This is a genomic window from Methanolobus sp. WCC4 (genome assembly GCF_038022665.1).
Lineage (GTDB): Archaea > Halobacteriota > Methanosarcinia > Methanosarcinales > Methanosarcinaceae > Methanolobus.
Window position 1 is genome coordinate 2,594,099 of sequence record NZ_CP150629.1, and the last position, 57,671, is coordinate 2,651,769.

Here is a 57,671-nt window from a genome sequence, read left to right on the forward strand (position 1 = left end):
TGAAATTTATAGCGTTGTCGACCATCTATTGTGGAGGGAACTCTTACATCTAGAGCAATTCATGTATAAATACATTCATAGCATACAACTATCGATACTAATGCTTTATTTCCTTTTTATTCCCAAAGATGCCTGTTATTATCAATCAGAGTATTCTGTTCCTCTATCCTTGAACGCTGATAGATAAGGGCAGCCGGATGATATATCTTCAAAAGGGTGTATTTCCCATCAACAGGTCTTGGAACACCCCATTCCAGTTTCTCACCGTTGCAGAATGCTTTTTCTGCAGTGTTACCAAGAAGGATGACCACTTTAGGCTCAAGTAGCTCGATCTGCGCCTGAAGGAATGGTTTGCAGGCATTTATCTCACTTTTCAGAGGATTACGGTTCTTTGGTGGACGGCATTTTATGGTATTTATAACAGCGTAGTCATCTCCCGAGAGACCCATATATTCTATCATGCCGTCGAGGTTCTTTCCGGCTCTGCCACAGAATGGTATCCCGGTCTCGTCCTCGTTCTTGCCGGGTGCCTCGCCTACGAAAACCACATCCGGGTCTTTAGAACCTTTACCTATCACTCGGTTGATGACCGTTTCATGAAGCTGACAGTCAGTGCAAGCCCTGATCTCTTTCTCGATACCTTCGAATCCCTGTTCCACAAGTTCACTAACTGACCGGACTGTCATATTAACACCTTTCAAATAATCGTTTATTCGGTTCTATGATTCAGGATCGTTCCTGTTCCTCTGCCTTCAATGCTTCCATGAGGTGAATTTGCTCTGTAATGAAAGTATTATAAGGTGCTTCGATGCCAAATTTGCCTGCTCTTTCAACTATGGCGCCATTGATGAAATCTATCTCTGTCTTCCTGCTGGATGCGATGTCCTGGAACATCGATGAATGATGTTCTGCGGTATTGGGAAGCTGGAAGTCATGAAGGAAAGTGAGATATTCCCCTGCTGTTCTCCATGGGAGATTGACGCCTTCTGCTTCAGTGACCATGAAAGCCTCTTTAACTATGTTCTCGATGATATTCCATGCGTGCTCGTTTTCCAGTTTTCCATAGGGGACACCTATGACAGCACCAAGGGGATTGAGAGCTGAGTTGTAGAGGACCTTGGACCAGACAGAACTCATGATGTTCACCGTTCCTGTTGCCTGGATACCTGCACTTTTTATCAGGTCCACAAGTCTGAGCACGCTGTCATCAAGTCCTGAAGGGAACCTTCCGAGATCCATGGGACCGGTCTCCACCGAGACATGTATCTGGGCATCACCTGTCCACACGAATCCTGTGATGATAGTACCACCGATCACCTTATCGGTGTATTCGGCTATTATTTCCTCGTTGCCGATACCGTTCTGCATGCTGATGACCTCTCTGCCTTTGATGATGTCAGAGAACTGTTCACATATCTCCCTGGTTGCGGTGGATTTAGAGGTGATGAAAATATAATCGTAATCATCTTCCGGTGCATCTTCAGAGCAACTGAAAGTAAAGGTGTCATCTCCCCAGATACCTGTCATCTTAAAACCGGTATCCTTTATCCTGTCGGCATGTCTCTTTCGGCAGACCGCATGTACATTACAGACGGAAGATAGTTTTGCAGCCAGCGTCAGGCCAACCGCTCCTGCACCTAATATCAGGACCTTCATATAGCACCTCTATCGGCTTAGATGTCCTTTTTCATTAAAAGAATGACTATTGGGGAACATGCAATTAAGAGAAGCTCTTAATTAGCAAAAGATACATCATGCATACAAATAGCCATACATTGGTAAACAATTATCAGGTGAGATGTCGCAGGTGAGACATAGCAGCTAAGATATAGAGTGTAAGACATAGCTGCTTACCTATCACTTATCTATCACTATCATACAGAGGAATGGAGATCCATGGAAGCAAAGAAAAGAGATGAATGCTGTCCGGCAGACAAACCGGAAGGTGTCGGAAGTGTAATGAATTTCAAATTCAGGCTTGAATGTGCACTTAAGACAAGTGCCGATGCTACAGAGGCTGCGGATGTTGTAGGCGAATACATTCATGAGGCAAATCACAGTATCCTTACAAAAGGTGCACCGGAAGGGCAGGGTGCAAAGGTAACAGGATGGAAGGTCGAAGGTGACAGGATAAAGCTCATCATCGAATCCGGCAGGCATGTCCGTGTACACGATGCACTGCTCCGTATGAGAAAGCCACTTGCCGGTAAACTTGGAAAGGGTTTCAAGATCGGTATCCGTGGGATCGAAGTCGACTCATTCACAATAGAGGTGCCCTCTGAGAAGGAACTTCCTCAAATGAAGATACCATACGTGTCAGAGATGGCGTATGAAGACGGGATTCTCAAACTGACACTTGACGTTGATGAGTCTGCAATGTCTAACCGTGTCCCTGACAGGATACTTTCCCTGATGGAAGATAAACTGGAACAGGGTGAATACGGTGGCAAGACAGAACACTGGAACGTCCTCTGGCAGAGCGAGAAGAAGGAACACAAGTTCACAGAAGACCCTACCAAGGCTATGATGGAAGCCGGATGGCTCAAGAGAGGTGCCAGCAGGGGTCAGTGGATCCATGGTCCACAGTCCACAAAGATGTTCAGGACCTTTGAGAAGATAGTACTCGAGGAACTGCTTGGTCCTCTTGGATACAGGGAAATGATCTTCCCGAAGCTGGTGCCCTGGGAGGTCTGGCAGAAATCCGGACATGCAAAGGGTGTCTATCCTGAGATCTACTACGTCTGTCCTCCAAAGACAAGGGATCCTGAGTTCTGGGAAGAGGTCATCGACCACTATAAGGTAACACTCGAAGTACCAACCGAGATGATCAAGGATAAGATCGGTGAGCCTATCGGTGGAATGTGCTATGCACAGTGTCCTCCATTCTGGACATACCTTCAGGGAGAGACCATCCCTACCGATGAGTTCCCTATAAAGGTCTTCGACAGGTCAGGAACCTCACACAGGTATGAGAGTGGTGGTATCCACGGCATGGAACGTGTGGATGAGTTCCACAGGATAGAGATCCTCTGGGTAGGGAACAAGGAACAGGTCATCAAGACAGCCAATGAACTTCACGAAAAGTACATGCACATCTTCAACGAGATACTTGACCTCGAATGGAGAAAGGCATGGGTCACACCATGGTTCATGGCACAGGAAGGACTTACCGGAGTTTCCGAGCAGACCGAGGCCGGTACCACAGACTATGAAGCTGTCCTGCCTTACCGTGGCGAGGACGGTGAATGGCTCGAGTTCCAGAACGTAAGTGTGAACGGTAACAAGTATCCATCAGGATTCAATGTCAAATGCCAGTCCGGTGAGGAACTCTGGTCCGGATGTTCTGGTGTCGGACTTGAGAGATGGGCATCAGCTTTCTTTGCACAGAAGGGACTGGACCCTGAGAACTGGCCTGAGGAATTCAGGAAAAGGGCAGGAGAGATACCTGAGGGTATCAGGTTCCTCTGAACCTTACTTTATCATTTTGATCGGTCAAGGAATCCTGAAAAAAGGACTCCTTAATCTGGCTCTGTAGAAATCCTAATTATCAACGAGTTTTGAATCAAAACCGCAGATAAACACAGATTCACGCAGATGCTGATTACTTGTATCTGTGTTTATCTGCGTTCATCTGTGGTTCACGATAGTGTAGAGGATTTCTACAGAGCCCTTAATCTATTTTTATCACAACTTTTCCCTTAACACTGCCTTCACGTTGATATTTTAGAGCCTCTCCTGCCCTGTCAAGTGGGAATGTACGATCAATATTCACCGTGATAACTCCCAGGTCATAGAGTTCTGCAAGTTTTTTCAGGTCATCACTGTTGATCCTTGTGGACTGACCCACAGCATTTACCTGATATTTCCCCATGAGTTCAGTATCTGGTTGTTCAAGCATTGATACGATCATGCCACCTTTCTTAAGGACCTTGAATGACCGCTTATATGTATCACTACCCACAGTATCGAATACGGCGTCATAATCATGTAGCTTGTCTTCGAACTTCTCGTTTCTGTAATCTATGATCTCGTCGGCTCCCAGGGTCTTAAGATAATCAGTATTGTCTTTTCTGGCAGTCGTTGCTACATATGCACCAATATGCTTTGATATCTGGATCGCCATTGAGCCGATCCCACCCGAACCTCCATGAATGAGAATTTTTTGTCCTTTTTTAAGGTTGATTTTGCTGGTGATCACATCCAGCGCACTCACACCTGCAAGCGGCAAAGCGGCAGCTTCTATATTGTTTGCATTTTTTGGTTTATGGGATATAAGATCCTCTCTGGTGGTCAAATACTCTGCAAAAGCACCAGAGCCTCCGGATAGGACGATGGCACTGCCATAGACAACATCTCCTTTCTTATAGCAATCTACACCTTCACCCACATCAACGACAATACCGGTGAAATCACCACCAATGGTCATAGGAGCAGTGAGTGCCTTCCCTTTGCTCACATAGCCCTGAGCAATCTTCCAGTCAAAAGGATTGACACCTGCTGCATGTACTTTAACAATAACTTTCCCTTCTGATATATCCGGAACCCCGACATCTGTGTTTATCTCAACTACATCTTCCCCATATTCCCTGATCTGGGCTGCTTTCATATTATATCACTCCACTATTAAATAAAAGTCCAATTGTTACTGACACAGGAATTACCCATGTATGTTAAAAAAATTAAGTTACAAATGCATTAAAGGCTTTTGTACTAAAATTAATCAATGCAGAAGAGCTAAAAATAAATTTGCAGAAGTTGACACTTATCTGTATTGTTGCATCCTGATGATGAGACAGCATACTTCTGGCAGTATGACAAGCATGGAAGCAAACTGGTACAGATACGTTTCTACCCTATCTGAACCAATTTCCTTTTTCTCTTTTTTATCGAACTATATCAATATGCGCATACTAAGTACATGTCAGTGTACTATGCATCCGGTCAAATATCCATTTTTGACCTTCTGATCATATCAATGAACTCTTTCGTCTCCCTTACCACGTCATCGCTGCAAACCACAGCAGAGATGGCCACCAGACTGTCAGCGCCTCCAAGGATAACACTTTCACTGTTCTGTTTGTTGATGCCACCTATCGCAACAACAGGAATATCTATGGCATCCTTCACAGCCCTGATGCTCTGCGGACCGATTCCATCGCCGGCATCCTTCTTGGTGGAAGTATCGAATATGGGACCCAGTCCAACATAGTCAGCACCGCATCTTTGCGCTTCCAGCGCCTCTTCGACGTTGTGGACCGAGAGACCTAATATCATGTCAGGTCCCAGAAGTTCTCTTGCAGTGTCGATCGGCATATCATCCTGTCCGATATGAACACCATCGGCGCCTACTGCAAGGGCCACATCAATGCGGTCATTCACAAGGAATATAGCCTCGTTCCCACACAGTGTCTTTATCTGCGCAGCCTCAAGGATCATGTCCCTTGTGCTTCCTGCCTTTTCCCTGTACTGGACTATCCTGCATCCTGCAGCAACTGCGCTCTCCACATCAGAGAGAGTTCCCTTTCTGGACAGACCTGAATCTGTCACAAGGTAGAAATCAATGAGTTCAAGCAGTTTTCTTTTGTGTTCCATATGATCTCAGCATTCCTCTACGTTTATCATAGGCTGTGCCTTCTCATCTGTAAGGTTGAATACCTCATCGTAGAAATTCAATTTAAATGTTCCGGGACCATTGGAGTTCACAGATGCCAGCTCTCCGGCAATCCCGAAGTAGCACAGCGCATCCTTTGCAGCATCACAGTGGTCCTCATTGACCGCAGCGAAGGAACCGATAACCGATGCAGCCATGCATCCGGTACCAACGATAAGACCCATGGACTCATGTCCGTTCTTTACGACATAGGTCCTACTTCCGTCACTTACTATATCCTCAGCGCCGGTCATAACGACAACACATGACCTTGAAGCTGCGAATTCCTTTGCGACCTGCTTCGGGTCGGCATCTATGGATGTTGCTTCAACACCGTTGGTCTGCGCGTTCTCACCTGCAAGTTTAGCAATCTCAGAATAGTTACCTTTGATTATGTCCACACGGACAGAGGCCAGTATCTTTGCTGCCATCTCATCACGGAAAGGTGTGGCACCCACGCCTACGGCATCAAGTACAACAGGTATGTTCTTCTCGTTTGCGGCTTTTGCTGCGATGAGCATCGCATCGATCAGCTCTTCTGTAAGAGTGCCGATATTGAGTACGAGTGCGGATGCAATGCCTGTCATGTCGGCAGCTTCCTGAGGAGCATGGGCCATTACAGGCAGAGCACCGAATGCCCTTGTCATATTAGCACAGTCGTAGATCGTTACCCAGTTGGTTATGTGGTGTACAAGTGGTTTTGTCGCTCTGATATTTTCTAGTGGAAGGTCCATATCTGAATGCCCCCTTTATGCCATAATGGCGATTCATTTATAATGATTAACAATTGTGAATTTGTCATAAGAAGTAATTATTAATATACTTTGTGTCAATCATTGCTTTGTTCAAAATATAGGGTACTTTCGATTAAAAATTGTATTATCGGACAAGTCAAAAAATTCCAACACATGCTCCATGTTCTGGCTATATCTAGGAATAAAGTAAATGCAAAATAATTCAGATTCGGTAGACTCTATTCTCTGCAAAGAAATCTTCAATTGATACATTTAACTCATAGAGTTCATAGATGAACACTACAATATTGTGGAAATTAAACGAAAGTACAAAGTATATGCTGACAGCTGTTACATGAGTGAAAAAAATTACAACTCTTAATCCAAAAAAATCTTGATTCCTATATACCAAAAAGAACAGAAAAAAATATTATCAAAAATGTACTGAATCAAGCAAAATAAGTCAAATTTAAACTATTACCCAAGTTTGACAGTTTTCACTCTTTATTGAAGAGAATGTCTTCTCTTTTACCGAATTTTTTCGTTTTTTTGTCAGGAAAACCTATTTGACAGTTCGACCAATTTCCGCCAAATTACTACGATTTTGTCCATTTTTGCCTTAAAATCAGTGAATTTATGCAATCAAAGTTGACGTAAATGTACTTTTTTGACCTATTTCCCTTGAAATCCACAGTCACTGTCAAATTCAATAAGCTATTTTTAATGAATTTTGTTGACTTGTGCTTGAGTTCATTGAACTCATATCGCATCAGTGATATGAACAACTGCGCAATGAATCCAATGATCACAGCTCCATAAATGCTAGCATCCGTCCATAAGCGTAGTGGTTTTATCTCGATCTCATTCTTCAATGAATTGATGATATTTTCAATTGAATCCTTTTTCCGATAAGTTTGAAGAGCTTCTTTTAGTGTCAAATTCTCACTCGACCTTAAGCAGAAAAATCCTTCTCTGCCTGTGACGAGCTTTTCTTCCAGTAACTTGATAACATCCTGTTCAGCAAGTTCCATCAGTTTCATCTGCAGGGAATACGTCACATCAACAAGAATATTGTTGATCCTAAACCTTTTGGGCAACTTCTTGTTCCTGTCGATCGAGTCCTGTATGACCCTCGCTTCCTGTAATTGCCTCATGACCTTTCTTGCCTTTGAATCAAGCTTCTCTTTCTGTAGCTTCTTTGAAAAATACATGTAGTTGGTACTGTTTGGCTTAATGGTCTTCAGACCATATATCCCATCTTTCTAATCAACCGTCTCAATAGGCGAATCCCAGAATACTGCTATTTTCTTATCGTCACTTGTATTGAGCTTTCTTGCAGTCAGGTAGTGCATTCCATCTGCCCTTATCAGGCCAGTGTTCCCTATGCTATGTGCTCCTTTATCGAAAACAACAAGAAATTGTTGTTTCAATCTGCTGTTCACCTGCTGGTATGTTTCTCGGAAGTGTTTCTGACCATTCAGATTTCCCTGTCTCACTGTGATACCGATTGGTATATTGATCGGGTCAGCAAGCTCACTAATTCCCAGTGTTATCTGCTTCTTATCAGGTCTATGGTCACGACTGTAACCATATTTACCTAATGGCGATTTATCGCCATGCAACACGATACTGGTCCAGTCCATGTTTATGTTGGTATGCTCAAAATCATATTTGGCAAACAGTCTGTCCTGCATATCGGAAATAATCGTTTCACGATTATTTCCCAGGGTTTCAAGAACCCTGTATAGTGTCCTCTCACTGAATTCTGGAAGGTTGAAAATATCAAGCACTTCATCAAGATTTATCCAATCATGAGCCTTGTTTATGCTGAAATTATCTGTGAGCTTGTAGCAAGTGGTTGATGTCAATACCATGCTTTTTGTGTTTGCCGAAAACAGTGGAGAGATCAAGGATGTCGTAGAGTTGGTTTACAGTCAGAATGGTTCCGATAGGAAAACATATATTCTTGTTCGGGATAATGTCATATGTTCTTGGTTTTGTTTGCATTTTTGGTCGAATACAACATTACTGAGAATAATTTTATTATTTTTGACTGTCAAACTTGGGCTATTAGGACATAACCTTGACATACTTGTCAAGATAATGTTTATTGTTAAAATGAGGAATTCTACAGAGAGATTGTTTTATTTGATGTATTGTAGAGATATTAGCATTGCTTTCCAAAAAAAACCTAACCATAAACTTTCTTAAAAATTGATATTTTATTTATGAGAATAACTGTTAAAATTGAAATAATTAACATAATAGTGGCATACAAATAACCGTTATATATTATGTCAGGAAAACTAATAAATGATTCCATGAAAACTAAAAATGTTTTTGTTGCAAACAAATGGTACAACAAAATAATAATTGAATATTTCCCAAGGTAATTGAAAAAATTGGAAATTATGGTTTTGTTTTTATTAATCATCTTTGCTAATTCTACAGTTATATATGTACCCAGCAAACCACCCATGATAAAAAGAAAGAAGTTAGGATATTTTCTAAGATTCATATCAACACGTCCACTGCCAGATACTATAATAATAAAAAGTATACAAATAAAAGCAAAAATATAAGCATTGAAATTATCTTCTCTTATATCTATTATATTATTAGTTCTTACAAAATATCCTGAACAAACGAAAATCATAGAAACAAAGGCAATATCAATTCCCCATGGCAAAAAAATGTACTCACTAATTTTCCATCCAGTTAATATGAAAAATAAGATTAAAGAATAACTCAAAAAGGTACTTTTGTTTTCGTAAACAGTTAATATAAAATATAAAAGAATATTACTACAAAATAGACAAACTAAAAACCAAGATGGCACACAAATCCAATTTGTATAGGTAGTAGCTGGGAATAAAGGTGCTCCGTTTCCATATATTATGCCAATAAAATTTTCAATTGAAAAAAGTTCAAAATTAATAGAAGTTGTTCTGATGCAAGATATTAAAACTAAAGTGCTTAAAATGAACAGATTAGTAAAAAAGTAAGGAATTATAAGTCTTTTTGTTTTATTAAAGGTAAATTGCTTTATGTGTCCTTTATATTTTTGATAGTTAAAGAGATATCCACTTATAAAGAAAAAAAAAGGCATATGAAATGCAAAGATTATTCTCGTTATTTTTGTATTGATTGGAGCATGTCCAACTACGACTAATAAAATTCCAATTCCTTTTGCAGTGTCAATCCAGTCAACATGTTTCATAAAAAAAAAATAATCCCTATATACATAAATTTTTTGATTTGGAATTCTGTAGAAATCATCTAGATTTGGTTGATAATTCAAGCATACAATAGTTTTAAAAGTATTGCATGACGGCTCTGTAGAAATCCTTATTTTTAGAACAATTATAACCTTGACATACCTGTCAAGGTTATGTACTAATATCTTGAATTTTACTTCTTTTAATTGATTCCAATTCTTTTTTGCCTTTATTTCTTCACCATATTTTCTTTTCAGAACAGAGAACATTGTTTCAACCAAATTTCTGTTATGATACAATTCTTCATCAAATTCCTATTCCATTTTCCTGCGATAGAATCCTTTAATTCTTTTTCTCTTTCTTTCTCTCAAAGGAATCACTGCTATCGCTTCTAATTGTTCTCTTGTTAACGAATGAATATCTTCAGAATCATATCCTTTGTCCATTACATAGCAATTTGATTTACGAGTTCTATGGCATTGCTTTAGCAATGCCATTGCATGTTTTGCATCATGCACAGGCTTACCCGATATCTTGAAACCAGTTACAATGAACCTTGCAGTATCAACAGAAATGCTTGTTTTCAGGAACAATCTTCTTTTATTTCCTGTTCTCCAAGAATAGTAATAGCTACGATGACCACTAGTAAATCCATTTGAATCGACAGCATTAATCTCTATTTTTTCACCATGAGAGTAAAACAGTTTGAGTGTTTGCTTTAACAATCCACTGAAATATATCGAGCTCAATCTTTTAATGAATTTATGAAGTGTAGTAAAATGTGGAACTTGCTTAATTCCAATTTTTTCCTTCACTTCTCCCATCAATTCAACAATCTCTATGATATCCCGATAATCCTCATTAAGATATTCTTTCAATAAAAACAAGGTCAATAGCTGATGCTGAGTGTATTTCCTTTTAGAATATTTGCAACTATCAAATCTGAAGGTGTGAGTTTCCTGATACAGCTAGCGCTGTATCAACAAACTTTAAGTACTTAGTAGGCAAAACACAATCATACCCTTTGTGTTTTCGGTGGCAGATAATGCTAAGGGGATTAATCCTTTTTAAATTGTTATGTTAAAATAAAATCGGAAGTAGGTTTTCTACAGAGCCTACATGACATTAATGATAATTACTTATTTCAGGCTATTGATATTGGTTTTGACAAATTTATACATAGCCAGTTTATAGTCTATTTGTAATTTTATAAATTAAGTGCCTATCGAGTTATTATTACTGGATAATGAAATCTAGAAGACATTTTTACTTTTAATTTATTTTTTGTTCAGCCATATATATTACAGGACAAAGCAGTTAATCATTGGCAACCAGCCAGCATCTGAGAATTTAACCGGATCTAACCGATCGCTTTATATAAGGATATGCATACTATAGAGAGCCAATTTATCAGTGTATACCTTATTTCACAATCATTAAGACAGCTCGTTGAACAATTACAATATTTCATCAACTATATTACAAAATCACAATCATTCGGAGGAATTATCACTTGGCAAGGAAAGTGCAGAGAAAGTTAGACAAATGGAAGTCAAAGACATGGTACAACGTAGAGACACCGGAATTCATGAGCAGGGCAAACATCGGAGTTACACCTGCTGAAGAGCCTGAACAGCTCGTCGGTCGTGTCGTTGAGACCACAGTTGGCGAAATTGCTAACGATTTCACAAAGCATAACACAAAGCTCAGACTCGAGATCAGCGACGTCACAGGTGACATCGCAAACACAAGATTCCTTGGTCACGAGATCACAACAGACTACCTACGCTCCATCGTAAAGCGTCAGACCTCAAGGATCGATGCTAACCTCGATGTTAAGACAAAGGACGGCTACACCGTAAGGGTCAAGCCTATCTGCTTCACTGTAAAGAGAGCAAGGACCAGCCAGATCAAGGGCATCAGGGAAGTAATGGTCAAGATCGTAAAGGACCGTGCATCAGAGCTTAACTTCGAGCAGTTCATCGAAGAAGCTATCATGGGCAAGCTTTCCGCAAACATCTACAGGAACGCAAAGTCCATCTACCCACTCAGAAGGGTAGAGATCAGGAAGACCGAAGTAAGGGCTCTTCCTAAGAAAGCATAATTCAATTGATTCATCGGGTGGTGTTCACCACCTGTACTTTACTCTTTTTACTGACTTTCAGACCCTTATTTGTAAAAGTGTTCTTGATCTATTCTGAAAGCCTCAGCTTACTTTCATACTCATCACGAATAAGCTGCATCATCTTACGATTGGCATCTATAACGAATCCACCAACATAACCACAGTATTTGCAGTGGTAAAGACCTTCTATGCCACCTGCCTCAAAATAGAGATCAGGACTGCCGCAGACAGGACATACCTCTGTCAGTTCCTCGTTATCTTCCGATTCCCGAATATCCGATCGTTCAGTATCATTTTCTTCCAAAACAGTTCCTCCACCGGTTTTCCCCGACTGACACTGTACCTGTACAATAACATCTATCGTTAAAGCATATCAAACTATGTGCAAAGTACCTGACAGTTCAACCGGATAAGGACGGAAGAAGGTCTGGTTCAAAAGATACCCGACGTTGAACTCCTCTGCCTTTGATAGGAACCATTCCCTGAGTTCGAATATGGTTGACCTGTTCTCACGATACTTCTGTAATCTCTGCATGAAAATGAACTTCTCACCTGCACTCAGGTTCCTGGAGAAATACCCGAATGCATGCATGAGTGCGTTTACAACGGAACCGCTTCCCGCAGGTTCGGATAATATCTGCAACAAAAGCTGGAGATAACTCTCATATACCTTCTCCACAGGGAGATCATCCCTGTTAGCGACGATAGTGCCCATCTTTGTAAGAAGCCTCTGATCACAGGCCATGAACAACAACTTGTTCCTTGTATGATATTCAAGTAAAGAACTCATCTTCACTGAAAGTGAGGCAGCCCTGAAAGAGGCCAGTGCGAAGACCTTTGTCAAAAAATGGTCCCTTAGAAGAGGGTCGTTCATCTGTATCTCATCGATTGCAGGCAGGTCAGGATATTCGCTCAGGACCGCCTCAGCAAAAAAGCCATTTCCCCCACGATGCAGATATTCATCACCAACAGAATCAGGAAATACTTTAGTCATACCGATACCGCATGAAGGTGACTTTGATTTGAGTATGAAACCATCGAAATCATCCAGTTCATAAAGATAGGACCTGGAAAATCCCTTCATCCTCTCTGTCAGATCAAGTCCTGTGGCTGGCTGGATGAGTTTCTTATTTCCATCATCCACTATGAGAATAGGCTCTCTGGGAACCCCCAGACCGATCTCACACTCGGGACACACATCGATGAACTCGACAAATGGTCTCATCATTTCCATTAAGGGAAAGGATACCATCTGCCCGTCGTAGCGACAGTTGGCAAAGCCAAGACACTTACTTATGACAATGATTGGGCGTGAGTGAATTATGTCCTTATGAGATGTCATCATAAGTTAAACAGCGGAATACGAAAAAGAGTTTTTGGATAGAACGATTGAAAAAAGAAAAAAAGAAGGATCGAAGTATCAATCCTTACGTCTGAAAAGAACCATTGAGACCATGACACCAATAGCTGTCAATACCCCAAATCCAGGAGCACTGTTCGCATCCTCTGTAGCATCAGAAGCTTCTTCTGCAATGTTAGCGCCAATCTCAATTTCATCTTCTTCTTCATATACATCTGGTGTGGACTGCAATGGTGTTTCTTCACTATCTGCTACTGAATCACCTTCTTCCTCATCATTTTCGTCCTCATCAGGTTCTATAATTCTGAGCTCAGTACCTGTATTACTACTTGAAGAACTTCCACTACTTTTTGAAGTAACAGTAGTAACAACCACTTGTTCATCGGTCTTTGCAGAGTCAGTGATCAGAGTGGTGTTTACATTACCAGAACTATCAACAGTCATGATACCAATCTCACAAACAGTACCCTGTGAGATACCTGTTGCATTGAAACATTCAGATGTTACTGTCTTGAAATAATTTCCATCGATATAAATATCACAGTGGTCAAAGTCCACATCTGAAGGATTGGTCCAGCTCCAGTTGATCCAGGTATAACCTACATCAGCCTCACTTAACCCTGTAACAGAAGCAGGTGCAGTACCATCAAGTGTGGTAGCAGTGTCATTGACCCAGGTTGTGTTGATATTACTGGACTGGTCAACGGTCCTTATTCCTATTTCATAGCTTGTGGAATCAGAGAGACCAGTGACATTGAAATGCTCTGTTGAAACGTTTGCTTTGAAGACTCCATCGAGATATACCATGCTGTGATTGAAATTGCTGCTTGAAGGATTGGTCCAGCTCCAGTTGATCCAGGTCGGACCGACATCTGATTCAGCCAGACTGGAAACAGATGCCACAGGAGGATTATAAATTGCCAGTGGAAACTGATCTATATTAGCAGGATCAATGACATATTGCATATCGCAGATACCATCATTATCAGCATCAGGAGTTAGCTGGCTGAAACCCGTTCCGTCAGTTCTGGCCCAATAGTTACCACCATTGAAAGGACCGCCCACAATATTTGCTCCCGGAGTTAAAGGCATGTTCCAGACATTGCCCACATTTACATTAGAGATGCCTGCATTTATGACGTTGCTTAAATAGTTGTTGTAGATTGTATTATGGTCAGACCAATCTACCTGGATTCCATAATAGTTACCTGATACATTGTTAGAAACCAGCAGACCATTATCTGACCTCTGATAGGAAATACCTGCGTAACTTGTGGGATTTCCATTGATAAAACTATTACTATCCAATATTGTACCCATTGCATCTCCTACTAATATACCGTGTCCACGACTATTTGACACTGTATTTCCAACTACCTGGCAATTGTCTGAAAGAGCTACCAACATCCCATCCCCTCCACTATAAATTACAACATTGCCAGTCAATTGACAATTATCAGAATCAAAGACCGAAATACCAGTACCGGAATTTCCTGATACGACACAATTTGTTACAATACAAGCGTTAGCAGATGAAATTGAAACACCATAATATCCATTACTTATTTTTAGATCTTGTATAACTACACCGTCTGCTGAAATACTAAAGGCAGCATTCGGAAATGAATTAGAGGATGCCTGTACTACAGTATCTTCAGGATTACTTGATTCGGACATTATAGTGATACCGGGCGTGAGCACACTAACATTCTCATGATATGTTCCCGGTTTAACAACAATAATGTCACCTGGTACTGCAACAGTAACTGCAGCATTTATCGTAGTGTAGGTTTCAGACGGACCTACAGTCAATGTTGCTGCAGATGCACAGTTTGCAAGCAATACAAAAGCTAAAAGCGCTACTATCGATATTTTCGATAAACTAAACAAAGTACTGTTCTTACGTATTTTTTTATGTACCACCAAATGTACCTCCAATTATTATTGGATATAAGAGTCCTGTTTTTAAGAATATGATAATTAACATATTGTGCATCAATTCACAGTTATATAAATATTTCTTTTTTAACACTGTTAACATTGAGATATCTATATTTTATGATAATGATGAGAAGTTCTAAAGATCAAAAAAGGGAAAAAAGAACAATGAAAAAAGTATTTTGAAACTGGGAAATAAGAAAAATGAGAAAATGAAAAGAGAAAATTGAATCCAAATCTCTTTTCTTCACTTATGCGTATAATATGCCACTACTTCCCCGGCAACAGCATCGATCCTGCAGAAGCCGAATCTCTCGAACTGGACAACCTTATCCAGCTCTGTAGCGACCTGTCTTTCACCGATACCTGTGAACTCGCCATCTGGTGAGAGTACCTTTACAGGAACCCCGTCCATTGGTGCCCAGTGTATGATCCTCATCTTCTCTTTCTTCACGGACTCGATGGAATCACCGAGGTACTTTGCCTGCAGGGGTTCGGTGGAAGTGATCTCAACATTGTACAGGTCCTTGAGCCTGATCTTCGAACCTTCCTCAAGCTTCTCTGCATCCTCTTTGCAGATGTATACCTTATTGTTAACCTCGATCTCACGGCATCCCCTGTCCTCGGTCGGATGCAGTGCAGGAGTTGTCTTACATGGACCGGTTCCTGTTATCTCAAGATCAACAGGGTCCCATACGAAGAAGTACCTGTTCGCTACAGGGTCCACAAGCTTGCGGTTCTCTGCATAGAGAGTATCCATACTGATGCTGATATCGGTCTCTCCGACACCCATCTCGATGAAGAACTTACGGATTGCTTCAGGGAGTATACCTCTCCTGCGCAGTGCACGGAGCGTTGGAAGACGTGGGTCGTCCCATCCTGAGTACTCGCCGTCCTCAATGGCCTTACGGAGTCCGCTTGTACTGAACTTACCGAACTCATGCATCTTCACACGACCCCAGTGAGTTGTCTTCGGGTATTCCCAGCCGAGGTAGTTGTAGATGTAACCCTGACGCTTCTCACTGTCCATCAGGTCCTTACCCCTGATAATGTGGGTCATGCCAAGTTCGTGGTCCTCGATGGCACCCTCGAAATCAAGCAAAGGCCAGACACAGTACTTGTCATCCACTTCAGGACGTGGGTGCGGGGTCTTGACTATCCTGAAAGCACCGAAATCACGAAGAGCAGGATCCTTGTGGGTTATATCGGTCTTGATACGCAGGACAGCGGACCTCTCCTCGTACTCGCCTGCAACCATCTTCTCCCAGTGTTCCATGTTCTCCTCTGGATCAATATCCCTGTGAGGACATGGCTCCTTGGCATCCTTGAACTTCTTGAAATCAGCACCGTCACAGAAACATACGTATGCCTTGCCCATCTCAATGAGCTTACGGGCATAGTCGTAGTACATTGGTACCCTGTCAGATGCAATGGCCACTTCATCAGGGACTGCACCGAGCCATTTGCAGTCATCCACATACCAGTCATATGCCTCGAGCATGGGACGTTTGGTCTGCGGGTCGGTATCATCGAAACGGATGATGAACTTACCACCGTATTTCTTCACGTACTCGAAATTCACAATGATACCACGGGTGCTTCCAAGGGTTGGCGGACCGTTTGGATTTGGTGCAAAACGCATCACCACCTTCTGACCCTCTTCAACATCCAGTGCCTTAAGACCCTTATCAGGTTCCTTCTTTGTGTTCAACTCCTCTATAAGTTCGGGAGCAAGAGCTTCAAGACGTGCCTGCCACTGTTCAGGTGTCTCTTTTGCAACCTCGGCAAGTACTTCCTGAATAACAGGTGTAACGTCCTTTGCTTTTGGACGAAGGTGGGGGCACTCTCCCATGACACGGCCCATGACTGCACCTATCTGTGGTGCCTGGCCGTATTTCACAGCGTTCTGGAGTGCGTACTTCTCTATGGTCTTCTTGTCATCGTCAGTTAAAGTCATTATAGTTCTCCGGGAAGATCAAATCGCGAATTGAATAAGATAGTTTTACAAACACATATGAAGAGGTCATAAATTCCATAGACCCCTGTAATGATAGCATAGTAGGATGAATTATAAGAACTGGACTTAAAAGATATGGTCGGTACAGGTGGTATGATCGATCAGAGGGACTGACCGGTCTCTTTCACAGCCTCTGTCCTGCTGATAAGTTCGTCAATGTCCTTTTCAAAATCAGAAAGGAACTCCTTTACGGAATCACCTGCGATCGCACCATGTGATGATGGCTTTATCAACTGTTCCTGTTCAAGTACACGTAATGAATAACGGACCTTGTGCGTAGGCATACCTGTCTCCTCTGCCAACTTTAGTATGCCGATCGGACCTCTTTCAATGACCACTTTTAGAACCTCAAGATGACGCTGGGCCAGTTCCAGCTCCCTGTTAACCTGATCGAACAGCATTATACAACCTCGTTGGTCAAAGTCCCTATTCCTTCTATCTCTATCTCTACAGTATCCCCCGCATGCAGTTCACCAACACCTGGCGGAGTGCCTGTAGCAATGATGTCTCCCACTTCCAGCGTCATTATGCTGGAAATGAACTCGACAAGATACGGAACATCAAATATCATATTGGAAATGTTCGAATCCTGTACCACTTCACCGTTGACACGGCATCTGATTAAAGCATCATCCGGGTCGAGATCCTCAACCGGAACTATGAACGGACCCATCGGTGCAAAGGTATCGAAACTCTTTGCCCTTGTCCACTGCCCATCCTTCTGCTGAAGGTCACGGGCGGTCACATCATTGAAACATGTAAAACCTGCTATCACATCGTAGGCCCGGTCGTAGGTTATATTCTTACATTTCTTACCGATCACGATAGCCAGTTCAGCTTCATAATCGACCCTTTCGCTTATCTTAGGATATATCACCTTGCCATGATGTCCTATCACAGCAGAAGGTGGTTTGATGAAAAGTAGTGGTTCTTCCGGTACGGACAGACCAAGTTCAGCTGCATGATCATGGTAATTGAGACCTACACAGATTATCTTGGAAGGATCGGAAGGTGGCAATATCTCCAGGTCTGAGAGTTCATACTCTGTGAATCCACGTTCCTGTGAAGTGACGGTGTTGCCATTTACCTCACCATAGAACACTTCGTCCTTGTATCTGAATCGTCCGAACATTAGTGCAACTGTTTTGTTCTCATTCTAGATAAGGATAGGTGCTAAAAGAGGTAATAAGTAACATTTTGGTCAATATGGACCGTGCGAACGGACCGAAAAAAAGAATGTAAATGATATCCGATGCATCGGAAATCATTCACTATATGATCAGATAATTTCCACGGTGCTCTGGAAAAGCACTATCCTGAATATCAAAGGATCCTTGATATTATCAGAACGACAAGCATGGCGGCAACGCCAATTGCCCAGAACTTGACCGCTTCGTTCAGTGGTATCCTTATGTCCACGGGTCCCTCTCCTGATACCGGAATATTTCCTGCTCCTGCAATAACAGCTGATGAAGCGACACTGCCGGATATAGTTGATCCCTCTGCAGATGCAGACCGATCGAACCCGGATGCAGTTTCTTCTTCTATTGATGCTTGTGGCATGCCCGATGAAGGAGTTCCTATCACATCATAAACAGGTGTTTCCGGTTCTTCCATCTGAATGATATCTTCTTCCTTTTCATAGCTGAATGCAGATGGAGCCTCTTCCTGAACCGGAGCAGGTGTTGATGAGAAGGTGTCCTCGGGCTCATTTGTTTTCTCCATGGTCTCCTCTTCAGGTTCAGGAGTAAAATGTCCTGCGAACATGGATGCCTCTTCTACCTGTGCAGCAACCGACCCTTCTGAACTGCCTGCACCGAAGACATTCTCATCCTCCTGATCATCCTCATCTTCAATGAACGTTGGTGAACCGTTGTCCTCATCGTCTCCAGCGAATGTATCACTGAATGCAGATTCATCCCCCATGGGAGGATTGAAGGAAGATACATCATTTTCACCTGATATTTCACTCTCTTCTGCAACAGGTCCGGGGGTCTCTGTCACCCATTCCTCTTCAGGTTCGTTCTTTTCTGCCATGACAGGAGCAGCAGGTTCCCTTACGAATTCCGTATCTTCGACTACGGAAGGTTCGGATACGAATGTATTCTCTTCGACAGCAGGTACAGATGGTACTGCATGAGCTGCACCAGAATCATATTTCCTGCCTATAAGTCCCTGATAGTCAGGGTCGATCTCTATTGCAAGGTCAAAGCATTTCTTGGCTTCTTCAAAACGTCCGAGTTTCTCAAGACCTTTGCCTTTCTTGAACCATGCCTCTGCATTGTAAGGGTCGATATCCAGTGATTTGGTGTAGTATTCGATCTGTTTCTCGATAGTTTTGGCAGAGTCGGCCATCTTCATCCAGTTCTCAGCAGCTTTCTGCTTCTTCTTTGCTTTAACGTCATCTAACATTCCCATAGTTGACACCTTTTTTGTCAACTACCGTACCCCTCGTAGCCCAGCACGGTAGTATAAATTCAAATATACGCCAGTGTACCTTCCAGTCCTTATGTCCTGATAGGATAACTGTTTTTGCTTATTTTTATGCAGGTGGCACATATATAATAATGTTTGTACAGAGTTCATGAATATCTGTTATCGTGCTACTCTTTGAGTTCCTCATACTCAAATGCCCACATAGGGAGACCCTCAATCTCTATGTGCTCCAGATGTTCCATCTCATGGGCAGCGTAAAAAGCGGACGGACCCTTGAAAGACATTGTCTTTTCCTCAAGCTCCTTAACGAATATCTTTCTCTTTTCCGTACTGATGGCTGCAACGATCACCCTTTCTGCTTTCAGGGTAACCGAATAGGGTCTTGTGACAAGGGAACGTTCATCTTTGTTCCCACACCTCTCAAGTCTGTGAACAACACCTTCTTTGGATACATATTCAGGATTCAGAAAAAGATAGACCTCTTCTATAGTGTTGCCTGTCCTGGTTTCCTCGTCATAGTTCGTAAAGACCTTCATAACCGAGATACTTTGCAGGTCACCTGCAGCATAGCTCCAGGCGCCTCCCAGTTTCAGGGAAAGTATCATTGGATAGAAAGCATCCCTGGGGAGACCGAACCTGCCGAACATAGCCTCTTCCCTGGCACTGAACTTGAGGATAGCTTTGAGATCATTGACCTTCATGTCTGATGGTAACTATGGATATTGCCTGTTAAATAAGTTGGCAGTAATGAAGTGCCGATAAGATGATCAGAGAAGATGAGAAGAAAAAGGTCAATAGATCTTTTAAGAAAAATGATATTTTCTGAACAAAAAAACTAAGTTTATATCCTACTAACTCAATCTATTTTTATTACTTTTAAAGGAGAGGACTTAGTGAAACTGAAAATGGTGAAGTGTAGTGATGTGGGCATCAAGAACTGTGCTTACATAGCAATTGGAAATGAACTTGATGAAGTTGAACAGACCATGTTCGATCATATCGAAACCGAACACGTGGATCTCCTTGAGAATATGAGCGATTACGATGCTGATCAGCTCAAACACAGGGTTTCCACTTTCCTTGGGAGAAGTTGTAGCTGCGGGCATCATCATCATTGAATGTTTTGAAAATACGATACGTTCTGAACACTATTTTCATTTTTCTATCTCATACCAGAAGGTATCTGTGTAAAAACTATAAGATGAGCTTTTGCTTCAGGTACAGAACATCAAAACATGTTTATAACTAGTTAAATAATATATTAATTTAGTATTGATCCAACGTATCGTTGCCCTGTCGAGGTGTTTCCATGTTATCAAAGAACCGGATGGTTGGCCTGCAAATAGTAGTGTTTCTGATGTTATCACTTTCTTTATCAGGATGTGTGGAAGATGATGCGAGTGACCTGGCAATAGCAGACATGACCGAGAACAGCGTCACCAATATCCAGGAACCTGAGGTAACTACGGGTTCTTCAGGTGAGACGATAATTGTCCCGGAAGGAATTCAGGTCAGTTACTGGAAGATAGCTGTTGACAGGATACTTATCACCATAGAGAACACCGGCGATTCCAGTGTCTTTGTGAATACCATCGGTGCTGATGTGTCATTCGATGATGATATGTCGACGTTCAGGCATTACGAAGCAACTGTGAATTCAGAGCTTGGCACCAATGAAGAGAAAATGATCACCATCAGGATCCATCAACTGAGCGACTGGGAGAGACCGCATCTGTTAACGATAGATGTCTCCTGAATCAAGGATCATATTCCATTCTCTTTTTTCTTCATTTCAGGCAGTTAAGAAGGTTTATATTTCACGCTCTCATAATATTATACAGTAGTTATGAGCAGACAGGTGTGGTCAGGGAATGCAATTCCGGATCATTGCCGAACCTGCCCGGACTTTTAACAAGTGGGAGAGAATCGTATGGATAAAATGAAGAAAGCAGGTCTTCTAGGAGCGGCTGCACTTATCGGTGCAGGGCTTGCAGCATTATCAGAAGAAAGGATCAGGGAGTTCGTCAAGGAAAAGGTCGATGCCGGAAAGATGAGCAAAGAGGAAGGCAGGATATTTGTTGACGACCTTATCAGTGAGACGAAGAGACAGAAGCTGGACCTTGAGAAGAATATCATCGGAAAGCTCCAGAATTCCCTTAAGCTGGCAGACCAGGAACTTGAAGAACTCTCAGAGAAGATAAATGATTCAAAGATCGAGGAACTGGAAGCTGAACTCGAAAGGATGAAAGAGTTGAGGAAAGCAAGCAAGTGAATTGCTTTTTTACTTTTTGAAAGGATCCTGTTCTTCTTTTATTCTTCTTTTATTCATTCTGATTGGGATTCGGGATCTCAAAGGTGAAATTGCTCCCATTTCCAACTTCACTTTCCACCCATATCCTTCCACCGTGTAGCTCTACGAGTTCTTTCACAAGTGCAAGTCCCAGACCTGTACCTTCATAACGTCTGGACATAGAGGCTTCCAGCTGGGTAAAGGGCTTGAAGAGCTTTTTCTGGTCCTCAGCAGATATACCGATGCCAGTGTCGATGATAGATACAGAGATCATTCCGTTATCCCTGCCTGCAACCACAGTGATCTCACCGCCGTTCGGTGTGAATTTGATGGAGTTTCCCAGAAGGTTATACATTATCTGCTTTATCTTTGCCCTGTCTGCAAACAGCTCTTTAGTATCTCCATGTCTTCGTATGTTGATATCAATATCCTTGTCTGATGCCAGCGGTTCCATCATTGTGACCATTTCATGAAGAAGGTCATCAACATCAATGAATTCGGGAAGGATCCTTATCGTACCAACTTCCACTTTGGAGAGATCAAGAATGTCATTGATCATATTGAGCAAATGATGTCCACTCTGTGATATGCGTTGTACATAAGTCTGATATTTAGGACTGAGTTCACCAAAAGTCTCCTCCACCATTATATCTGAAAAACCTATGATAGCATTCAGAGGGGTGCGAAGTTCATGACTCATATTCGTCAGGAACTCACTTTTGGTACGATTGGCAGCTTCGGCAGTGACCTTTGCCTTTAACAATGCATCTTCAGCTTCTTTGCGCTGCATTATGTTCGTGGTTGTCCCGAATAACTTCAAAGTGCCATCTTTTTGGGCATGTGCCGAACCACTGGAGTTTACCCAGAATTCAGTACCATCCTTTCTGACCAAACGGTAGTCTGCACCGGTAAAAAAACCAGGTTTCTGAAAACTTGAATGCAATACTTTGAACATGTCCTCAACATCTTCAGGATGAACATACGAAAAATATCTGTCCCAGCTATTATTGATAGAACCCGGCTCCAGACCCAGTATCCGGTCTGCAGACTCAGAGATATAGGTATTGACAATATCCCCTTTCCTGTCAACATCCGCTTTCCAGATAATAGCATCAAGGGAATTTATCACGTTCTCGTAGTCTTCATCTTTTTTCAGCAACAGGGTTTCAGTATGCTTACGCTCAAGAATGCTGGTGATCATTTCACCGACAACTTTCAATAGATATGAAATGCTTTCATCCCATTCCTCTTTCTCAGTTGTTGAATCTATGGCGATGAAGCCTGATAGTCTACCATCGTAAGTGAGAGGAACTGCCAGGAACGACACAACTCCCAGCCTATCAAGAGTTCTTTTTACCTCAGACTCGGATTCAGGCAACTGCTGCACATCTGAAACATTCATGACCTCAAGGGCTTCAAGTTGCTTCAATGCAAGTTTATGTCTTGGAAATCTTCTATTAAGGGATATATGAGAAACAACATCATCCGAATGCCACTCATGAGTTTTTCTTACAAACCTTTCATCTTCGTCTACAATATATATATTAGCACGTTTTGCATCAATGAAATTCGCAGTCTTCTTGAGAGCAAGATATACTTCCTTATCTATGTCTTTCAGACTGCTGTTTATGAAGCGACTGGAAATATCTGAGATCAACCGGTCCTTTTGGATAATGTATTCGACCATCGATGCTTTTTCCTGCAATGCAGTCCTGTCTTCAACTATAGCATGATATCCTGTAATATTCCCGTTGACATTCTTTTTAGGGGAAAGACGAAGATCCAGAACCAATTCCTTAAATGCTACAGACTTGCAGGAAACTTCAGGACAGCCGGATCCCAAATTGTTCAGAGCATTTCTCAAAACAGAGGAAATACCTGCCTTGACCAGCGGAGGGAACGACAGCAAATTGATCTGCTTCCTGTCTTTTACTGATGACAGGTCCAGAAGACCGACAAGATGATCATTGATATAAGTGATGTTACCTTCCATGTCACAGGAAACTACCCCAATTGGTAATTTATCCAGAATGTCACTGCGATCATCTTCAACCATATGATCTGCAGAAAGGATTTGTTCACTGCATGAATCATCATTATTACTTTTTTCATGAAACATACAATCACCCAGCTTGAAAGATCCAGATACTCTATTGCTGCAACTTACCTGATAATCATAGAGAATTAATATGGATTAATTTAGAAATATATAATATATAAATCATGATGCTTTTGCATATTATAGTGGTTTTGATATATAACACATATTGATTAGAAGAATAATACAAAGATACATACATAAAATACTGGAATGCATTATTAAGCCAGAGAAAAGTGGATAATTAAATTCTTTTTTGTTTTTTGCTTTTACGACCTACCGTTCAGACATGACCTCCATTTTTATTACATCAGCCAACAGAGGATCCGCCAGACTGAAAAATTGATGATCATTGGCCAGCTGGAGGTTCGGTGCTGTCAAACTTCATGCTACTACGAAAAGCATATAAATCATAAGCCAAAATATACCATTGTATACAATAGAATGCTAATGCATGCTAATACATACAAAATCATTGAAACTGAGAATGGATCTTAATTTACAAATGAACGGAGAGGAAAGATGAGAACAACAAGATCAGCGGCCTTGAGCCTGTTCATACTCGCTCTGGTACTGCTACAGCCCCTGGCTGCAGCAGCCTCCACTGCCAGTGAGGCGAAGCAGGACTGGTTCGATGCGAAAGAGAGAAGCATGGATGCACAGGAAGCCCACCGCGAGGCAAAGATAGCATGGGCAGTCGATAAGACAGACGAGAACAATCAGGCAGTAATCGACACTGGTAAGGATGCATTGAATGCTGCTCTTGATGAAGCGGAGGCATGGCTGATATGGAAGGACCTGGAAGCCGGGGAGAATCCGGTGATCCCGGATGAGCTGAAAGAGGACATCCACAACGATGTCGACATCAACCTTCAGAAGATAGAGGGACTGAGGGAAGATGTCGATGCCGTTGAGAACAGGCTTGACCTTGGTCTCGTATTCCTGAAAATGGTGGGAAGTTACATGGAACTGATGACCGACGTCGCAAGGAACTCAGGAAACATGTGGGTGCACATTGCCGATACTAAGGCTGACACGGCTGAAGAGTTCGAAACCAAGCTCAGGGAAGTCGCTGAAGACATGGATGACAATGAGGGCATCATCGAAAAGCTAGACATGGCAAAAGCTGAGATAGAAAGTGCCCGCGAGAACATCGACAACGCTGAGGATGAATACGAACAGGTGGTACTACCCGGTACACCGCTGGTCAAATTCTCAAATGGGAACAATTACCTGAGAATAGCAAAAGGTAACCTGATCAGTGCCCACGGACACCTGAACCAGGCCTACACTATGATAGTCACTGGAGGAAACTGAGATGAACAAGAGAATATTGCTAACAGGACTTGTGGTCCTCTGCCTCCTTCTGGCCGCCGGCTGTGCCGGAAAGGACAAAACGAATACTGATGAACAGATCGGGGATGAAGGTGTGGATACAGGAACACCAGAAACAACCGAAGCAACAGCTTCTGCAACCGGGGATATGACAGAAGCGAATGCTTCGAACACTTCCGGGGAAGTAGGCTCTATTTCCCGGGAAGACCTCGATAAATTAAAAGCCGACCTCGAAGACATGGAGTTCGATGATGTCGGCGGACTCTCGAAATGATCCGGGAGTTCTTTTTTGTTTTTTAAATTGTTATAACATTATATTCACTACTGAGCTATTGTTCCAGCAACCAATACCACAACGGCACATACTTCACTACTTTACCCTCAACAATCTCCTCGCCAAAGTCATCCGATGTTATGATGATACCCTCGTTCATCCTGAAGTTCTTCATCCCGGCGAGTAGACCGTTAATCTCACGCTCTCTCGTATCCGGGTCTGAGAGATCGAAGCATACCTGTATCAGATGGGTTGGTTCAAGTCCTTCCTTTGTTACGAAATCAACCTCGAGGCCTTTCTGGTCCTGCCAGTAGTATATCTCGCTGCCGGAGCGCAGAAGCCGGATGAAAACCATATTCTCATACAATCTACCGATATCGGAGGAGAGTTTGAAAGAAACTGCGGTTATCATTCCTGTATCAATACAATACAATTTCCGGGGTTTGTTCAGTTGCTGTTTCAGGGACTCGTCATAGTGACTGACGCTGAAAAGCAAAAAGGCATCCTGAAGGTATGCAAGGTAAGTTATCAGCGTATCAGTGCTTATTGAAGAGTAGTTGGCAAACAACCTTCTGAGAGAGTTATAGGTATGCGGCTTCGCAATGTTCGATATACAGAAAAGCGCCAGATCCTTGAATATCACAGGATTGCGTATGCCATATCTTGAAATGATATCCCTGTAGATGATATCATCAAAATATGACTGTAACAGCTCATGATGCTGAACCGATGGGTAGAATACAGTCTCGGGGAATCCGCCGTTCTTAAGGTACTCGTTGAACTTACGCTTGATATCTGTTCTTTTCTCAGAATACGGCAGGGACTTCATATCGTAATCTATGGAATGGTATTCGAGGAATTCTGCAAAACTGAAAGGGAACATACTTGTGCTCAGATGCCTGCCTGTGAGAAGTCTTGAGATATCCTGCGAGAGCAGGGATGCATTCGAGCCGCTTATCACTATCTTAACATTCTCTTTCCTGTCGTAGATACCTTTGATCCACCTTTCCCATGAGGGAAAATTCTGTATCTCATCCAGGAACAAGTACAATCGGTCATTTTCCGATATCTCCTGCATTTCCCTGAGAGTACCAATCAATAATTGTAATTCATCCCCTGACAAAGGTTGTAACCTGTCATCATCGAGATTGAGATACAATATATTGCTTTTTGGAACACCGCTTTCAAGCAATTCTGATATCAACTGGTACATGTAGTATGTCTTGCCACACCTTCTTACGCCTACTATGTCGTTCACATGCGGTGCTTCGATATTCACTTCATATCGGCGTTCCTGCAACGGCGGTAATTCTCTTTCCTGCCATTCGACAATGGCATTTTTCAGTTTCTCCCTTGTAGCCACAAGAAATAATTACAAGCTTTTTCTTTATATATTCGTCGACTATATTCGATAAAATAAGCATATTTTGTCGAATATAGTCGACAAAAATCATTAAATCTATCGGATATAATCGACAGGAACACAAAATCAAATGAGTCATTCATGAACATATCGAAACTTCTGTATCCTGATATACCTGAACTTACGAATCTTATGGATATTCCGACATTCAGGCCTCCGGCAACATCACATGAACAGTAGTGCCAGCATCCTTTTCACTCTCGATCCATATCCGGCCTTTATGTTCATCTACAATACTCTTTGAGACATAGAGACCCAGTCCGGTTCCTCCATATTTACGCTTGGCCGATGAATCTACCTGGTAGAAACGCTGGAAGATCTTCGGAATAAGTTCTTCAGGGATACCGATGCCGGTATCAGTGATCCTTATGTGGATAGTACCTTGTTCTTCTTTCCCTTCCTGTCTTTCCTCTTCTGCTTCAAGTATGATCTGCCCGTCAGGATCATTGAACTTGATGGCATTGTCCAGCAGGTCTGTGAAAAGAAGTGCCAGTTTTTCCCTGTCCCCTCTTACAGAAGGAAGATCGGCAGGAATATCTTTCTGAAGGGAAAGACCCTTCTGCCTGATCAGTGGCATCATATCATCCGTAACATTGTCAATGATATCCGAAATGCTGACATCCTCGAACCGACATTCTAAGGATCCGGTCTGGATCATACTGATGTACAGCAGTGAATTGACCACATGTATAAGCCTCTGGGTATTGCGTAGAACAACCATCAGGGCATCCTTTTGTTTATCATTTATGTCACCGAGGGTCCCGTCACAGACAAGAGTGGAATATCCTTTTATTGAAACAATGGGAGTGTTCAGTTCATGGCTTACATTGGAAAGGAACTCATCCTTCATTCGGTCAAGGGATTTCAATTCCTCGTTTGCCCTTGCCAGTTCCTGAGTATATTCCTTAAGGGCTTCCTCAGCTTTTTTACGTTCCGTAATATCCTCGATTATCCCAATACCACCAACTATCGAACCTGCCTCCGAGATATTCGGACTATAACATGCCCTGATCGGTGTGGTCTTGTCAACTGTTGTCGATCTGTACTCTCCCTCATAATAACCTGAATTCTTTGAAAGTACCGACTCAAAGGCAGCTTTCATCTTTTCATCCCGAAGTGATGTCATAAGATTGAAACCGATTATCTCCTCCTTTGGCAGGCCGAGTATCTTTATCAGGCTATCGTTGCAGTGCCTGACAATGCCTTCCTTATCAAAATCAAATATACCCAGGGGAGAGTTCTCAAATATCAGGCGGTATTTCTTCTCGGCTTCAAGCAATGCCTCGTGAGATCTTTTCTGTACCGTTATGTCGACCACTATACCCTGATGGTAAGCAGGGACATCATTCTCATCACGCACGATAAGTGACCTTTCGCTGACCCAGCGGACATTACCTTTTTTTGTAAGTATACGATACTGCTGGGAGAAGTAATCGTTACCTTCTGCCTCATGTTTTCGAATATGGAACATAAGGGGTCCAAGGTCATCAGGATAGATCATGTCAGAATAATCCATTTTCCCGGATGTGAAGTCCTCAGGTATGTAACCGAACTGATGTATATTGTCCGACACATATTCCACCGGCCTGTTATCCCCGGCAAGCCACAGGAAAGCGATCACAGGACTGCTCTTATAGATATTCTCCAGCTCTTTCTCCGTTTTGAGGTAATCCAGTGTCTGCTTCTCAATAAGCTTTCTTTCCGTAATATCCTCTACAGTACCAACCATCCCATCATAGTTGCCCATGTCATCAATCAAAGGTACAAGAACACCACTCTGATAGGTCAGGCTTCCATTCCTTGTGATCATTGAAAGGGAATCATAGGGGGCAGGTTTGAGTGTTCTTTTAACCCGGCAGAACAACTCGCAGAAATGTTTCTGGTCACGCATGCTCTGTTCCTTTATATATTGCAGAACATTGGTGCCCAGAACCCTGTCACCGGAAGTTCTGAAGATATACTCCATCCCTTTATTGAAAAATGTTATATTCTCATTCCTGTCGACAGCCCAGACTCCGATCCATATACTGTTCAGTATTTTCCTGTGGAAGCCTTCAATGTCATTTATACCGGAAATGAGAAATCACCCCTTCAGCCCACTTACCTGACCAGTGGTCCTATACCCCTCAGCCGGATGGCAGACCCACTGATATACTCCTGATAAATATCTGTCGATCGTATAATTAATAGCTTTGGTGAGATACCTTTGACAGTAACAGCCCACCACAAGGTCAGATAGACATGTGCACCTGAAACAAAACGTAAATATACACTGCACATCCATCTTTTAACTATCAGAAAATGGGAGCAAATATGGGTTATCTGAAGATCATACTTACTGTGCTGTTAACGACCGTACTACTAATGACAGCTATCGGCTGTGTGGAACCGGATGGTTCGTCCATTTGCACAGTGGAAGATGAGGCAAATAAAACCTCAGGAGAACAGATGGAATCACCCACGCTGGAAGAATATGCCATATCACAGGTCAATGCCGCTATCGACCTGATGGATGAAAAAGGAGAGCTTGCATTCCCTGAGCTCAGGGAGAGCGACAGCAAATGGTTCCATAACGACTCCTACATATTTATATGGAAGACCGACGGGATACGTATTGTGTATCCTCCCGATGTTAGTGGCGAAGGCCAGAATATGACAGAACTTGAGGATTTCAACGGTAAACCTATAGGCAGAATCTTTATCGAGACCGCTCTTAGTGAGGAAAGTGAGGGATGGGTGGACTACTACTGGCCAAAGCCCGGCGAGACTGAACCATCACTGAAGAATACTTTCATCAAGAGAGTCGATATCGGCAATGAGACGTATCTTGTGGGTTCCGGGTTCTATGTGGATGAGTGATCATATCGAAAATATAGAATGGGGGAAAACGATTATTCAATACGATCATTCTCCCAGTGACCCCATCAACTCATAGAAGTACTGTGACTCGTGCGTGGCATACAGCTTATACCATGCCTCAAGCGTCTCAGGAGAAAGGACATCAAGCTCTTTTAGAACCTCACGTGTGAATTCCAGCGGAGCGATTCCTGAAGCAGTTATGATATTGCCACCAAGGATGCCATCTTCATGACGATAGAACTTATCCCCTGTGTAGTTCGGACAGACAGACTTCAGGAATTCCAGATCATTGCTGGTATGGGGTCTGTTATCAAGTAGCCCTGCTCTGGCAAGTCCCATCGTTGCACCGCAGATGGCTGCCACGAGGATACCGGCATCCAGGAATTCCTGTACCTTTTCCATCAGAGGGTTATGAATATCCTCAAGCCATGTATCACCACCCGGCAGGATAAGTACACCTGCATCAGCAGTTGTCAGCTCATCGATGCCGGTATCCGGAAGAATGCGTACCCCACCCATGGTGACAACAGGTTCCTTTGTGATGCCCACTGTTCTTACAGTATACTTTTCAGCATCCTTCCGGAAAGCGCGACCTGTATTCAGTTCAGCTATAAGGAAACCTGATTCCCAATCAGCCATAGTGTCAAGTACGTAAAGATAAGCTATTTTGGTCATGATGATCCACTCCTGATCATATATTCATTATGGACCCATAACATAATAATAGTTCTTGAACCATCCGATCAGAAACGCAGAGAGGAACAGAAACAAGTGAGCAGGAAATTTCCAGACCGGGGGTTTCAATATGCAATATGAGATCTTTACAAAATGAAGGACCTTGATATCCTACATTATGATATCACTCTTAGTACTAATAAAAAGATGAATATTGAGAGAATACTTACAATATTCCAAGGAACTGAGAGATCCTAACTGCAATTTTCCCAACCATAATGGTGATGCTTTTTCCAAAACCCACGCCTTCTATAGTAATGTCACCACTATCGTATGAATCTAAAAACACATCAAGAGGTTCTTGTGAGTTCATCAGGTCATTCATGGTATCTTCATTGGTAGTGATAATAATGGACGGGTCTATTTCAGAACTCAGGCCAACCGCGTTCTGCAATATGATCCTTGCATCCAGGGATGCTACCTCACCACTTTCATCCACATCAAGAACATTGTCCTGTTCCAGCTTTCCAACTCCCATCTGCAATGCAGACAGGGCGTCCAATGCAGTCAATTTACTGTCACCATTACTATCGCCTTTCCCGATAGGAATCTTTGTTCCCAGTTTTGAGAACTCGATAACCTTTGCATCTCTGGTAACGACTTTAACTTCCAGAGTACTCCCATCGTTCTGGTCGATCATCCCGTATATCTCTTCATTTCCAAGAAGACTTTTCAGGGAATCAGGTACTTCGTCCACATTCTGGTTGTAGTTGCTTACCTTCTGTTTCATATCTGCAAAGAGGTCAGCGCTTGCTGGTGCTGCTAGAAGGGAAAAAAGTAGAAATGAAATAACGAGTATTTTTTTCATTTCTATCCCTCTTTTTACCTGCGTCTCTTAATAAAGAACAGAGCCATTAGAATCGCGCCTGCAGCAAGCAGGGATGCAGACGCATAGCCAGCACCTTTTGCCTCATCAGTAACACTGAAGGTTCCATCCTCGGTTGTTGTAATAACTTCCACCCTTTCAATATCATGTACTGAAACATCCTCTAGCGCCAGAGAACTTGTTGAACCGGTATCACCAAGCACCTCAAAAGACACAACAGCAACAGTACCAGTACCACTGATCCCTGATGCATCCGCCAATGCTATGAAGACCACACCATCAGAAGCTGTGTTTGACTCGATATACGCATTTCCTCCGAGTTCACCTGTATCGACACCCATAGCCTGCAAAACATCACCATCATAGCTCATACGAATGTCCATACTTCCGATATCCGTTGCATCTGTCAGATCGATAGGGACCTCTACAGTTGCTCCGCTACCTCCTGATACATCACTAACACTGACCGTCACAGTACTCGCCGAAGCAAATGAGGTCAGGAACAACAATCCAATAAGTACCAAAATCTTTCTCATCATTTCAACTCCTTTTTGTTATTAATCTCCAACTGTAATTTTCAGAATATTCCTTGCATCCAGGGATGTTACACTCCCATCTTCATTTACGTCCATGACAGGATCCCTTGGTATCTTGTCAACTGCCATCTGAAGAGCATAGAGTGCATCCAGTGCCGTGTAAACTCCATCCCCATCAGAGTCACCCATGCCTTCTTCCATGCTAATTACATTGAAAAGACCATCATGTGTTTCTATGTCGATGGTTTCATAATTGTCTGCCCTGTTCGCTGTCATAGCAGTGATCTCAAGGTCAGAAGATGAGCCTTCAGCACCGACAACATCAAACTTCACGTAAGCGATAGAACCATCCCCACTGAAACCCTGCTTATCAGCCAGACTTATCTTTATGGTTCCGTCAATAATGTTGTGATCGAACAGGGAATCTGTAGTAAGGCCACCTTTGATAACTTCCGTGGCTTCAAGAACAGAAGAATCATAATTTAGTGTCAGATCCATGTTCCCGACATTCTCATTGACCCCATTCAATGTCAATGGGATCTGAATACTGCTTCCTGCCGGTTTGCTGCGAGATTCGAATACGAGACCATTTACAGCCGGTGTATCTGAAGTTGTCTCATAAAATTCGTTCAATGCGCTTTCAGTATCGAAAGGTTGAACCTCACTCATGGTCCCATCATCTGAAATGGAAACCATTTGTCCTTCAGTTAAGGTGACCTCGTCACCTTTCACAGTTAATATGTCAGGATTTCCCTCGATCACATAAATATCTGTATTTTCACCAGTTGCATCAACAATTATTTTTGATCTGACACGGATCTTTGTCACTATCGAGTATTTACTAAGGTCTATTTTTCCATAGTCCTCATCTGATCTTTCTATGATGTTTATTATATGAGAATAACCTGTAGACAATGCTTCTGCACCCGGAACAAGACTCTTACCAGTATCGATCAGAGTCTTTGTGCCTTCCTCATAAACGACCCCAGCAAAGGCTTTTGATAGCTTTTCATAATCTGTGTAAAAATTTGATTGATATGCATCCGAGCATAAGAGCATATTGACGCTCTGGACAGGTTGATCCTCTTTAACGCCAACATATTTAGGAACGATCATTCGAATACGATCCCCATTTACCCATGCTACCTCAACACCGGTGTCCCCATCTATATTGATAATATCCCCCGGCATCAATTCAAATCCTTCACTTACAGACTGATCAGTACCACGGATCGGAGTTATCAGTGATCTGTGCACCCTTACCTGTCCGGGACCTGAGACTACATACTGGAGCTGCCCGGCTGGAGGAGAATCAGGTACACCTTTCCCCCATATGTCCACAACCTGTGCCAGGTATTCAAATTCAACCGGCACAGTAGCTGATTTTTGAACCTTCCATACCTGTTCCCAGGAATCATTACCCTTTACAGTCTCTTTTTCGACTACAACTGCCTTTACAGTTCCTTCTACCCTGCCCCCATTTGTCATGAGTCTATCAGCAAGTACATCGGAGCGCATTAATCCCCTCAAAATATAGTTTAAGCGTGCAATGCCTTCACTATCTGTTGTTGCATACCCGACGTAAGAAAATAGGTCTGCATCTTCCAGAAATGGATGAATATCCTTCCATGGCTGGGATGTCGGACCCATTCTCGGTTCAACAATAGTTCCATGAAGAGTTGACCCCTTCTTAATGTAGAAATGAACTATTTCACCTGAGATAGCTTTTCCATTATCATCTGTTAGAATGGCCCTTAATTCTCCACCTTTTATATCATCAGGAGAACTGAGTCTTTCTGTTTCTGCAAGATATGGGAAAGGAGGCTCATACAGCAGTTGTAAAGTATCTTTTTCAGTATCTATTTCATCTTTAGTAGGCATTAAAATAAATGCTAAAGTTGATGTTCCTGATGCAGGATCAGCCTCTATGAAATAATATTTACCTGATTCAACAGTGGGGTTCGTTTTCCACCAGAGAGCACGGCTTATTGTTGTTGTATCATCCCATAATTGTTTTAATGTCCCACCATTAAATTCACTATCCAACATATCATGCCTGTAATAACTTCTCCACTCTTTCCCCTTGACACCAGTCACTTCGATCTCTGCATCCACGCTACCCATGGATTCCCAGTCCCTTAAAGAACTCTCATCTTTTATATTGATCTTAACAAAATCCTGATCAATACCATCGATCTTGTATCCGTATTCAGCATTTATACCCTCGCCGTTTGGAAAAGTGAATCTGACATTAAAATTTCCTGATGGATCCTGAACATCAAAAGTTGTAGGAGTGGATGCAGCTGACACCACTCCAATTATCAGGATCACCAAAAGAAATGTAATGGACCTGAATACCATTGATACCGTTTTTCTACCGTTTTCCATGGGATCTACTCCAGCCCGGTTGCAATTCTCAGTATCTTCCTGGCATCGATGGAAGATATCTGGCCATCCCCATTCATATCCAGTGTCATGTCATCAGGGATCTTGTCAACTGCCATCTGAAGAGCATAGAGCGCATCAAGAGCGGTAAGTGTTTCATCACCATCTGCATCACCCAGTCCATCATCCATACTTACGACTTTGAATACACCGTCTTTTGAAGGAATGCTGATGGTTGAAAGGTCTGATGCCCTGTTAGCAGATATCTTTGTAATTTCAAGGTCAGAGGACGAACCTTCAGCACCAATTACGTCGAAACGCACGTAGGCGATGGTACCATCTCCACTGAACCCGTTCTTGTCAGCCAGGCTTATCTTAATGGTCCCGTCAATGATATTAGAGTCGAACAGGGAATCTGTGGTAAGACCGCCTTTTATCACCTCTGTAGCTTCAAGAACAGAAGGATCATAATTCAAAGTGAGATCCATATTCCCGATACCTTCATCGACCCCGCTCAGTGTCAATGGGATCTGTACACTACTTCCAGTTGGCCTGCTGCGGGATTCAAATACCAGACCGGAGAATCCGGCTGTCGTCTGAGATCCAACATCATCAGTAGCTGGAGTTATGTCCCCGCTTTCATAGAGATCATTTATCTCACTCTGGGAAAGGGCATAATTATAGATCCTGAGGTCATCCATTGAGCCTCTAAAGTATTCAGTTGCTCCGGGAGGATCGATCCCTATGAGAAGGTCAGTGTCAGATTCCGGAATTGAAGATGACGCTGTTTTTGTGTCCTTGAGCTCTCCATTGACATAGAACTTAAGCCCGGATCCCTCTTTTGTAACAGTAACGAAATACCATTCATTGAAATTTGTATTTATGTTTGAAGAGACGATCTGACCGGCAACCCTTACACCTGGATGGATCCCACTGGCATGAAGCAGTGCGTAAGGACTGTTACTGGCAGATGTAGAGGAAGTATCTCCCTTTGAGAAGACAACAGCCCATCCACCGACTCCTGCATCCTCTTTGTTAAGCCATACAGAGAAAGTAAAATCATCTGTAAGGTCAAGGGAATCGCTATCCTGCACTTCTACATGGCTCTTGCCATCAAAACTAGCCGCGGAAGTTCCTACCACACCGGAGGTGAAAGCCATGTTCCCTTTTGGAGTTCCATGATTATTGTAAGGTGATGAATCAGCGTAGTTATTATCAAAGGTATAATGGGCTACAAGTCCTTTTGCAGTAGAGGATGTTGTTGTTCCAGACGTTTCTTCAAGCCCAAAGAAAGAGACAAGCACATCATCCCCGCCACCGGCACCTTTTATACCCATACATTCTACACGGATGGTATGTGTACTTCTTTCAAGACCTGATATCTCCAGATACTTGACAAAGGCACCTCCGGGGTAATTGACATCTGAACCGTAAACACTTCCTGTCCAAACCTCTGAGCCATCCACAAGAACACGAGCCCAGCCATCATTTGTATCACCCCAGAACTGAAGACCAACAGTATCGGTTGCAACAGTCGTCTTTGCTTCGATCCATCCGGAAGGATCCATCAAAGCTATGACATTATCATGCCTCCATATTGGACCGGATGGCCATGTGGCCCCTGACGTCGTTATCTCGAACTCTGAAGGAGGCGCCGTATGTTCCGTGTTCGTATAGGCGATCACATCCGGTGCATCCGTGAACTTGCGAGCATCTCCATCATATAGCACAACATTTGCTTCTGCAAATCCAATTGTTGAAAAGATGGATATTATTAGAAGTGCAGTAATAATACTGCCAAATAGTTTAGTGTACCACCACATTTTCTGACCTCTTTGTAATTTTGTTATTCTATAAGTAATTCTGATCACGCCCACTATATAGTTTTTTTGATTTTGTTCCAAGGCGGAGAAACTGGTCACTACAATTGATCAGGAAAATATGGTTTGCACAAAAAAGACGGACACAACTTCCAGACCTGTAACGTAAAACATAAGATCATCACAGCGTAAACCTTACAGTAAGACAAATTTCCTTTCCCTTATAGTCAAGGATCTCTAAAACTATCAAAATTCGAATTTTCCATTAATCACTTTCACCGTACTCGGCACATCAGCATATATGCTGAAAACCTACAACTCTGCATGAACGAAAAACCCATCAGGACCGAACAGGAACTATACAACAGGATCGATGAATATCGAAAAGGACAAAGAACATCTGCGCTGACCACATATGATGTACAACCTTTCATTGAAACACAAGAACGTGACCTTCACCCCGACATAGTGCTGAAGAACATAATCCTGGGGAATGCCTGCTCATGGGGAAGATATGATGCAGCATGTCAGCATTTTGAGGATAATATACAAGCCTTTCGGCATTTTCAGGTCTTCAATATGTAAGGACAAGATCGAAAAAGATGGATAATTAAAGGGTAATGATCCTCATTCCCTGTTCTCTGCCATTTGATAGACCGCTTTCAATGCAGAATTAGCAGCGATCTGCTTACCATCGATCTTGAAAATGACCTCATTAAGTGCCGGTTTGCCTTTATCATGACCCACCCAGAAAGTGTGCATCTTCCCGTATTCGGTCTTTTTCCTGAACAAACCTGTTGTTGTCTTTGACCTGTAAGAGAGTTCGTAGAAGAGTCGGCGTGAACCCTGCACCGGGTTTTTGATATCCGTGCTGCTTTTGACCTCATATCCTTTGTCTACAAGGTAAGCAGCTATATGTCTGACAAAGCGATGATATTTTTCATCCATCTCAAAGCGGGAAAGCTCTATCTGCTCCTTCCGCCCGTTTTTGTCATTGATGACCAGACTGTAAGTATTCTCTGCCATAATTCACACACTTATAAAATTATACTTAGATGATGCCGAAAATATATAATCCTTTGCAGGAACGATTCATTTAATTCCAATATACCTGACACGTTACAACTTCTGTCAATTGCCCAATTCCAAAAAGAGGATATCAGGAATTATGGAATTCATATGGAACTCAGATAAGCAACTGAGATTGCTGTGCAGGTTGTTAACGGTGTTAACATATAAAATGATGTATAGCAACAAATGATTGAATATGGAGTCTCAGCAAGGGACATCAAACCCATAAAAGCTCTTCCTTTTGTAGATTAGCGATCAGAAGGCTGGTACACCTTCGACAGCCGCAACTTCAGCACCAACAAGAATAAACAAGGCTCCTATATCTTCTCAAAACTAGCAAAACGAGGTATGAACGCATATCTCAACATGTAGTCTATGACCTCCTTGATACAAGGTTCGTGACCGAATGATGTCAATACTCATAGTAGAGACCATCAAAGACGAAAATATTAATCTTCTACTTATTCAAGTAGATGCACTAAAAAAGTATAGAGGCGAAACTTTCTTTCTTTCACCTTCACAGATAATGATTGACCCTTCCCCAGTTATGGGATTGTATGATACTTGTGAGGGATTGATGCATTAAGTTGAGAGATTATAATTAATTATCAATATTCGCTGATTTATTATTCCATAATGTTTCTGCCTGAAGTTTCATATATTTATCACAGATTTCAGAAACTTTCAAAGCAGATTCAGAATTTTGTTTATACCCACGAGATAATTTTTCAACTGCATGGTATATTTCATTCATATAAAAGGTATTAGATAGATTCTGCAGAATTATTTTTTCTATTTTTATGTAGTATTCTTCTTGTAAATCAAATTCAGTATTGCTCATAAAAGATATTAAAGCTCTTACAGTAACCATTAAATTAGTTTTAACATGATTGATTCCATCTGGTTCTAACATACCTATATCATGTATATTTAAGGATGAAGTGATTATATTTTCAAAAGTGTTCAATAACATATTGAAACTTGTATAATATTTATTTCTTAGCAGAATGCTACCAGTTTTATGTAAAAATGATGCTAGTAGACCCACATTAAAGTATTCTTCACACGTATACTTTGTAATTCTATTGAAATTAACAATATAACTGACCATGATATCAGAATCACTATAATTTTTTTCCATTGATGATTTAAATGATTCAAAAAACAGTTCAATGCAACGACTAAAGGCAGCATTATTTTTGTATTCAACTGAAATCATAATAAAGTCAACATAGTTGTTAGAAATGACTTTATTTTCTTCTATGTATGTTTGTGTGTCTCTATCTAGGAGGTCTAATAAAATATCACTATTTTTTGAATATGAGTTTAAGATAGATTCCATTGTTTTATCGTCAGCTTGTTTTTTAGTTAGTTCAATAATTAAATATCTATAGTGATTGCTAAAATAATTGGTTATTTCAATCGGAGATGTTTCTATAAATGAACTTTTTAATGCATCCTCCAATTTAGAGTCATACAATTTAACAAGTTGGTTGAATTCACTTCTTTTCTGGTTGCGATGTCTAATTAGAATTTCATCCTCGAAAATTTGTAATTTATCCTCTTTTTCACCAGATGAAATATCAATTATCATTTTTTTATCAATTTTTATTTTTGATAGATAACTTATTAATTGGTGATTTGGGCTTCTCCGGTCAACATGATAATTTCGATTTACATTATATACAAGAGTAATAATGCTCAGTAACAAAACAATATAAATCGGATCAATGCTGATTTCCAAGAGGATACTCCCTAATATTTTTTAAGAGAACAGTTGACAATAGGCAATATGATATATTAATATATTGATAGAATTCGTTGTATTTCATCATTTAATTTCAGTGTACGAAATATTTACTTTTTTAGCGCTAGATGTTTTTTATCAAAAACAATTCAACATCTTGCTACGTTCAGATTCCTTAATACTTCCGCATCATATAACATAATTAAATCGATAACTACGCATCCTTTCAGAATGCCAGCAATTGTACCCAGACAAAGGCAAGCGATTAAAGCGCCCGCCTTTGGCGACGCATAGGCAGAGTTTCAATATGATGCTTATTATAGTTGGATTATTTTTAATTATAAAACAACCTGGCATTTGCAATTATTTTAAATATTAAGCACCTATTATATGAATTAGTAAAATAAAAAAAAAAGATAAAAAAGTTATATTTATTCATAGTGGACAGATATAAATGATAGATATTATTAACAACGATATTATTGGTGCTATTGTTTTTCTTTTACCTGGTTTTTTATCAATATATATAGCATGTGGAATTATTAAATTTAAAAGTAGTCATTTAAAAGATCCCGAATATTATTTACTTAGTATATTTATTAGTATAATAGCATATGCATTGGTGTATTATTATAACAATTTCACATTAGATGGAATTGAAAATTCCATAATTAATTACACATATCTATTAGAACTTTATGCAATAGCAATTATAATTGGTATCTTCTTGGGGATAACAATAAAAAAAATACTTTACAAGAATTTTCATATCGATTATGGAAGTCCGTGGACACTTTCACTTAAAGATAATTCAAAAAGAGAACAAAATTATGTTCATATTTTCACTTCAGACAATTGTGAAATCTCTGGGAATATAATTCTTTTTTCAGACGACTATGAAAAACATAAAGAAATTACAATCGATGACCCCTGCATAGTTGTTCGTGATGCGAACTACAATATTGAGGACATGGTATATCTTGGTCAAGAAATGTATTTTAAAGAAGATGATATTAAAAGAATTGTATTTTTAGAACCTGAATCTATTTTTGATGAAGAATAAACATCACTTCATCACTCTCCTCAACACCTTAGCAACCTCCGGGTCCTTCTCTACAAGCTCCATCAAAGCCATGGCAATATCAGACCGCCTCTTCTCAACATCAACTGCAGATTCAATTGTAAGCACCATCCCACAGGATGAACAAAAAGTAGATGTAGGACCATTCATGGTCTTACAGCGAAGACATTTGACAGGTTTCATCACCTTCTTCTCATCCTCTTCTTTGATGATGCCGGCCATCTTGAGTAGTGGTTCATCCAGTCGCTTACCTGACATATGAATATAGACTTCTGGCATATCTAATCCGTGAATCCATCCAGATAGTCCTCTATCTGTGCCTGATTCAGATGCTCCACTAGTTCCATTGCTCTCGAATACTTGAATAAATGACGAAAAATCGTTTGGTTGAGCTAAACTAATTCAAAGACAAAACTCTCAGCTTTAGAATTAGAAGAAAGAGCCTCGGGTGGGATTTGAACCCACGACCTCGTCCTTACCAAGGACGCGCTATACCCCTAAGCCACCGAGGCACATTAGAAATATTGGGGTGCTCTCCCCTAATACACAGTATCGATTAATAAGTTTTCGGTTGGAAGAGCGATGATTTATAAGCACCAGCGGTCGTCGACGGGGAATATCTCGTTGATCCACATAAGGACACCGTTGTGGTGGACGATACGGTATGAACGGGAAAGGACCTTTTGCGCTCCGAAGAGAGGGGAATCCTCGAGGATATCGATGCTCTCAAAATCCCTTCTGGTCTCGACATTGTGGTCACGCAGTATCCTTCCGATCGGGATGTCGGCTTTCATCATATCGCTGCGAACGCCTTCTGGCATCTTCTCGATGGCTGACAGTGACCGGGCGAATACATAAGGGACATCCCCGGCTGTGAGGGTCACCACGCGTTCATTGATATCCGCCCCGACAGCAACACCGAATATATCTGCAGCTTTCTCATCCGCAGGAATAACATGCTGGTTTTCCGTAACCACTGCAGTAGGGTGTTTGGTCATGATCTCCAGCAGGAAAGTGACCGAACCATCGGTTCCTGCACATACCCTCAGGCATGTGGGAATATCAAAGCTCTTCAGTTTTTCAAGAAAATCCATGTTGAACTATCCGTGGTCGTAAAAGAATGAGAGGAAAGGGGAATTTACTTGGAAACTTCCTTCTTTGCCTGCTTCAGACGTTCCTTGGCAGTGTATCCTGTTGCAGCAAGGAGGAAATCCCTGAAACGCTTATTAGAATCAAGAATAAGTTCATCATCTGTCAAAGAAGTATCAGATACAGTATCAACAGCCAGCTTCTTACCTTCGATCCATACCGTTACACTAGAAAGAACACCATAAGAAGTAACGAACTTGCCATCCTCTTCCTTAACCTCGCTGGGGAAAATCTCTGTCAGACACTCGTAGATCCTATCCATCTCGGGTTTATAACCACGCTTTAACTTGTATTCCTGCATTTCGATCAACCCTATATAGTATTCTCCAGATGAATAAATGTACCGGTATAAGTTTAAAAACAACAACTGATCAAAGCACCTCAATGAACATGAAACAGCACTGTCACAGGTCTGAAAGGAACTTCTCCGCGATCAGTTGCAGACGTTCTTTCCTTTCATGGTCCATCCTGTCATAAGTGGCCACCATCAAACCCATACGGAAATTCTTACTCAGCACATCCCTGTTCCGGTCAATGAACCTCCAGTAAAGTGCATCCCATATATCGCACCATTCTCCCCTCTTATGGTCACTCATTCTGAGGATATAAGCTGAGCCTGAAACATAAGGCTTTGTTGACAATGTACCCCCATCAGCGAACTGGCTCATGCCATAGACATTTGGCACCATCACCCACTCATAGGAATCCACGAACATCTCCATGAACCACCTGTAGACCTCATCCGGGTCGATCTCACACAAGAGCATGAAATTGCCAAGGACCATGAGCCTCTCTATATGATGACAATAACCATTCCTGACAACTTTTCCAATAACATTGTCAACAGGCCCTATACCCACATTCCCGGAATACCATTTGTCATTCATTTTCCTGTGGTGACCAAAGAAATTGCCGCGCAGATCCCCGGTATGATACATCCCCATCATGAACTCACGCCAGCCGATGACCTGTCTTATGAAACCCTCAATGCTTGAAAGCGGAATAGAATCCTTATTCTTCTGGTAATGTCCAAGGGACCTGTCAATCACCTCATCCGGAATCAGCAGACCAATATTTAAAAGCGGGGATAGCACCGAATGAAAAAGGAAGCTATCGTCCTTCTTTATAGCATCCTCATATGGACCAAAATACCTCAAGCGGTTCTCAATGAAGTCATCCAACCATAGTAAAGCATCTCTTCTTGTAGTGGGCAGATAGAAATTTGAAGAAACACCCGGATGAGATGGAAACTTATCATCTACAAGCCGGATAACTTCCTCTGTGTGAATAGTACGGTCAGTTGAAAGAATATCGGGAATCGGGACAGATGCAGGTAATGCTCGCCTGTTCTCTGCATCAAGATTCCATTTTCCCCCTGTTGGTTTACCATCCTCATCGATGAGATAGCCTGATCTTTTTCTCTGGAAAATATAGAAATTGTTCATCAGGACCCTGTCCTTTTCACCACGGAATTCACTGAAATCATCTATTGTGGTAACAAAGCCCGGAGATGGAACGAACTCCAGAGCATATCCATTCTCCTGGCAGAGAATAGAAACAGTGCTTTCAAATCCTTTTGAACCCGGATCATAAGTAACCAGATCACGGATCCCATGTTCTTCCATAACACTGCGGATCTTCTCTTTATAGGAACGCTCATCGTTATCGCCTATCTCAAAATACACAAAATCGAACTGTTCTTTAAGCCAGTCCCTGTATGACCTCATAGCAGAGAGTATCATAACCAGCTTATGCTTATGATAAAAGAAGCTGGTACATAACTTCCTGTCCTCGGCCATGAAAAAAAGAGTCACATCGTCCGGTTTCAGGACATCTACTTTAGAAAAAAGACAATTGCCAGGGATCACTGCAAGTCGGGAATACTTACCGGACTTCTCACCTTTAACATATGCAACCATATGCAACCATGCCCCCACAATAACATTGAAATTGTAAAATGGGAAGGATCACTTTTTCAGTACAAGTTTTCCCCTTTCACCTACAAGTCTTACCTGAGGGACCTTTTCCAGAACCATCTCAGCTAATTCCTTCATCTCCCTCCATGAAGGCGTGGGTCCTTCATGCCCCATGAACGGCAGGTCAAAATCAGGATTGCTCATGAACTGATAGAGCATCACCTCTGAAGCACCTTCAAGGTCCGGAATTATCTTCGGCATGGTATCAGCATTCACATACTCAGGTATCACCCGTATCCAGATCCTCAGCCACTTCTTCTTAGCGATTATCATTGATTCCGTGAGGAGCTTCACATATTTCTCAGTACGCTCTTCTGACATCCCTGTAAGTTCCATTATGCCTTTAATGTCATCTGATGGGGCCTTGATCTCAAGCACGAACCCATGTACGAAAGGACTCGCACTCTCAAGTACTTCTGGTTTCATTCCGTTGGACTTCAATATGACACGCTTGCCCTGGTTGTGAAGTCCTTCAATAAGCGGAAGAAGGTCCTTTTGCAAAGTAGGTTCTGCACCCCCAAGATAGACATCATCCGTGGTGGACTTACCGGCATATTCCAGTACATCCTCAATTGTCCACTCCTTCCGGGGCTGATGTATATGGACACAATAAGGACATTTCATATTACATCCTGCAAACTCGATCCTTATCTGTCCCTGTTCGTCTGACAGTCCTATCAATCTCATTCATACCCTCCAGATATCATTTTATCTCACACACCTTAACTACCTGCAAATATCGATAGATCCCGATAACTATCAATAAGTGACAACAAATGTCAACAAATATCAATTAACACCAATCAATATCAATGAATATCTATCAACACCTGCAAATTTGTAACTGACAGTATTAATAATTAAACCCTGCAAATGCAGCGATCATTTTTTATGTGTATCACACTATCAAAGCAGAAAAGACGGTGATCACATTGGCAAAGAAACTAACACTTGCGGATCTTGAAAGATCAAAGGATAAAAAAGCAACAAAACCTCTTGAAAAAGATCTTGAAAACCTCTATGACCTTATAATCCCACCAGGAACCCCATCTTACATCATCTACGATCTTGTTGAAGAGTTCGACCTTGAGCCGGTTGAAAGAAAGATAAATGTCCATGTGGTGGATATTGACGAGAGAGAAGTAATAGCCCTTAGAGGAGTTCTCTCCGAAGTTCAGGCTGCTGAGAAGTTCCTTCACGAAGAACTGACTGAATGGGCAAACAGCGATTAAGCACTATATCGAATTTCAGATTAAAAAGAAAGTAGAGTAAGTACAGGCAACAAGCCTGTCCTTTCATATTCCTGTTATATTATCATTCTTCAGGTCGAAAACAACGGCTTTACCGCTCTCATCATAGATATCAACGGTCTGACTATCATTGATGACACCTATCACTGCCGCCTTCAGACCTGCACCCTCGAATATCCCGATGCACTCATCGGCATTCTCTTCTTTTGCAGTTACAACATAGCCTGTTGCAGGATAGATCTTCAACCATTGTGCAAGCTCAAGTCCATCTGGCATTGGTATCTTTTGAAGGTCAACTGAGGCACCGACCCTGCTAACCTCACAGAGCATACCGAGGGTTCCAACGGTACCTGGATTACTGATATCCTTTCCTGCTGTAACCAGTTTCTTTTCCCCTATATCCTGCATGACCATGAAACGCTCACGCACAACATCTGCCTCCTTGAATGAAGTGGTATCCCAGCTATAGGGTGAGTTCTTACCGACCCTTCCATCCATATCATAGGCAACTATGACAACATCACCGGGTTCTGCACTGTCACTTCTGATGACACAGTCCTTCTTGGCGATACCAATGATAGAAACTGCAAGAGAATTGTATGGAGTGTCAGGGTGCATGTGACCTCCGACCATGGGCACGCCGAACTTCTTTATCCCATCCCTGATACCACGCATGATCTCCTCGGTGGACTCAAGGTCACTGGAAGCCATGACGTTAACCATCGCAAGTGGACGACCGCCCATTGCAGAAATGTCATTAACGTTCACCACAACCGACGTATAACCGGTCCACCAGGGACTCTTGTTGACGATCCGTCCCCATATGGCATCTGCTGCAAAGAGGATCACATCATCAGTACCAATATCAATAACTGCAGCATCATCCCCGAAATCATCGATAACCTCACCATATTCCGAGCGAACGGTCTCGAATATACTCACGATATCTGCGATTGGCTTTTTTCGTGTTACACCTTCAAAGTTCCTAAGGTCTGCTGCAAGCTCTTCGATATTCAAAAAAACACCTGCACAATAGTAACGGTAATAGGATAAATAATAGATAGTTAGTAGATAGTTGGCAAGTCGCTGGTAGATAGTTGCCAGATAGTTCTGGATATAGTTAGAATAAAAGATCATCAGTGAAAAGGCTTAAGCCTTCTCACCTGAACACTTCTTTTTCATGTCAAGCTTAATTACATTCCTGCGCTCTTCGCTCATCTGTGACATGTCCTGCCCGATTAGTCCGTATGCATCGGACCTGCACTGGCGACAGTGCCTCATCTGCTGGACATATGGTGCACACCTGTCCTGAACAGCCTTACACTCTTCCGGTGTTGGCGCTGTCTTGTCAGCAAACTTTGCCTGACAGATAAGTGGCATCACATTCATGATATAGACACCTAGCTCATTTATCTTCTTGGCAACCTCGATGATATGCTCATCGTTGATGCCTGGAACGAGCACAGTGTTGACCTTTACCACAAGACCTGCTTCCACAGCCATCCTGATACCTTCGAGCTGGTTCTTCACCATTAACTCAGCAGCCTCAAGACCTCTGTAGACCTTTCCCTTGTAGAGGACATGGCCTATGAGTTGTGCCTCAATGGCTGGATCAATGGCATTCATGGTCACTGTCAGAGTTGTAACACCTACCCTGAGAAGATCATCCATCCTTTCAGGCAGTGCCAGTCCGTTAGTGCTCAGACAGAGGGTCACATCAGGGAACTCGTTCTTGATAAGCTCAAGTGTCTTAAATGTCTCGTCGTTAGCAAGCGGGTCACCAGGTCCTGCAACACCAACCACCTTGATGAAAGGATAGGCATCCAGTACCTGCTTTGTCTTCTCAAGAGCTGCCTCAGGGCTCAGTACCTCACTGGTAACACCGGGTCTGCTCTCATTAACGCAGTCAAACTTTCGATCGCAATAATTACACTGAATATTGCATTTCGGAGCTACTGCGAGGTGGATCCTGCCGAACTTGTGCTGGGCCTCTTTGGAATAACAGGGGTGTTGTGCTATCACTCTCTTGACATCCTCATCCCTGGATACTTCTATTTCGCAAACGTCTTTCTCATTTTCCATTTTCTAGCTCCTATGGTTCTGAGCAGCTCCAATAAACACGGCTCAATTTAAGGGAAACTACTAGATATACTTTTGTATGGACCCTTTTAGAGGGTACTCATCTCGCACCACTTACCTTCGCCTTCCCACATCTTAACAGACATAGGGAAATCAAGCCGTGAAGACAGCTTTGCATGCACATGTTCACACAGGTTCTCGACACTCGGGAACTCAAGTATGTCGTTGAGAAGCACATGGTCGTACTCCTTAAGGACCTCTTTTATGACCTTTTTGATCTCATAGAAGTCCATGACCATACCGGTTTCCTTCTTCTCACCCTCAATGACAACTTCTGTCCTGTAGGTGTGTCCGTGTACTATTCCGCAAGTCTCATGCCCGGGAAGATAATGGGCACTATCAATATGATCGATAACTCCAAGTCTCATTTTCATTATAAGCACCCCCACATTTTGTGGGTCTGTGGTATTATTCTCGTATTAACGTCATTTAGTAAGGATCCCTGCAGCTCCAGCAGATATCCTGGCTCAGGCTGCATTTCCTTCTGTGTCACAGGCTGCAGGATAAGGCTGGATATATAGCCCGATATTGCACCTACAACACCTTCAATATCATCGGCAGGTGTTTCCTTTGTTACAACTATCTTACAGAAACAATCCCTGTCCTTTGTGGTCTTAAGCGCCCTGAAGCACTCGATGGTTCTTTCAAGATGCAGATCAGGGTCATCAAGCAGGGAATGAGGAAGCAGTTTAACATCACCTGAAACATATGACACCTTGTCCTTCACTTTCTTAGCCATGTGAGGCAGGGTCATATTGGATTCAAGATATAGCGGTGCATCCGTTTCCAGAGCAGATATGAAATCGGCACACAACAGAGGCTCACCACCGGTAAGGGATACTGAATGCAATGCCTTGTAGGAATTAACCATCTCGCTCACCTTTTCCGGAGACAGCGGATTTGCTACATCCTGAAATGTATTGGAACCCGGAACATTCTCGAACCTGCAGACCTCTGTGGCCTCAACAGGAGTGTCGCAGTAATTACAATTCAGGTTGCATCCGGTAAAACGGACAAATGCCTGCCTGTATCCTACATATGGACCTTCACCCTGCACCGAGCAGAATATCTCACTGAGCGACGCCTGCATCATATCACATCCAGCGGTCTGGATTTGCGAAGGTCCTTTTCGATATCTATAAAATCGTTATAGTAACGTTTAGCGATCCTTTCCATCAGGTCCTGTACATCATCGCTACCAAGGCCAAGGTCCTCAAGACTACCATAATAGTTATGCACAACATTGATACCAAAATGGATCTTCTGTGAAACAGCTGATGTACTGGCAATTGATACCGTGAGCTTTTTACCGTCCACGAAAAGGTCATCACCCTCTCGCACGATATCAGTACGATATTCAGCAAGTACTTCTTTGACTATTGCCGTGAAAAGGCGCTGCCTCGCATACACCAGTTTCAGGTCAGTAGAGTCGAAGTGCTCTATGATGAAATGGATCATATCAGTGGAGAATATCATATCTCCCTGTTTCTTATCCTCAAGATCGATCATATGTTCGATCTTAACATCACAACCACCCCTGAAGGCAATTATGGAATCCGACTGGACATCTGCAAGATTATAGGCCCATAGCGATGAGATCTGGCTGCCATCATAATCTGTTCTTTTATCAAGGACTATGCATTCCATTTAATTACACCAATGAATCAGTTGAATAAGGTTCTCATTCCCCAAGTCTTTCAAGAATAGGGTCCTTAAAACCTGCTGCTTCAAATGCCCTTCTTCTTCTGGTACAGCTCTCGCACTCGCCACATGGTACATCTGCACCATGATAACAGCTCCAGCTATATTCCAGAGGAGCCTTTAGTTCCATGGCCTTTGCAACAATCTCCTTCTTATCCATTCCGATGAGTGGTGCATACACCTTGACACCATTCTGTGTCGAATAGGAAAGGGAATCATCGATCGCAGTGATGAACTCTGCAGAATTATCAGGGAAGGTCACAGCTTCTTCTTTGTTGAATCCAACGATCACACATTCACAATCCATGCTCTCGGCAAAAGCTGCTGCAATGTTTATCAGGATACCGTTCCTGTTAGGCACCCAGACAGCTTTGGCAGACTCGATGGTAATGGAGGGATCTGCATCATCAGCTATCTCCTCCATGCTTAGAGCAGGAACCTCTGTGTCGGTATTTACAAGGGATGTGTTGGTTATCTCCTTCATCCATGTTATGTCAAGAACACGATATTCTATTCCAAGTTGTTCGGATACCTTTATCGCATTCTGTATCTCACGATCGACCGAACGCTGACCATAATTGAATATAAGGGCCATTTTGACTTCCATCTGCTGCTGCACCATGGTGACCGCAGTAACAGAATCAAGGCCGCTACTTAACAAAGCAATTGCACTGATAGATAATCCTCCAGATAGCTAATGATAGTGAATAATACCTGAGTATTACTGATAGATTACTTAGAGACGGTATAGGTATAAAAGTTCATCGGGTTCACTTCAAAACTAATAAATATAAAAATAACTAATATAAATAAGAGGAATGATCTTGCCAGTGATAAAAGACAGAACGACACTTGAAAAACTGCTGCAGAGAATGTACTGGATCGAAGCGGAAATGGAGCAATTGGGAACATGGGAAGCACGCATAGAACTTATGGACGAGGATGTTTCTGCACTTGAGACATTATCCCACGATTCCGACCAACATGGCGACATAATAAAAAAATGGCTTATCAAAGCAAACATAAACATTCCTGAAGAAGCTCCGCATGGATTACCAAAACATATTTTCGACTTTGATGGAATGGCAGGTCCGGATATGTTCAGGACTATAATGAAATACGAGATACTTGCGATGAATGTCTATAAGGACATTAAGAAAGCAAAACCTGAAGTAATAAAAGAGATCCTACCCGATGAAAATGATGCAGATGAATTTCTGAATGATATGGAACAACTAATAAAAGATGAAGAGATGCATGCAGATATCTGCAAAAAGCAGACCGGCGGATTTGCAAAAGTAATGTATTGAAACCGCCTTTCAGCGGTTTCATTAATATGCCTGTTCTATGATCATTGTCTTCTGCTGAAGAAGAATGCCATTCCTATAATTGCTATCATTGGGATTGCAACTGTGGGGAATTCAGGGATCTCTTCCTGAACCTTTGCAGGCACTTCATCTTCAGGGATCTTGTCAGAATCCTTTGGTTCCTCAGCACACTCAAGAACACTTATCCTCTTTTCAACCGAATCGCTTGTTTCAGCATTAGAGACGGTCAGATTGACAACGTAAGTATCTTCTGTTGCATAGATGTGATCAGGATTCTGTTCCGTAGATGTATTTCCATCCCCGAAGTCCCAGGACCAGGAAGTTGCATTCTCTGAAATATCGGTGAAGTTCACGGTCAGACACTTAGTTTCATAGGAGAAATCTGCTACTACAATAGTTGTAGCCATTTCCTGTGCAATTACAGGAGTCTTCTTGTCATCTTCTTTCTCTTCTTCATCTTCTTCAGAACTTGCAGCAAAGCTGCCGCCGCCGCCATAATATGTGGATGTTGGCGTTGGTGCAGGAGCTGCCGGAGTGGAGTTCACTGTTGTAGTTGTTTGTTCAACAGGAGCTGGAGCAGCTTTCTGGGCAACAGCCACGGGTTCTTCGACAACCGGACCGCTATCGTCTGAATCAGGCTCCTCCTGAGCCGGAGCTGCCTGGAAATTCATGATGCCACTAAGCAACACCACCAGAGCGAGCATAATAATAATTGGTAAGATCAACTTTCTGTTCATTAAAGTACCACCTTTTTTATAAATATACAACCTTAAGTTACTGAACTTTGTTACTTAATATAGAGTTTAACAAATGATGCCATATAAACATTTGGACACTCTCAAAAATCATACTCATTATGATATTGCCGATCTATAATGTTCCGGAGAAACGAAAACAAAATTAAAGAGACATAGCATCTACGGTGTGCCTTGAGACAATAAAAGAATATATATTCATTCAGGGTACAAAATAAAACAGGGAGTGACATCTTGGAAAAAGACGAAAATAATGTTCAAATCAGAATAAATAAACTTATTCATGAAAAAAGTCCTTACCTGTTGCAACATGCCCATAATCCGGTAGACTGGTATCCATGGGGCGAGGAAGCTTTCAGAAAGGCGAAAGATGAAGGTAAACCAGTTTTCCTCTCAATAGGCTACTCCACCTGTCACTGGTGTCATGTAATGGAGAAGGAGTCATTTGAGAACGGGAATATAGCTGAACTCCTCAATGGATCTTTCGTCTGTGTCAAAGTGGACCGTGAGGAAAGACCTGACATCGATAACATATACATGTCAGTATGCCAGGCAATTACAGGAAGAGGAGGATGGCCACTTACAATCCTGATGACACCGGAAAAGAAGCCATTCTATGCTGCCACATACATACCCGCAGAAAGCCGATATGGAATTCCCGGTATGTTCGACCTCATTCCCACAATAGCAGACCTCTGGAACAATAAAAGAGAGGAATTATTGAACAGTGCTGAAGGTATCACTTCTGCAGTTGCATCATACGGTGAACAGGAAAATGGAGAAGGGATCGATGAGAATGTACTTCACATGGCATTCAAACAGATAGAGAATATCTTTGATAACGAACATGCAGGTTTTGGCAGAGAACCCAAGTTCCCGACACCACATCACCTCACATTCTTACTTAGATACTGGAAGAGAACAGGGCACGCCAATGCACTGGAAATGACAGAAAGGACACTGGAATCCATGAGAATGGGAGGGATCTATGACCAGATAGGGTTCGGATACCATAGATATTCCACGGACAGACAATGGCTGGTACCTCATTTTGAGAAAATGCTCTATGACCAGGCAATGATGGTAATAGCCCTTGCAGAAACATTCCAGGCTACAGGGAAACCAGTGTACAGGGATACTGCAAAGGAGATACTGACATATCTTAAAAGAGATATGCTCTCACCGGAAGGTGGATTCTATTCTGCGGAAGATGCTGACAGCGAGGGAGAGGAAGGCAAGTTCTACCTCTGGACTGCAGAAGAGATAGAAGACATACTCGGGAAAGATGATGCAGTAAAATTCAATGAGATATTCAACATTCAGGTTGAAGGGAACTTTGCGGAAGAGCACACAAATGTCCTCAGTGGAAGGAATATACCCCACATGACAAAGAGCATGGAGGATATAATATCTGCAAAACCCGAGCATGACGAAGATACGATAATTTTCATAGAACGTTCAAGAAGAAAGCTTTTCAATGAAAGGGAAAAGCGAATACATCCTTCAAAGGATGACAAGATACTCACTGACTGGAACGGACTCACAATAGTAGCGCTCTCAAAAGCTGCACAGGCATTCAATGAAGACGGTTATGCAAAGATGGCTGAAGATGCAGCAGACTTCATCATTGAAGAGATGACCGAAGCCGATGGAAGGATGAAACACCGATATCGCGAAGGTGAAGCAGCGATCGATGCATTCCTGGAGGATTATGCTTTCTTCATATGGGGTCTCATTGAGCTCTACCAGACGAACTTCAGAACAGAGTATCTGGAACATGCACTCAGGTTGAACAACTATCTTCTTACCCACTTCATTGACAGCAAAGATGGTGCTTTCTTCCACACATCCGATGAAGCAGAAGAGCTGATATTCCGAAGCAAGGAAGTATATGATGGTGCCATCCCCTCTGGAAACTCGGTTTGTATCATGAATCTCCTTAAACTGGCAAAGATGACAGGGAACACAGAACTCGAGGATATAGCACATCAGGCAATGAATGCCTTTGCAGGAAAAGTAACCGCATCACCGATCGGTTATACACAGTTCATGTCTGCTGTTGACCTGGCAATGAAAGAATCTGTGGAGATGGTCATTGTCGGTGACATGGAAGATGCAGATACAAAAGAAATAATCGAATTCATAGATGATAGGTTCATTCCTGAGAAGGTTCTTCTTTTCAGGTCCATTTACGATAAGGACAATATATCAGATATAGCACCTTTTACGAGAGATATGGAGATGAAAAATGGAAAGACCACGGTCCATATCTGCCAGAACCATACATGTAAGCTACCTTCGAATGACATTGAACATATAAAGGAACAGATAGAGGCACTCTCACATATGTAAAAGGGGATGAAAGACCATGCCAACCGGACCATTCTATAAACCTGATATCGAGACAATGGAGCGCAGCGAACTTGATGAACTTGTGGATGAACGTATCAGGTACACCGTTAACTATGCTGCAGAGAATTCGCTGTTCTACAGAAAATGGTTCACGGAGAATAAGGTCAAACCATCGGATATCAGGACACATGAAGACCTGCTGGAACTTCCCATCATATCCGGAAAGACCATACGTGAGAACCAGCCACCTGAGAAGGAAGAGTTCGGGTTCAGGACAGTGGACTGGAAAGACGTTTTCACAGTGCATGAGACCAGCGGGACAAGCGGAACACCAAAATCATTCTTCCTGACATGGAACGACTGGGAAAGATATGCAGAGAAATATGCAAGAAGTTTTATCTCACAGGGGTTCGGAAACAATGACCGGGTGATAGTCTGTGCTTCCTACGGCATGAATGTCGGTGCCAATACCATGACACTTGCAGCAAAGAACATCGGGATGACAATTATACCTGAAGGTAAATGCACGTTCCCTGTGAGGGTGATGGAATCTTACAGACCTACCTCCATCGTTGCCAGTATCTTCAAGCTCCTGCGTCTGGCAAAAAGAATGAAGGAACAGGGAATAGAGCCTGAGAACTCAAGTATCGAAAGACTTGTGATAGGTGGAGAGAGCTTCGCGGAGGAAGCCAGGAACTATGTATCTGAGATATGGGATTGTGATGTCTACAATACATACGGTAGCACGGAAGGCACGATGTGCGGGGAGTGCACCGACATCAGCGGGTTACATGTGCCTGAGGATCTGGTTCATCTTGATGTATACGATCCGCACATGGATAAGTTCGTAAGGGATGGGGAATGTGGAAGAGTTGTACTTACAACACTGTTACCTGTCGGTGCAAAGAGCGGAAATGTACTGATCAATTATGATACAGAGGATACCACGGTTGTCGTCAGCAGAGAAGAATGTGCATGTGGCAGGACCCATATGAAGATAATGAACCCTGAAAGAGAGGCTGAGACGTTCTGGGTCTCCGGTAATCCATTCAACCGGGTGGATATCGAAAAAGGTGTGTTCCAGAGAGAGAACATGGAATATCTCACCGGCGAATACGAGGCATTCCTATATGGAGGCGATGACGAGGGAGAGACGACCCTTAGGGTCAGTATGGAATGCAATGACCTGAAAAGATGTGATGAGGAACTGACAAAAGAGAATTTCCTCAGTTCCTTCTTCGCTTATAAGAAAGGGCTGGAAAACTCATACATCGATGGAAGCCTGAACATCATATTCAACTATGTCAGACCCGGTGAACTGGAATTCTACCGCATCAAGGGAAGACCAAAACGTCTTGTTGACAGAAGATGATCACAAAAGCAAGATACCCTGCCATAGTGAAAGATACAGGCTAAGGCCTCCAATGAATACAACGATCCACAGAGCCAGTGTTATCTTCATCAGGATATAGGGATTAACTATTCTCTTTATTCTTCCATCCACTGCAAGTTTGATATAAACTGAGAAGATCACCACGGCCAGACCTGCAAGGTGATGCAGGCTCATCTGTGTCTGGAGGGAAGAACCAATGCCGATCTCAAGAAGTGTTGACATTGAAGGGAACATGAACACAAGGATCGACAGGAATTGTAACAACACAGCAACAGTTACAAGCCGGCAGTGTTTGCGCATAGGGTCCTTTGTCACCTGAGATACGGCAACGGCAAGTACAAGCACAGACAATACCTGTAACAATAGATTTGCAAACGCCTGGTTGAACTGTGAGAACATATCTTTTACACCTGCCAGATTGATATTTATACCAGAAGTATGGCAGGTAAGAGTATAAAAATATTAGTATCAGGCACTAGAAATTGCCTTTATAGACCTTCAGGCCATTATCAGACACAGTAAGGATCCATGGTTCCATACTATGAGAAGATGCACGCATTTTCCTGACTCTCAGATACCTGTTGGCAACATTGCCCTTAAGCTGGAGACCAAGTTCGATTATCCCATCTGCAAGATAGCCTTCCATTCCAGTTGAAGGGTCCGCTATGCCGGACAGTTTTTCCTCCTCAAGTATAAGGAACGTCGTGAATTCCTCGCGTCTGAGCGTCTCAAGCATCTTATACAGATCTTTTCTGAGATCCCTGGGTTCAAGGTCTAAAAGTGAATACAGGGCTCCGAGTGAATCGATAGCAACACACGTACATTTATCATCGACGTTCTTTTTGAACTGTATAATATTATCCACAAGCAGAGTTAACAGGTCATCAGAGAGATCATCATACATGACCCTGTAATCGCTGAAATCCGATATGTGAAGCTTGTTTGAGAGGTCGATACCCATACTGTCCATGTTCTGCAGATGATTCTCTTTACTTTGCTCAAGAGTTATGTACAGGCCATATTCATCCTGCTGTTCAAGATAATTGGAGAGTACCTGGAAAGTGAAGCCTGACTTTAAGGTTCCGGCTGCACCCGTTACAAGAACAACGCTGTTTTTGGGTATATCCGTCGCAAAGACCTCGTTCAATCCATCTATCGTATCCACAAATCGCATTATAAACCTCTTTCCTTTTTAGCACCGCAAAAAAGAAGTAAGTATAATTATGTGAAAATAATATATATCTTTAATCCCGAATTTTAATCAGGGATAAGTGAAAGAATAACTAAGCAGGCACGTCCAACCAGTATATCCTGTAAGAACTATTTTTCCTCTGACAGGGATCTCATCCATCTTTTAAGCAGATGGAATTCCTTTGTCTCAAGAACAGCAGGATCCAGTTGCAGGATCATCCTTGAACTTGATGCCATGATAGCATCATTGGTCTGTTCGATGAGCTTTACTATTGACATGAGGTCATTATCCAGTAACAGGTATTCCAGTCCATCTATAAGGACGACACCATCCTCAACCTTGCTGAGAAAATCAGCAATTGTCGGATAGATCCTGAATATCTCCGCAGGATCGATAGATTGCTGACCTTCTATCCGGTTCTTTGTAAGCCAGATAATAGGTGTCTTTGTAATACCATACATATTGCGAACCTTGTCGGGATTCCTTCTTGTGATGCATAGTCCGGGTTTCCCGCTCCTGACAAGTTCAGAGAATGTCCCATAGCTCTTTTCAGGAAGAACACAGTCCAGAAGATAGACATAGCCACTTTCAAGTTCAACTTCACTGTTCCCGGTATCTTTTACCACATCCTCAGTAAGAGGAGTGATGAACAAACCCCTTAGACGTGAGCGATCCTGAAGTGTAACTATAAGCCCCTGTTTCTCACCATTCTCTTCAAGCAGGGATGTCGAAACGTTCATTGTGAGCTTTTCACCATATTTTGTGAAAAAGAGCATTTCAAAGTCTTTCTTATCAGCAAATTCAAGCAGATCCACGTTGTCTGTAAAGTCTTTTACAGGCCTTGCTATAAGTTCACCAACATCATAACCCAGAAGACCAGCAGCATTCTTATTCGCTGTCACTATCTTCTTTTTATTATCAAGGGACATTATAGCAATAGGGGATGCTTTGAGGAGGTTGTCAAGATATTCATTTGCCCTCTTTATCTTGGATTCCGCATCAAGCCTTTCAGTGATATCCTCACCCGATACAAGCAGACCTGTTATGTTGCCTTCTGAATCACCGAGAACGATATTGTTCCAGCTCATTATCCTTTTTTGCCGTTTGCTGTTCAGGAATGGGATCTCGAAGTATCCGCTTTTCATATCTTCACCGGACAGCAACCTGTCAAATCCATCCCGTGCATGTTCCCTGAATATCCCCGGGACGTAATTATCGAACCAGTCATTCCCTATTATTTCATCCTCAGTATAACCAAGGATGTCACATCCCTTCCTGTTGATAAGCTTAACAATTCCCTTCTCATCAAGAACAATGAGCATAACTCCTGCAAGGTCCAGATAATTCTGTGCCTGATCCCTTTCAGCAACGAGTTCATCATGGAGTTTTTTTATCCTCAGAAGGGATCCTACCCTGGTCTGGATCTCAAGCCTGTCAAGAGGCTTTGTAAGAAAGTCATCTGCACCTGCATCTATACCCTTGATACGGTCCTCTATGCTTGAAAGTGCTGTGACCATGATGATAGGGATAAAACGGGTCTTCTCTGAATCCTTCAGTTTTTTACATACTTCAAAACCGGTGATATCCGGCATCATGAGATCAAGAAGGATTATATCAGGATTATGAGCTTCCACCTTTTCCAGGGCCTCGAGCCCGCAATTTGCGGTGATGATCTCATAATCGTTCGTAAGGTAGGCATCAAGTAGCCTGATGTTCATAGCCTCATCGTCAACTACAAGCACTTTTCCTTTCTTTTGTTCATCCATCACTGTCACTCGTTAATTGCCCGGTATTCAAATATGAATGGTCAGAGACGTATATCTCCTGCTTAGAAACAGTATAATATTAAAGCTATATAAATAAGACCTAAGACCCGGCCATAAACATATATTACCACGTTGACCGCATGTGACCCATACATATAATTCTTCAAAGATACAGAAATAGAACCAGATAACCGATGACCGAAAAGAATGCCCCCGCAAAAGATGAACTTCGGGAAGGTATGAAAGAAGCAGCAGCAGCAGCAGATCTCCGCTATCTGCTTGAGAGAGGATACCGAAGGGATAGCTCCATTCGCTTTGTCGGGGACCACTACGGAATTGGCAGGAATGACAGATACATACTTGCAAGAACTGTGTTTTCAGACGGGACAGCCAGAGAACGTAAGAAGAAGATGGTCCAGTGTGACCAGCTTCAAAACAGATCGGTCCTTGTGGACGGATACAATGTGCTCATTACATTGGAGAGCCTGCTCAGAGGAGAAAGAGTATGGCTTGCAGATGATTCCTTCTTAAGGGATATCCGGGGGGTTTTCAGGAACCATTCGAATGACAGGTTCACAACCGAGGCAGTGGAGGAAATGCTCTCATTCTTTGTAATGTCGGAAGTAGGAACAGCATGTATACTTCTTGACAGCCAGATGAAACACAGCGGTGATCTGGCATCTTTCATCAGAAAGAGAATGCATGAACTCTC

At 42.3% G+C, this 57,671-nt stretch carries 54 protein-coding genes, 1 tRNA gene and 3 pseudogenes (2 of these 58 running past the window's edge); 15 read left to right on the top strand and 43 right to left on the bottom strand.

Going from position 1 to position 57,671, the window contains the following annotated elements; all coding sequences use genetic code 11:
• The 3 genes and pseudogenes from V7O63_RS12250 to V7O63_RS12260 form a co-directional block, all read right to left on the bottom strand.
• Positions 1–63: pseudogene (locus V7O63_RS12250) on the bottom strand (IS1 family transposase); its annotated part reaches 135 nt to the left of the window's first position; the annotation flags it as partial.
• A 53-nt stretch (positions 64–116) separates the two neighbouring features.
• Positions 117–686, bottom strand: coding sequence for a uracil-DNA glycosylase (locus tag V7O63_RS12255; protein ID WP_340818835.1), 570 nt, complete (start codon positions 684–686; stop codon positions 117–119).
• Positions 687–726: 40 nt separating this feature from the next.
• On the bottom strand, positions 727–1,656 hold the full coding sequence (locus tag V7O63_RS12260) for a ketopantoate reductase family protein (protein ID WP_340818836.1): 930 nt from the start codon (positions 1,654–1,656) through the stop codon (positions 727–729).
• Positions 1,657–1,959: 303 nt separating this feature from the next.
• Between V7O63_RS12260 and V7O63_RS12265 the strand changes: the two genes are divergently transcribed.
• Positions 1,960–3,468 carry a serine--tRNA ligase gene (locus V7O63_RS12265; protein ID WP_340820845.1) on the top strand — a complete coding sequence of 503 codons (1,509 nt, stop codon included), beginning with the start codon at positions 1,960–1,962 and terminating at the stop codon, positions 3,466–3,468.
• 202 nt (positions 3,469–3,670) lie between these two features.
• Here V7O63_RS12265 and V7O63_RS12270 read toward each other — a convergent pair whose 3' ends face one another.
• The 6 genes and pseudogenes from V7O63_RS12270 to V7O63_RS12295 all read right to left on the bottom strand — a co-directional run.
• Complete coding sequence (locus V7O63_RS12270) at positions 3,671–4,606, bottom strand: NADP-dependent oxidoreductase (protein WP_340818837.1); 936 nt, start codon at positions 4,604–4,606, stop codon at positions 3,671–3,673.
• Positions 4,607–4,941: 335 nt separating this feature from the next.
• Positions 4,942–5,592: a thiamine phosphate synthase gene (gene thiE / locus V7O63_RS12275; RefSeq protein ID WP_340818838.1), complete on the bottom strand. Its 651-nt coding sequence runs from the start codon at positions 5,590–5,592 to the stop codon at positions 4,942–4,944.
• A gap of 6 nt (positions 5,593–5,598) precedes the next feature.
• Positions 5,599–6,384, bottom strand: a complete 786-nt coding sequence (gene thiM, locus V7O63_RS12280; RefSeq protein WP_340818839.1) for a hydroxyethylthiazole kinase — start codon at positions 6,382–6,384, stop codon at positions 5,599–5,601.
• 596 nt (positions 6,385–6,980) lie between these two features.
• Positions 6,981–8,391 (bottom strand): annotated as a pseudogene (locus tag V7O63_RS12285) (transposase).
• Between the two features lie 184 nt (positions 8,392–8,575).
• Entirely contained in the window at positions 8,576–9,604 is a 1,029-nt protein-coding gene (locus tag V7O63_RS12290; protein ID WP_340820846.1) for an acyltransferase family protein, read from the bottom strand.
• A 114-nt stretch (positions 9,605–9,718) separates the two neighbouring features.
• Positions 9,719–10,610 (bottom strand): annotated as a pseudogene (locus V7O63_RS12295) (IS5 family transposase); the annotation flags it as partial.
• 505 nt (positions 10,611–11,115) lie between these two features.
• Here V7O63_RS12295 and V7O63_RS12300 point away from each other — a divergent pair.
• Positions 11,116–11,706 carry a 30S ribosomal protein S3ae gene (locus V7O63_RS12300; protein ID WP_340818840.1) on the top strand — a complete coding sequence of 197 codons (591 nt, stop codon included), beginning with the start codon at positions 11,116–11,118 and terminating at the stop codon, positions 11,704–11,706.
• Positions 11,707–11,794: 88 nt separating this feature from the next.
• On the opposite strand, the gene V7O63_RS12305 is transcribed toward V7O63_RS12300, so the two are convergent.
• The 8 genes from V7O63_RS12305 to V7O63_RS12340 form a co-directional block, all read right to left on the bottom strand.
• On the bottom strand, positions 11,795–12,031 hold the full coding sequence (locus tag V7O63_RS12305) for a hypothetical protein (protein WP_340818841.1): 237 nt from the start codon (positions 12,029–12,031) through the stop codon (positions 11,795–11,797).
• 69 nt (positions 12,032–12,100) lie between these two features.
• On the bottom strand, positions 12,101–13,069 hold the full coding sequence (locus V7O63_RS12310) for a DUF523 and DUF1722 domain-containing protein (protein WP_340818842.1): 969 nt from the start codon (positions 13,067–13,069) through the stop codon (positions 12,101–12,103).
• 78 nt (positions 13,070–13,147) lie between these two features.
• Positions 13,148–15,010 (bottom strand): NosD domain-containing protein, encoded by a 1,863-nt coding sequence (locus V7O63_RS12315; RefSeq protein WP_340818843.1) that lies wholly within the window; start codon positions 15,008–15,010, stop codon positions 13,148–13,150.
• A gap of 262 nt (positions 15,011–15,272) precedes the next feature.
• Positions 15,273–16,982, bottom strand: coding sequence for a glutamate--tRNA ligase (locus V7O63_RS12320; protein ID WP_340818844.1), 1,710 nt, complete (start codon positions 16,980–16,982; stop codon positions 15,273–15,275).
• A 161-nt stretch (positions 16,983–17,143) separates the two neighbouring features.
• Positions 17,144–17,443, bottom strand: coding sequence for a hypothetical protein (locus tag V7O63_RS12325; protein WP_340818845.1), 300 nt, complete (start codon positions 17,441–17,443; stop codon positions 17,144–17,146).
• Complete coding sequence (locus V7O63_RS12330; RefSeq protein WP_340818846.1) at positions 17,443–18,174, bottom strand: fumarylacetoacetate hydrolase family protein; 732 nt, start codon at positions 18,172–18,174, stop codon at positions 17,443–17,445. The genes V7O63_RS12325 and V7O63_RS12330 overlap by 1 nt, the downstream gene beginning before the upstream one ends.
• Positions 18,175–18,365: 191 nt before the next feature.
• Positions 18,366–19,460 (bottom strand): tetratricopeptide repeat protein, encoded by a 1,095-nt coding sequence (locus V7O63_RS12335; protein ID WP_340818847.1) that lies wholly within the window; start codon positions 19,458–19,460, stop codon positions 18,366–18,368.
• 185 nt (positions 19,461–19,645) lie between these two features.
• Entirely contained in the window at positions 19,646–20,179 is a 534-nt protein-coding gene (locus V7O63_RS12340; RefSeq protein WP_340818848.1) for a RimK/LysX family protein, read from the bottom strand.
• A gap of 192 nt (positions 20,180–20,371) precedes the next feature.
• On the opposite strand from V7O63_RS12340, the gene V7O63_RS12345 reads away from it, so the two are divergent.
• From V7O63_RS12345 to V7O63_RS12355, 3 genes are all read left to right on the top strand, one after another.
• Positions 20,372–20,596: a DUF1059 domain-containing protein gene (locus V7O63_RS12345; RefSeq protein WP_340818849.1), complete on the top strand. Its 225-nt coding sequence runs from the start codon at positions 20,372–20,374 to the stop codon at positions 20,594–20,596.
• A 191-nt stretch (positions 20,597–20,787) separates the two neighbouring features.
• Positions 20,788–21,234, top strand: a complete 447-nt coding sequence (locus V7O63_RS12350) for a hypothetical protein (RefSeq protein WP_340818850.1) — start codon at positions 20,788–20,790, stop codon at positions 21,232–21,234.
• Positions 21,235–21,408: 174 nt separating this feature from the next.
• Positions 21,409–21,750 (top strand): hypothetical protein, encoded by a 342-nt coding sequence (locus V7O63_RS12355; protein ID WP_340818851.1) that lies wholly within the window; start codon positions 21,409–21,411, stop codon positions 21,748–21,750.
• A gap of 49 nt (positions 21,751–21,799) precedes the next feature.
• Here the strand turns inward: V7O63_RS12355 and V7O63_RS12360 are convergent, their stop codons facing one another.
• On the bottom strand, positions 21,800–23,824 hold the full coding sequence (locus V7O63_RS12360; RefSeq protein ID WP_340818852.1) for an ATP-binding protein: 2,025 nt from the start codon (positions 23,822–23,824) through the stop codon (positions 21,800–21,802).
• A gap of 564 nt (positions 23,825–24,388) precedes the next feature.
• Here V7O63_RS12360 and V7O63_RS12365 point away from each other — a divergent pair.
• Complete coding sequence (locus V7O63_RS12365; protein WP_340818853.1) at positions 24,389–25,183, top strand: hypothetical protein; 795 nt, start codon at positions 24,389–24,391, stop codon at positions 25,181–25,183.
• A 1-nt stretch (position 25,184) separates the two neighbouring features.
• Complete coding sequence (locus V7O63_RS12370) at positions 25,185–25,475, top strand: hypothetical protein (protein ID WP_340818854.1); 291 nt, start codon at positions 25,185–25,187, stop codon at positions 25,473–25,475.
• 55 nt (positions 25,476–25,530) lie between these two features.
• Here V7O63_RS12370 and V7O63_RS12375 read toward each other — a convergent pair whose 3' ends face one another.
• Together V7O63_RS12375 and V7O63_RS12380 are read right to left on the bottom strand one after the other, a co-directional pair.
• The gene (locus tag V7O63_RS12375) at positions 25,531–26,838 is read right to left on the bottom strand and encodes an ATP-binding protein (RefSeq protein ID WP_340818855.1); all 1,308 of its coding nucleotides are present in this window, start codon (positions 26,836–26,838) and stop codon (positions 25,531–25,533) included.
• A 208-nt stretch (positions 26,839–27,046) separates the two neighbouring features.
• Positions 27,047–28,975 (bottom strand): PAS domain S-box protein, encoded by a 1,929-nt coding sequence (locus V7O63_RS12380; RefSeq protein WP_340820847.1) that lies wholly within the window; start codon positions 28,973–28,975, stop codon positions 27,047–27,049.
• A gap of 236 nt (positions 28,976–29,211) precedes the next feature.
• On the opposite strand from V7O63_RS12380, the gene V7O63_RS12385 reads away from it, so the two are divergent.
• Positions 29,212–29,757, top strand: coding sequence for a cache domain-containing protein (locus tag V7O63_RS12385; RefSeq protein ID WP_340818856.1), 546 nt, complete (start codon positions 29,212–29,214; stop codon positions 29,755–29,757).
• A 45-nt stretch (positions 29,758–29,802) separates the two neighbouring features.
• On the opposite strand, the gene V7O63_RS12390 is transcribed toward V7O63_RS12385, so the two are convergent.
• From V7O63_RS12390 to V7O63_RS12410, 5 genes are all read right to left on the bottom strand, one after another.
• On the bottom strand, positions 29,803–30,432 hold the full coding sequence (locus V7O63_RS12390; RefSeq protein ID WP_340818857.1) for a type 1 glutamine amidotransferase family protein: 630 nt from the start codon (positions 30,430–30,432) through the stop codon (positions 29,803–29,805).
• Positions 30,433–30,658: 226 nt separating this feature from the next.
• Entirely contained in the window at positions 30,659–31,300 is a 642-nt protein-coding gene (locus V7O63_RS12395) for a hypothetical protein (protein ID WP_340818858.1), read from the bottom strand.
• Positions 31,301–31,314: 14 nt separating this feature from the next.
• Positions 31,315–31,854: a cohesin domain-containing protein gene (locus V7O63_RS12400; protein WP_340818859.1), complete on the bottom strand. Its 540-nt coding sequence runs from the start codon at positions 31,852–31,854 to the stop codon at positions 31,315–31,317.
• A gap of 21 nt (positions 31,855–31,875) precedes the next feature.
• Positions 31,876–34,242 carry a cohesin domain-containing protein gene (locus V7O63_RS12405; protein WP_340818860.1) on the bottom strand — a complete coding sequence of 789 codons (2,367 nt, stop codon included), beginning with the start codon at positions 34,240–34,242 and terminating at the stop codon, positions 31,876–31,878.
• 5 nt (positions 34,243–34,247) lie between these two features.
• Positions 34,248–36,062, bottom strand: a complete 1,815-nt coding sequence (locus V7O63_RS12410; protein WP_340818861.1) for a LamG-like jellyroll fold domain-containing protein — start codon at positions 36,060–36,062, stop codon at positions 34,248–34,250.
• A 321-nt stretch (positions 36,063–36,383) separates the two neighbouring features.
• Here V7O63_RS12410 and V7O63_RS12415 point away from each other — a divergent pair, with 321 nt between their 5' ends.
• Positions 36,384–36,644 (top strand): hypothetical protein, encoded by a 261-nt coding sequence (locus V7O63_RS12415; protein ID WP_340818862.1) that lies wholly within the window; start codon positions 36,384–36,386, stop codon positions 36,642–36,644.
• Positions 36,645–36,686: 42 nt separating this feature from the next.
• Here V7O63_RS12415 and V7O63_RS12420 read toward each other — a convergent pair whose 3' ends face one another.
• The gene (locus V7O63_RS12420) at positions 36,687–37,085 is read right to left on the bottom strand and encodes a hypothetical protein (RefSeq protein ID WP_340818863.1); all 399 of its coding nucleotides are present in this window, start codon (positions 37,083–37,085) and stop codon (positions 36,687–36,689) included.
• A gap of 646 nt (positions 37,086–37,731) precedes the next feature.
• The gene (locus V7O63_RS12425) at positions 37,732–38,874 is read right to left on the bottom strand and encodes a hypothetical protein (RefSeq protein WP_340818864.1); all 1,143 of its coding nucleotides are present in this window, start codon (positions 38,872–38,874) and stop codon (positions 37,732–37,734) included.
• A gap of 457 nt (positions 38,875–39,331) precedes the next feature.
• On the opposite strand from V7O63_RS12425, the gene V7O63_RS12430 reads away from it, so the two are divergent.
• Entirely contained in the window at positions 39,332–39,940 is a 609-nt protein-coding gene (locus V7O63_RS12430; RefSeq protein WP_340818865.1) for a hypothetical protein, read from the top strand.
• Between the two features lie 3 nt (positions 39,941–39,943).
• On the opposite strand, the gene V7O63_RS12435 is transcribed toward V7O63_RS12430, so the two are convergent.
• The 6 genes from V7O63_RS12435 to V7O63_RS12460 all read right to left on the bottom strand — a co-directional run bounded on the left by V7O63_RS12435 (position 39,944) and on the right by V7O63_RS12460 (position 43,770).
• A complete protein-coding gene (locus tag V7O63_RS12435) occupies positions 39,944–40,216 on the bottom strand; it encodes a zinc ribbon domain-containing protein (protein WP_340818866.1) in 273 nt (90 codons plus the stop codon).
• 182 nt (positions 40,217–40,398) lie between these two features.
• Positions 40,399–40,470 (bottom strand) — tRNA-Thr (locus tag V7O63_RS12440).
• 75 nt (positions 40,471–40,545) lie between these two features.
• Entirely contained in the window at positions 40,546–41,052 is a 507-nt protein-coding gene (locus V7O63_RS12445; RefSeq protein WP_340818867.1) for a chorismate pyruvate-lyase family protein, read from the bottom strand.
• A 44-nt stretch (positions 41,053–41,096) separates the two neighbouring features.
• The gene (locus V7O63_RS12450; protein WP_340818868.1) at positions 41,097–41,408 is read right to left on the bottom strand and encodes a DUF5611 family protein; all 312 of its coding nucleotides are present in this window, start codon (positions 41,406–41,408) and stop codon (positions 41,097–41,099) included.
• 103 nt (positions 41,409–41,511) lie between these two features.
• Positions 41,512–43,026 carry a cryptochrome/photolyase family protein gene (locus V7O63_RS12455; RefSeq protein WP_340818869.1) on the bottom strand — a complete coding sequence of 505 codons (1,515 nt, stop codon included), beginning with the start codon at positions 43,024–43,026 and terminating at the stop codon, positions 41,512–41,514.
• Between the two features lie 48 nt (positions 43,027–43,074).
• Entirely contained in the window at positions 43,075–43,770 is a 696-nt protein-coding gene (locus V7O63_RS12460) for a radical SAM protein (RefSeq protein ID WP_340818870.1), read from the bottom strand.
• A 245-nt stretch (positions 43,771–44,015) separates the two neighbouring features.
• On the opposite strand from V7O63_RS12460, the gene V7O63_RS12465 reads away from it, so the two are divergent.
• Entirely contained in the window at positions 44,016–44,315 is a 300-nt protein-coding gene (locus V7O63_RS12465) for a hypothetical protein (RefSeq protein ID WP_340818871.1), read from the top strand.
• 63 nt (positions 44,316–44,378) lie between these two features.
• On the opposite strand, the gene V7O63_RS12470 is transcribed toward V7O63_RS12465, so the two are convergent.
• The 6 genes from V7O63_RS12470 to queC all read right to left on the bottom strand — a co-directional run bounded on the left by V7O63_RS12470 (position 44,379) and on the right by queC (position 48,849).
• Positions 44,379–45,350 (bottom strand): methanogenesis marker 2 protein, encoded by a 972-nt coding sequence (locus V7O63_RS12470; RefSeq protein WP_340818872.1) that lies wholly within the window; start codon positions 45,348–45,350, stop codon positions 44,379–44,381.
• A gap of 132 nt (positions 45,351–45,482) precedes the next feature.
• Complete coding sequence (nifB, locus tag V7O63_RS12475) at positions 45,483–46,415, bottom strand: nitrogenase cofactor biosynthesis protein NifB (protein WP_340818873.1); 933 nt, start codon at positions 46,413–46,415, stop codon at positions 45,483–45,485.
• Between the two features lie 86 nt (positions 46,416–46,501).
• The gene (gene queD / locus V7O63_RS12480; protein ID WP_340820848.1) at positions 46,502–46,849 is read right to left on the bottom strand and encodes a 6-carboxytetrahydropterin synthase QueD; all 348 of its coding nucleotides are present in this window, start codon (positions 46,847–46,849) and stop codon (positions 46,502–46,504) included.
• Positions 46,846–47,565, bottom strand: coding sequence for a 7-carboxy-7-deazaguanine synthase QueE (locus V7O63_RS12485; RefSeq protein ID WP_340818874.1), 720 nt, complete (start codon positions 47,563–47,565; stop codon positions 46,846–46,848). The genes queD and V7O63_RS12485 overlap by 4 nt, the downstream gene beginning before the upstream one ends.
• Complete coding sequence (locus V7O63_RS12490; protein ID WP_340818875.1) at positions 47,562–48,119, bottom strand: DUF366 family protein; 558 nt, start codon at positions 48,117–48,119, stop codon at positions 47,562–47,564. Before V7O63_RS12490 ends, V7O63_RS12485 begins: the two co-directional genes overlap by 4 nt.
• 34 nt (positions 48,120–48,153) lie before the next feature.
• A complete protein-coding gene (gene queC / locus V7O63_RS12495) occupies positions 48,154–48,849 on the bottom strand; it encodes a 7-cyano-7-deazaguanine synthase QueC (protein ID WP_340820849.1) in 696 nt (231 codons plus the stop codon).
• Between the two features lie 142 nt (positions 48,850–48,991).
• Between queC and V7O63_RS12500 the strand changes: the two genes are divergently transcribed.
• Positions 48,992–49,483, top strand: a complete 492-nt coding sequence (locus tag V7O63_RS12500; protein WP_340818876.1) for a hypothetical protein — start codon at positions 48,992–48,994, stop codon at positions 49,481–49,483.
• A 41-nt stretch (positions 49,484–49,524) separates the two neighbouring features.
• Here the strand turns inward: V7O63_RS12500 and V7O63_RS12505 are convergent, their stop codons facing one another.
• Positions 49,525–50,238, bottom strand: coding sequence for a PKD domain-containing protein (locus V7O63_RS12505; protein ID WP_340818877.1), 714 nt, complete (start codon positions 50,236–50,238; stop codon positions 49,525–49,527).
• A 252-nt stretch (positions 50,239–50,490) separates the two neighbouring features.
• Here V7O63_RS12505 and V7O63_RS12510 point away from each other — a divergent pair, with 252 nt between their 5' ends.
• Positions 50,491–52,608: a thioredoxin domain-containing protein gene (locus V7O63_RS12510; protein ID WP_340818878.1), complete on the top strand. Its 2,118-nt coding sequence runs from the start codon at positions 50,491–50,493 to the stop codon at positions 52,606–52,608.
• Positions 52,609–52,624: 16 nt separating this feature from the next.
• On the top strand, positions 52,625–53,980 hold the full coding sequence (gene ftsA, locus V7O63_RS12515; protein WP_340818879.1) for a coenzyme F390 synthetase: 1,356 nt from the start codon (positions 52,625–52,627) through the stop codon (positions 53,978–53,980).
• Here the strand turns inward: ftsA and V7O63_RS12520 are convergent, their stop codons facing one another.
• From V7O63_RS12520 to V7O63_RS12530, 3 genes are all read right to left on the bottom strand, one after another.
• Positions 53,981–54,400 (bottom strand): hypothetical protein, encoded by a 420-nt coding sequence (locus tag V7O63_RS12520; RefSeq protein ID WP_340818880.1) that lies wholly within the window; start codon positions 54,398–54,400, stop codon positions 53,981–53,983.
• Positions 54,401–54,476: 76 nt separating this feature from the next.
• A complete protein-coding gene (locus V7O63_RS12525) occupies positions 54,477–55,175 on the bottom strand; it encodes an ATPase domain-containing protein (protein ID WP_340818881.1) in 699 nt (232 codons plus the stop codon).
• A gap of 146 nt (positions 55,176–55,321) precedes the next feature.
• Positions 55,322–56,959: a DUF835 domain-containing protein gene (locus V7O63_RS12530; protein WP_340818882.1), complete on the bottom strand. Its 1,638-nt coding sequence runs from the start codon at positions 56,957–56,959 to the stop codon at positions 55,322–55,324.
• A 194-nt stretch (positions 56,960–57,153) separates the two neighbouring features.
• On the opposite strand from V7O63_RS12530, the gene V7O63_RS12535 reads away from it, so the two are divergent.
• On the top strand, positions 57,154–57,671 hold the 5' portion of the coding sequence (locus V7O63_RS12535; RefSeq protein ID WP_340818883.1) for a DUF434 domain-containing protein. It continues 190 nt past the right edge of the window; the window shows 518 of its 708 coding nt (coding positions 1–518); the start codon lies at positions 57,154–57,156; its stop codon lies off the right edge, out of view.

What these genes read in the sequence shown, in the direction of transcription:
- V7O63_RS12255 (WP_340818835.1), bottom strand. Translation starts at nt 686, where the DNA reads ATGACAGTCCGGTCAGTTAGTGAACTTGTGGAACAGGGATTCGAAGGT.
- V7O63_RS12260 (WP_340818836.1), bottom strand. Translation starts at nt 1,656, where the DNA reads ATGAAGGTCCTGATATTAGGTGCAGGAGCGGTTGGCCTGACGCTGGCT.
- V7O63_RS12265 (WP_340820845.1), top strand. Translation starts at nt 1,960, where the DNA reads ATGAATTTCAAATTCAGGCTTGAATGTGCACTTAAGACAAGTGCCGAT.
- V7O63_RS12270 (WP_340818837.1), bottom strand. Translation starts at nt 4,606, where the DNA reads ATGAAAGCAGCCCAGATCAGGGAATATGGGGAAGATGTAGTTGAGATA.
- thiE (WP_340818838.1), bottom strand. Translation starts at nt 5,592, where the DNA reads ATGGAACACAAAAGAAAACTGCTTGAACTCATTGATTTCTACCTTGTG.
- thiM (WP_340818839.1), bottom strand. Translation starts at nt 6,384, where the DNA reads ATGGACCTTCCACTAGAAAATATCAGAGCGACAAAACCACTTGTACAC.
- V7O63_RS12290 (WP_340820846.1), bottom strand. Translation starts at nt 9,604, where the DNA reads ATGAAACATGTTGACTGGATTGACACTGCAAAAGGAATTGGAATTTTA.
- V7O63_RS12310 (WP_340818842.1), bottom strand. Translation starts at nt 13,069, where the DNA reads ATGACATCTCATAAGGACATAATTCACTCACGCCCAATCATTGTCATA.
- V7O63_RS12320 (WP_340818844.1), bottom strand. Translation starts at nt 16,982, where the DNA reads ATGACTTTAACTGACGATGACAAGAAGACCATAGAGAAGTACGCACTC.
- V7O63_RS12325 (WP_340818845.1), bottom strand. Translation starts at nt 17,443, where the DNA reads ATGCTGTTCGATCAGGTTAACAGGGAGCTGGAACTGGCCCAGCGTCAT.
- V7O63_RS12330 (WP_340818846.1), bottom strand. Translation starts at nt 18,174, where the DNA reads ATGTTCGGACGATTCAGATACAAGGACGAAGTGTTCTATGGTGAGGTA.
- V7O63_RS12335 (WP_340818847.1), bottom strand. Translation starts at nt 19,460, where the DNA reads ATGGGAATGTTAGATGACGTTAAAGCAAAGAAGAAGCAGAAAGCTGCT.
- V7O63_RS12340 (WP_340818848.1), bottom strand. Translation starts at nt 20,179, where the DNA reads ATGAAGGTCAATGATCTCAAAGCTATCCTCAAGTTCAGTGCCAGGGAA.
- V7O63_RS12350 (WP_340818850.1), top strand. Translation starts at nt 20,788, where the DNA reads ATGTTATCAAAGAACCGGATGGTTGGCCTGCAAATAGTAGTGTTTCTG.
- V7O63_RS12355 (WP_340818851.1), top strand. Translation starts at nt 21,409, where the DNA reads ATGGATAAAATGAAGAAAGCAGGTCTTCTAGGAGCGGCTGCACTTATC.
- V7O63_RS12360 (WP_340818852.1), bottom strand. Translation starts at nt 23,824, where the DNA reads ATGGTTGAAGATGATCGCAGTGACATTCTGGATAAATTACCAATTGGG.
- V7O63_RS12365 (WP_340818853.1), top strand. Translation starts at nt 24,389, where the DNA reads ATGAGAACAACAAGATCAGCGGCCTTGAGCCTGTTCATACTCGCTCTG.
- V7O63_RS12370 (WP_340818854.1), top strand. Translation starts at nt 25,185, where the DNA reads ATGAACAAGAGAATATTGCTAACAGGACTTGTGGTCCTCTGCCTCCTT.
- V7O63_RS12385 (WP_340818856.1), top strand. Translation starts at nt 29,212, where the DNA reads ATGGGTTATCTGAAGATCATACTTACTGTGCTGTTAACGACCGTACTA.
- V7O63_RS12390 (WP_340818857.1), bottom strand. Translation starts at nt 30,432, where the DNA reads ATGACCAAAATAGCTTATCTTTACGTACTTGACACTATGGCTGATTGG.
- V7O63_RS12395 (WP_340818858.1), bottom strand. Translation starts at nt 31,300, where the DNA reads ATGAAAAAAATACTCGTTATTTCATTTCTACTTTTTTCCCTTCTAGCA.
- V7O63_RS12400 (WP_340818859.1), bottom strand. Translation starts at nt 31,854, where the DNA reads ATGAGAAAGATTTTGGTACTTATTGGATTGTTGTTCCTGACCTCATTT.
- V7O63_RS12405 (WP_340818860.1), bottom strand. Translation starts at nt 34,242, where the DNA reads ATGGAAAACGGTAGAAAAACGGTATCAATGGTATTCAGGTCCATTACA.
- V7O63_RS12410 (WP_340818861.1), bottom strand. Translation starts at nt 36,062, where the DNA reads ATGTGGTGGTACACTAAACTATTTGGCAGTATTATTACTGCACTTCTA.
- V7O63_RS12415 (WP_340818862.1), top strand. Translation starts at nt 36,384, where the DNA reads ATGAACGAAAAACCCATCAGGACCGAACAGGAACTATACAACAGGATC.
- V7O63_RS12420 (WP_340818863.1), bottom strand. Translation starts at nt 37,085, where the DNA reads ATGGCAGAGAATACTTACAGTCTGGTCATCAATGACAAAAACGGGCGG.
- V7O63_RS12430 (WP_340818865.1), top strand. Translation starts at nt 39,332, where the DNA reads ATGATAGATATTATTAACAACGATATTATTGGTGCTATTGTTTTTCTT.
- V7O63_RS12435 (WP_340818866.1), bottom strand. Translation starts at nt 40,216, where the DNA reads ATGTCAGGTAAGCGACTGGATGAACCACTACTCAAGATGGCCGGCATC.
- V7O63_RS12445 (WP_340818867.1), bottom strand. Translation starts at nt 41,052, where the DNA reads ATGGATTTTCTTGAAAAACTGAAGAGCTTTGATATTCCCACATGCCTG.
- V7O63_RS12450 (WP_340818868.1), bottom strand. Translation starts at nt 41,408, where the DNA reads ATGCAGGAATACAAGTTAAAGCGTGGTTATAAACCCGAGATGGATAGG.
- V7O63_RS12455 (WP_340818869.1), bottom strand. Translation starts at nt 43,026, where the DNA reads ATGGTTGCATATGTTAAAGGTGAGAAGTCCGGTAAGTATTCCCGACTT.
- V7O63_RS12460 (WP_340818870.1), bottom strand. Translation starts at nt 43,770, where the DNA reads ATGAGATTGATAGGACTGTCAGACGAACAGGGACAGATAAGGATCGAG.
- nifB (WP_340818873.1), bottom strand. Translation starts at nt 46,415, where the DNA reads ATGGAAAATGAGAAAGACGTTTGCGAAATAGAAGTATCCAGGGATGAG.
- V7O63_RS12485 (WP_340818874.1), bottom strand. Translation starts at nt 47,565, where the DNA reads ATGATGCAGGCGTCGCTCAGTGAGATATTCTGCTCGGTGCAGGGTGAA.
- V7O63_RS12490 (WP_340818875.1), bottom strand. Translation starts at nt 48,119, where the DNA reads ATGGAATGCATAGTCCTTGATAAAAGAACAGATTATGATGGCAGCCAG.
- V7O63_RS12500 (WP_340818876.1), top strand. Translation starts at nt 48,992, where the DNA reads ATGATCTTGCCAGTGATAAAAGACAGAACGACACTTGAAAAACTGCTG.
- V7O63_RS12505 (WP_340818877.1), bottom strand. Translation starts at nt 50,238, where the DNA reads ATGAACAGAAAGTTGATCTTACCAATTATTATTATGCTCGCTCTGGTG.
- ftsA (WP_340818879.1), top strand. Translation starts at nt 52,625, where the DNA reads ATGCCAACCGGACCATTCTATAAACCTGATATCGAGACAATGGAGCGC.
- V7O63_RS12520 (WP_340818880.1), bottom strand. Translation starts at nt 54,400, where the DNA reads ATGTTCTCACAGTTCAACCAGGCGTTTGCAAATCTATTGTTACAGGTA.
- V7O63_RS12525 (WP_340818881.1), bottom strand. Translation starts at nt 55,175, where the DNA reads ATGCGATTTGTGGATACGATAGATGGATTGAACGAGGTCTTTGCGACG.
- V7O63_RS12530 (WP_340818882.1), bottom strand. Translation starts at nt 56,959, where the DNA reads ATGGATGAACAAAAGAAAGGAAAAGTGCTTGTAGTTGACGATGAGGCT.